The organism is Pseudomonas sp. K8 (genome assembly GCF_014889455.1).
Taxonomy (GTDB): domain Bacteria; phylum Pseudomonadota; class Gammaproteobacteria; order Pseudomonadales; family Pseudomonadaceae; genus Aquipseudomonas; species Aquipseudomonas veronii.
The window spans coordinates 1-57,671 of record NZ_VJWO01000025.1 but is presented as its reverse complement, the minus strand read 5'-3'; the positions used below and the strand labels follow the sequence as shown (position 1 = coordinate 57,671).

At 62.4% G+C, this 57,671-nt stretch carries 40 protein-coding genes and 1 pseudogene (1 of these 41 running past the window's edge); 31 read left to right on the top strand and 10 right to left on the bottom strand.

Annotation, left to right across the window (positions count from 1 at the left end; all coding sequences use genetic code 11):
- The 11 genes from treZ to INT12_RS17600 form a co-directional block, all read left to right on the top strand.
- On the top strand, positions 1 to 1,233 hold the 3' portion of the coding sequence (treZ, locus tag INT12_RS17650) for a malto-oligosyltrehalose trehalohydrolase (protein WP_026139954.1). Its footprint begins 513 nt before the window's first position; only the last 1,233 of its 1,746 coding nucleotides appear in the window; its start codon lies off the left edge, out of view; its stop codon occupies positions 1,231 to 1,233.
- Positions 1,230 to 3,314: a 4-alpha-glucanotransferase gene (gene malQ / locus INT12_RS17645; RefSeq protein ID WP_193058949.1), complete on the top strand. Its 2,085-nt coding sequence runs from the start codon at positions 1,230 to 1,232 to the stop codon at positions 3,312 to 3,314. The genes treZ and malQ overlap by 4 nt, the downstream gene beginning before the upstream one ends.
- Positions 3,311 to 6,079, top strand: coding sequence for a malto-oligosyltrehalose synthase (locus tag INT12_RS17640; protein ID WP_193040348.1), 2,769 nt, complete (start codon positions 3,311 to 3,313; stop codon positions 6,077 to 6,079). The genes malQ and INT12_RS17640 overlap by 4 nt, the downstream gene beginning before the upstream one ends.
- A 23-nt stretch (positions 6,080 to 6,102) precedes the next feature.
- Positions 6,103 to 6,372: a DUF2934 domain-containing protein gene (locus INT12_RS17635; RefSeq protein ID WP_017846396.1), complete on the top strand. Its 270-nt coding sequence runs from the start codon at positions 6,103 to 6,105 to the stop codon at positions 6,370 to 6,372.
- A 129-nt stretch (positions 6,373 to 6,501) separates the two neighbouring features.
- Complete coding sequence (gene glgX / locus INT12_RS17630) at positions 6,502 to 8,661, top strand: glycogen debranching protein GlgX (protein ID WP_193040349.1); 2,160 nt, start codon at positions 6,502 to 6,504, stop codon at positions 8,659 to 8,661.
- A gap of 1 nt (position 8,662) precedes the next feature.
- Positions 8,663 to 9,661, top strand: coding sequence for an acyl-CoA dehydrogenase (locus tag INT12_RS17625; protein WP_046486060.1), 999 nt, complete (start codon positions 8,663 to 8,665; stop codon positions 9,659 to 9,661).
- Complete coding sequence (locus INT12_RS17620; protein WP_017846399.1) at positions 9,658 to 10,416, top strand: PIG-L deacetylase family protein; 759 nt, start codon at positions 9,658 to 9,660, stop codon at positions 10,414 to 10,416. The genes INT12_RS17625 and INT12_RS17620 overlap by 4 nt, the downstream gene beginning before the upstream one ends.
- Complete coding sequence (locus INT12_RS17615; RefSeq protein WP_046383600.1) at positions 10,413 to 11,012, top strand: SAM-dependent methyltransferase; 600 nt, start codon at positions 10,413 to 10,415, stop codon at positions 11,010 to 11,012. Before INT12_RS17620 ends, INT12_RS17615 begins: the two co-directional genes overlap by 4 nt.
- Positions 11,013 to 11,215: 203 nt before the next feature.
- Positions 11,216 to 11,977, top strand: a complete 762-nt coding sequence (locus INT12_RS17610; RefSeq protein ID WP_017846401.1) for a PIG-L deacetylase family protein — start codon at positions 11,216 to 11,218, stop codon at positions 11,975 to 11,977.
- Between the two features lie 244 nt (positions 11,978 to 12,221).
- On the top strand, positions 12,222 to 14,780 hold the full coding sequence (locus INT12_RS17605; protein WP_193040350.1) for an autotransporter outer membrane beta-barrel domain-containing protein: 2,559 nt from the start codon (positions 12,222 to 12,224) through the stop codon (positions 14,778 to 14,780).
- A 241-nt stretch (positions 14,781 to 15,021) separates the two neighbouring features.
- Positions 15,022 to 17,178, top strand: a complete 2,157-nt coding sequence (locus INT12_RS17600) for a TonB-dependent siderophore receptor (protein WP_193040351.1) — start codon at positions 15,022 to 15,024, stop codon at positions 17,176 to 17,178.
- A 104-nt stretch (positions 17,179 to 17,282) separates the two neighbouring features.
- On the opposite strand, the gene INT12_RS17595 is transcribed toward INT12_RS17600, so the two are convergent.
- Positions 17,283 to 18,008, bottom strand: coding sequence for a hypothetical protein (locus INT12_RS17595; protein WP_193058948.1), 726 nt, complete (start codon positions 18,006 to 18,008; stop codon positions 17,283 to 17,285).
- Between the two features lie 129 nt (positions 18,009 to 18,137).
- Between INT12_RS17595 and INT12_RS17590 the strand changes: the two genes are divergently transcribed.
- The 4 genes from INT12_RS17590 to INT12_RS17575 all read left to right on the top strand — a co-directional run bounded on the left by INT12_RS17590 (position 18,138) and on the right by INT12_RS17575 (position 21,407).
- Positions 18,138 to 18,758, top strand: a complete 621-nt coding sequence (locus INT12_RS17590; protein ID WP_046486052.1) for a LysE family translocator — start codon at positions 18,138 to 18,140, stop codon at positions 18,756 to 18,758.
- Between the two features lie 225 nt (positions 18,759 to 18,983).
- The gene (locus INT12_RS17585; RefSeq protein ID WP_193041188.1) at positions 18,984 to 20,450 is read left to right on the top strand and encodes a DUF726 domain-containing protein; all 1,467 of its coding nucleotides are present in this window, start codon (positions 18,984 to 18,986) and stop codon (positions 20,448 to 20,450) included.
- Between the two features lie 364 nt (positions 20,451 to 20,814).
- The gene (locus INT12_RS17580; protein WP_046486048.1) at positions 20,815 to 21,027 is read left to right on the top strand and encodes a hypothetical protein; all 213 of its coding nucleotides are present in this window, start codon (positions 20,815 to 20,817) and stop codon (positions 21,025 to 21,027) included.
- Positions 21,024 to 21,407 (top strand): hypothetical protein, encoded by a 384-nt coding sequence (locus INT12_RS17575; protein ID WP_046486046.1) that lies wholly within the window; start codon positions 21,024 to 21,026, stop codon positions 21,405 to 21,407. The genes INT12_RS17580 and INT12_RS17575 overlap by 4 nt, the downstream gene beginning before the upstream one ends.
- Positions 21,408 to 21,631: 224 nt before the next feature.
- On the opposite strand, the gene INT12_RS17570 is transcribed toward INT12_RS17575, so the two are convergent.
- Positions 21,632 to 22,525, bottom strand: a complete 894-nt coding sequence (locus INT12_RS17570; RefSeq protein ID WP_017846409.1) for a LysR family transcriptional regulator — start codon at positions 22,523 to 22,525, stop codon at positions 21,632 to 21,634.
- Between the two features lie 94 nt (positions 22,526 to 22,619).
- Here INT12_RS17570 and INT12_RS17565 point away from each other — a divergent pair, with 94 nt between their 5' ends.
- The gene (locus INT12_RS17565) at positions 22,620 to 23,786 is read left to right on the top strand and encodes an MFS transporter (protein ID WP_193058947.1); all 1,167 of its coding nucleotides are present in this window, start codon (positions 22,620 to 22,622) and stop codon (positions 23,784 to 23,786) included.
- A 76-nt stretch (positions 23,787 to 23,862) separates the two neighbouring features.
- Here INT12_RS17565 and INT12_RS17560 read toward each other — a convergent pair whose 3' ends face one another.
- Positions 23,863 to 24,267, bottom strand: a complete 405-nt coding sequence (locus tag INT12_RS17560; RefSeq protein ID WP_193041016.1) for a RidA family protein — start codon at positions 24,265 to 24,267, stop codon at positions 23,863 to 23,865.
- Between the two features lie 144 nt (positions 24,268 to 24,411).
- Between INT12_RS17560 and INT12_RS17555 the strand changes: the two genes are divergently transcribed.
- From INT12_RS17555 to dapA, 3 genes are all read left to right on the top strand, one after another.
- The gene (locus tag INT12_RS17555) at positions 24,412 to 25,368 is read left to right on the top strand and encodes a LysR family transcriptional regulator (RefSeq protein ID WP_193041015.1); all 957 of its coding nucleotides are present in this window, start codon (positions 24,412 to 24,414) and stop codon (positions 25,366 to 25,368) included.
- A 38-nt stretch (positions 25,369 to 25,406) separates the two neighbouring features.
- Positions 25,407 to 25,889: a VOC family protein gene (locus INT12_RS17550; RefSeq protein WP_193041014.1), complete on the top strand. Its 483-nt coding sequence runs from the start codon at positions 25,407 to 25,409 to the stop codon at positions 25,887 to 25,889.
- Positions 25,890 to 26,252: 363 nt separating this feature from the next.
- Complete coding sequence (dapA, locus tag INT12_RS17545) at positions 26,253 to 27,104, top strand: 4-hydroxy-tetrahydrodipicolinate synthase (RefSeq protein ID WP_193041013.1); 852 nt, start codon at positions 26,253 to 26,255, stop codon at positions 27,102 to 27,104.
- Here the strand turns inward: dapA and INT12_RS17540 are convergent.
- The gene (locus INT12_RS17540) at positions 27,079 to 27,813 is read right to left on the bottom strand and encodes a GntR family transcriptional regulator (RefSeq protein ID WP_102617022.1); all 735 of its coding nucleotides are present in this window, start codon (positions 27,811 to 27,813) and stop codon (positions 27,079 to 27,081) included. The genes dapA and INT12_RS17540 overlap by 26 nt on opposite strands.
- 2 nt (positions 27,814 to 27,815) lie before the next feature.
- Positions 27,816 to 29,612, bottom strand: coding sequence for an allophanate hydrolase (gene atzF, locus INT12_RS17535; protein ID WP_193041012.1), 1,797 nt, complete (start codon positions 29,610 to 29,612; stop codon positions 27,816 to 27,818).
- A 256-nt stretch (positions 29,613 to 29,868) separates the two neighbouring features.
- On the opposite strand from atzF, the gene INT12_RS17530 reads away from it, so the two are divergent.
- Complete coding sequence (locus tag INT12_RS17530) at positions 29,869 to 31,245, top strand: pyridoxal-phosphate dependent enzyme (protein WP_193058946.1); 1,377 nt, start codon at positions 29,869 to 29,871, stop codon at positions 31,243 to 31,245.
- Positions 31,242 to 32,408, top strand: a complete 1,167-nt coding sequence (locus INT12_RS17525; RefSeq protein WP_193041141.1) for a cystathionine gamma-synthase — start codon at positions 31,242 to 31,244, stop codon at positions 32,406 to 32,408. The genes INT12_RS17530 and INT12_RS17525 overlap by 4 nt, the downstream gene beginning before the upstream one ends.
- Positions 32,409 to 32,625: 217 nt before the next feature.
- Here the strand turns inward: INT12_RS17525 and INT12_RS17520 are convergent, their stop codons facing one another.
- Positions 32,626 to 34,824, bottom strand: coding sequence for an OsmC domain/YcaO domain-containing protein (locus INT12_RS17520; RefSeq protein WP_193058945.1), 2,199 nt, complete (start codon positions 34,822 to 34,824; stop codon positions 32,626 to 32,628).
- A 213-nt stretch (positions 34,825 to 35,037) separates the two neighbouring features.
- Between INT12_RS17520 and INT12_RS32025 the strand changes: the two are divergent.
- Both INT12_RS32025 and INT12_RS17515 read left to right on the top strand, forming a co-directional pair.
- Positions 35,038 to 35,310 (top strand): annotated as a pseudogene (locus tag INT12_RS32025) (PAS domain-containing protein); the annotation flags it as partial.
- A gap of 252 nt (positions 35,311 to 35,562) precedes the next feature.
- A complete protein-coding gene (locus INT12_RS17515) occupies positions 35,563 to 36,603 on the top strand; it encodes a methyl-accepting chemotaxis protein (protein WP_411567472.1) in 1,041 nt (346 codons plus the stop codon).
- 74 nt (positions 36,604 to 36,677) lie between these two features.
- Here the strand turns inward: INT12_RS17515 and nirD are convergent, their stop codons facing one another.
- Both nirD and nirB read right to left on the bottom strand, forming a co-directional pair.
- On the bottom strand, positions 36,678 to 37,040 hold the full coding sequence (gene nirD / locus INT12_RS17510) for a nitrite reductase small subunit NirD (protein WP_017846422.1): 363 nt from the start codon (positions 37,038 to 37,040) through the stop codon (positions 36,678 to 36,680).
- A complete protein-coding gene (gene nirB, locus INT12_RS17505) occupies positions 37,040 to 39,601 on the bottom strand; it encodes a nitrite reductase large subunit NirB (protein WP_193040624.1) in 2,562 nt (853 codons plus the stop codon). Before nirB ends, nirD begins: the two co-directional genes overlap by 1 nt.
- Positions 39,602 to 40,118: 517 nt before the next feature.
- Here nirB and INT12_RS17500 point away from each other — a divergent pair.
- Positions 40,119 to 44,174: a bifunctional nitrate reductase/sulfite reductase flavoprotein subunit alpha gene (locus INT12_RS17500; RefSeq protein ID WP_193058944.1), complete on the top strand. Its 4,056-nt coding sequence runs from the start codon at positions 40,119 to 40,121 to the stop codon at positions 44,172 to 44,174.
- A 118-nt stretch (positions 44,175 to 44,292) separates the two neighbouring features.
- Here the strand turns inward: INT12_RS17500 and INT12_RS17495 are convergent, their stop codons facing one another.
- Positions 44,293 to 45,201 (bottom strand): LysR substrate-binding domain-containing protein, encoded by a 909-nt coding sequence (locus INT12_RS17495; RefSeq protein WP_193040626.1) that lies wholly within the window; start codon positions 45,199 to 45,201, stop codon positions 44,293 to 44,295.
- A gap of 91 nt (positions 45,202 to 45,292) precedes the next feature.
- On the opposite strand from INT12_RS17495, the gene INT12_RS17490 reads away from it, so the two are divergent.
- Both INT12_RS17490 and INT12_RS17485 read left to right on the top strand, forming a co-directional pair.
- Positions 45,293 to 46,297 carry a DMT family transporter gene (locus INT12_RS17490; protein WP_046491024.1) on the top strand — a complete coding sequence of 335 codons (1,005 nt, stop codon included), beginning with the start codon at positions 45,293 to 45,295 and terminating at the stop codon, positions 46,295 to 46,297.
- Between the two features lie 90 nt (positions 46,298 to 46,387).
- Positions 46,388 to 47,308 (top strand): bifunctional helix-turn-helix transcriptional regulator/GNAT family N-acetyltransferase, encoded by a 921-nt coding sequence (locus INT12_RS17485; RefSeq protein ID WP_079443987.1) that lies wholly within the window; start codon positions 46,388 to 46,390, stop codon positions 47,306 to 47,308.
- A gap of 33 nt (positions 47,309 to 47,341) precedes the next feature.
- Here INT12_RS17485 and INT12_RS17480 read toward each other — a convergent pair whose 3' ends face one another.
- Positions 47,342 to 48,745: an MFS transporter gene (locus INT12_RS17480; protein WP_193040627.1), complete on the bottom strand. Its 1,404-nt coding sequence runs from the start codon at positions 48,743 to 48,745 to the stop codon at positions 47,342 to 47,344.
- 352 nt (positions 48,746 to 49,097) lie between these two features.
- Between INT12_RS17480 and INT12_RS17475 the strand changes: the two genes are divergently transcribed.
- From INT12_RS17475 to INT12_RS17455, 5 genes are all read left to right on the top strand, one after another.
- Positions 49,098 to 51,806: a type VI secretion system Vgr family protein gene (locus INT12_RS17475; RefSeq protein ID WP_193040628.1), complete on the top strand. Its 2,709-nt coding sequence runs from the start codon at positions 49,098 to 49,100 to the stop codon at positions 51,804 to 51,806.
- A complete protein-coding gene (locus INT12_RS17470) occupies positions 51,803 to 53,704 on the top strand; it encodes a phospholipase D-like domain-containing protein (RefSeq protein ID WP_193058943.1) in 1,902 nt (633 codons plus the stop codon). Before INT12_RS17475 ends, INT12_RS17470 begins: the two co-directional genes overlap by 4 nt.
- Positions 53,704 to 54,987 (top strand): sel1 repeat family protein, encoded by a 1,284-nt coding sequence (locus tag INT12_RS17465; protein ID WP_046491012.1) that lies wholly within the window; start codon positions 53,704 to 53,706, stop codon positions 54,985 to 54,987. Before INT12_RS17470 ends, INT12_RS17465 begins: the two co-directional genes overlap by 1 nt.
- 99 nt (positions 54,988 to 55,086) lie before the next feature.
- Positions 55,087 to 56,181 (top strand): sel1 repeat family protein, encoded by a 1,095-nt coding sequence (locus tag INT12_RS17460; protein WP_046491010.1) that lies wholly within the window; start codon positions 55,087 to 55,089, stop codon positions 56,179 to 56,181.
- A gap of 109 nt (positions 56,182 to 56,290) precedes the next feature.
- On the top strand, positions 56,291 to 57,671 hold a 1,381-nt coding region (locus tag INT12_RS17455; RefSeq protein ID WP_146013157.1), incomplete at its 3' end, for a CHASE4 domain-containing protein.

Below are 57,671 nucleotides of genomic sequence, written 5' to 3'. Positions count from 1 at the left end.
GCCTACGGCAGCCCCGAACAGCTCAAGCATCTGATCGACAGCGCCCATGAACACGGGCTCGCGGTCTTGCTCGACGTGGTCTACAACCACTTCGGCCCCGATGGCAACTACCTGGGCCAGTACGCCAAAGACTTCTTCCAGCAAGATGTGCATACGCCATGGGGCGCCGGCATCGACTTCGCGCGGCGTGAAGTGCGGGACTTCTTTCTGGACAACGCCCTGATGTGGCTGCTCGACTACCGCTTCGACGGCCTGCGCCTGGACGCGGTACACGCCATCGACAACCCCGGTTTCCTGCGGGAACTGGCGCACCGGGTGCGCCAGCAGGTCGACATCGGTCGTCATGTTTGGCTGGTGCTGGAAAACGAACTGAACCAGGCCAGCCTGCTGAAACACGATTTCGATGCGCAATGGAACGACGACTTCCACAACGTATTGCATGTGCTGCTGACCGGCGAAACCGATGCCTACTACAGCGACTTTGCCCAAGCGCCTACCGCCAAACTCGCACGTTGCCTCAGCGACGGCTTTGTCTACCAGGGCCACACCACGCGCCACGGGCATGCACGCGGCGAACCCAGCAGCGGCTTGCCGCCCACCGCCTTCGTGGCGTTCTTGCAGAACCACGACCAGATCGGCAACCGCGCCCTCGGCGAACGCCTGCACCAACTGTGTTCGCCCCAGGCGCTGAAGGCGGCGACCACCTTGCTACTGATGTCGCCGATGATCCCGTTGCTATTCATGGGCGATGAAGTCAACGCCAGCGAGCCGTTTCTGTTTTTCACTGACCACCATGGCGAACTGGCTGAAGCGGTACGCGAAGGACGTCGCAATGAATTCGCCGATTTCGCCGCGTTCCACGACCCCGAGCGGCGCGAGCGGATTCCCGATCCCAACGCGCTGCCGACCTTCGAGCAATCGGCGCCGTCGTTCGCCGCCAACGAACACACCGAGTTCTATCGCCACCTGCTGCGCCTGCGCCACCAGCATATCGTGCCGCACCTGCCCGGCAGCGTGGCCCTCGGTGCGCAGGTGCTGGCAGACCGCGCTGTCAGTGCGCGTTGGCGCCTGGGCAACGGCAGCCTGTTACAGATCGACCTGAACCTGAGTGCCACGGCCCTGGATCACCCCGCTGCGCAGCATGTGCTGTTCCAAACGCCAGCGCATGACCACGCGCACCTGGCGCCCTTCAGCGCACGCGTTACCCTATCCCCTGTTGGAGAGCACCCTTGAGCGAAGCGAACCTGGAAATCCTCGCCGGCCGAGCGGGCCTGGCGGTCGATTGGATCGACGCAAACGGCCGCCCGCAACGTGTCAAACCGGACGCCCTGCGCGCCGTCCTCAAAGGCCTGGGCCACCCGGCCGACAGCGATGCCGAGATCGGCGCCAGCCTGCGAGACCTGGAGCAAGTGCAACAGGACAAACACCTGCCGCCCTTGCTCACCGTCGACAGTGGCGAAGGCCTGGACCTGGCGCGCTACTTCGCGCCCGACACCGTCTGCCGGGTCAGCCTCGAGGAGGGCGAAGTCCTCGAATTACGCCTCGACGGCAACGCAGTACTGCCCGGCGTGATCGCCCTCGGCTACCACCAAGTGCATATCGCCGACCAGGCCTTCACCCTGGCCGTGGCCCCTCGTCACTGCTACAGCGTCGCCGATGCCGTCGACAGTCAAACCCCACGTGCCTGGGGCCTGAGCGCCCAGTTGTACGCCCTGCGCCGCCTCGGCGACGGCGGGTTCGGCGACACCCTGGCGCTGGAACACCTGGCCCGCTCGGCCGCCGAACGCGGGGCCGACGCCCTGGCGATCAGCCCGATGCACGCGATGTTCAGCGCCGACCCCGAGCGCTACAGCCCGTACTCGCCGTCGAGCCGCCTGTTTCTCAATAGCCTGTACGCATCGCCCGGCTGCATCCTGGGTGAGCGCCAGGTGCGCAATGCCATCGAGGCCTGCGGTCTGGCCGACGAGCTGCACACCCTCGAACAACACACCCTGATCGACTGGCCCACCGCAGCCAAGGCCAAACACCGCCTGTTGCGTGCCCTGTACGACGACTTCCGCCACGGTCAACACCCGCAACACGCCGACTTCCTCAGTTTCCGCCAAGCGGGCGGTGAAGCCCTGGAGAACCACTGCCGTTTCGAAGCGGTCCAGGCCGCGCGCGCCGCCGCTGGCGAAGACCTCGACTGGCGCCATTGGCCAGAGCAATGGCGCAGCCCGCAAAGCCCGGCACTCCTGCGCTTCGCCGAGGAAAACCGCGAGGACATCGGCTTCTACGCCTTCGGCCAATGGCTGATCGCGCGCTGCCTGGAACGCGCCCAACAAGCCGCCCGAGGCAGTGGCATGAGTATCGGCCTGATCGCCGACCTGGCCGTCGGCGCCGACGGTGGCGGCAGCCAGGCCTGGAGCCGCCAGGACGAATTGCTCGCCGGCCTGACCGTCGGCGCGCCGCCGGACATTCTCAACCGCGCCGGCCAGGGCTGGGGCATCTCCGCCTTCGCCCCGGAAGGCCTCAAGCGCCATGGCTTCCGTGCGTTTATCGAGATGCTGCGGGCCAATTTCGCCCACGCCGGCGGCTTGCGTATCGACCATGTGATGGGCCTGCAACGCCTGTGGGTGATGCCCATGGATGCCTCGCCCCAGGACGGCGCCTACCTGTATTACCCGGTGGACGATCTGTTGCGTCTGCTGGCGCTGGAATCGCACCGCCACCAGGCCATCGTCCTCGGCGAAGACCTCGGCACCGTGCCCGACGGCCTGCGCGACAAACTCATCGGCCGCTCGATTCTGGGCATGCGCGTGCTGCTGTTCGAACAGGGTCATGATGGCCAATTCAAGCCGATCCTCGACTGGCCGGACAACGCCCTGGCCACCACCAGCACCCACGACCTGCCAACCCTCAATGGCTGGTGGCACAGCCGCGACATCGACTGGAACGTCCAGCTCGGCCTGATCGACGCGCCCACCACGGAGCAATGGCGCGAGCACCGCCTGCGCGAACGCCAGGCACTGCGCCAGGCCTTGAGCCAGGACCCGCAGAACTTCGTCGATGAAGTGCGCAATGAAACCGACCACATGATCGACGCCAGCGTGCGCTACCTCGGCCACACCCGCGCGCCGCTGGTGCTGCTGCCGCTGGAAGATGCCTTGGGCCTCGAAGAACAAGCCAACCTGCCCGGCACCGTCGACACCCACCCCAATTGGCGCCGCCGCCTGCCGGGTGAGGCGGCGAGCCTGCTCGACAACGCGGGGGCCGCGCGCCGCCTGGAACTGCTGGCGGTGGCGCGCAATCAAGCCCATGAGCGTGACCGATGAAGGCTCTGCCCCTGCGCGCTACCCAGCGCCTGCAGTTTCATAAAGGGTTCACCCTCGATGACGCGGTGGCTCTGGTGCCGTACTTTGCCCGGCTGGGCATCAGCCATCTGTATGCCTCACCGCTGCTCAGTGCCCGCGCAGGTTCCATGCATGGCTATGACGTGGTCGACCCCACCACCGTCAACCCGGAGCTGGGCGGCGAAGCGGCGTTGCGCCGCCTGGTGGCCGCCCTGCGCGAACACGACATGGGGCTGATCCTCGATATCGTGTCCAACCACATGGCCGTGGGCGGCGCCGATAACCCCTGGTGGCTGGACCTGCTGGAGTGGGGCCGGTTGAGTCCCTACTGCGAATTTTTCGACATTCAATGGCACTCGCCCGACCCGCTGCTCAAGGGCCAATTGCTCGTGCCGTTCCTCGGCTGCGACTACGGCGAAGCCCTGCAAGCCGGCACGTTGACCCTGCACTTCGACGCCGCGCATGGCAGTTTTTCCGTCGAGCACTACGAACACCGCTTCCCGATCTGCCCACAAGATTACGCGACGATTCTGGGCGCCGATGAACTGCTCAAGCCCCTCGCCGACCGCTTCAGCACCCTCGCCTACCAGAGCGATGCCTACGCCGAAGCGGCCTGGCTCAAACAAGCCCTGGCCGAACGCGCCACCGACAACGCCGTGCGGCAGGCCATCGAACAGCGGCTGGGCACCTTCGACGCACGTCAGCCAGAAGGTTTCCAGCGCCTGCACGGGCTGTTGGAGCAACAGGCCTATCGCCTGGCCAGTTGGCGCACCGCGGCGGACGATATCAACTGGCGGCGCTTCTTCGATGTCAACGATCTGGGCGGCCTGCGCGTAGAACGCAGTGCCGTGTTTGAAGCCACCCACGGCAAGATTTTCGAGTTGATCAGCCAGGGGCTGGTCGATGGCCTGCGCATCGACCATATCGACGGGCTGGCCGACCCACGCGGGTATTGCCGCAAGCTGCGGCGGCGGGTCGATACGCTGTCGCCCGAGCGTCACCTGCCGATTTTCGTCGAAAAAATCCTCGGCGAAGGCGAAACCCTGCGCGAGGACTGGCAGGTGGACGGCACCACCGGCTACGAATTCATGAACCAGCTGTCGCTGCTGCAACACCGCCCGCAAGGCTTCGCAACGCTGGCCGAGCTGTGGACCCGGCACAGCGAACGGCCGTCGGCCTTTATCGAAGAAGCCTGGCTGGCGCGCCGGCAGATCCTCAACGGTTCTCTTGCCGGCGACTTCGAAAGCGTGGCCCAGGCCCTGCTGCAAGTGGCCCGCGACGACGTGATGAGCCGCGACCTGACCCTCGGCGCGATCCGCCGCGCCCTGCAGGAACTGATCGTGCATTTCCCGGTGTACCGTACCTACATCAGCGCCTGTGGCCGCAGCGAACGCGACGACACGTTTTTCCTGCAAGCCCTGGCGGGCGCGCGCAGCACCTTGAGCGAAGGCGACTGGCCGGTGCTGGACAACCTGGAAAAATGGTTGGGCGGCCAACCGTGGCGCAATCGCCCGCTCGGCCGCGAGCGCAAGCTGCTCAAGCATGCCTGCGTGCGCTTCCAGCAATTGACCTCGCCGGCCGCCGCCAAAGCCGTGGAAGACACCGCGTTCTATCGCTCGGCGGTGTTGCTGTCGCGCAACGACGTGGGCTTCAGTACCGAACAGTTCAGCGCACCGCTGGCCGATTTTCACGCGGCCAATCAGCAGCGCTTGCAGGCGTTCCCCGACAACCTGCTGGCCACCGCCACCCACGACCACAAACGCGGTGAAGACAGCCGCGCCCGCCTCGCCGTGTTGAGTGAGTGCGCAGGGTGGTATGCCGAACAGGTGACGCATTGGCGCCGCCTCGCCGCGCCGTTGCGCAACGACGCCAGCAGCCCATCGGCAGGCGATGAGTTGATCCTCTATCAGGTACTGCTCGGCAGTTGGCCGCTGGACCTGCACCTGGACGACCGGCCGGCACTCGAGGCCTATCAACAACGCCTCTGGCAATGGCAACAAAAGGCCCTGCGCGAAGCCAAGTTGCAGAGCAGTTGGAGCGCGCCCAACGAGGCTTACGAACAGGGCGTGGAAACGTTTCTCACGCGCCTGCTGCTCAGCGACGCAGGCCGCGCACTGCGCACCGCCATCGGCGCCGCCGCCCAAGCGATTGCCCCCGCTGGCGCGCTCAATGGGCTGGCGCAATCCTTGCTTCGAGTCACAGTGCCGGGTGTGCCGGACCTGTACCAGGGCAATGAGTTCTGGGACTTCAGCCTGGTCGACCCGGACAACCGCCGCCCGGTGGATTTCAACGCACGGCAGCACGCGCTGGATACCCCACCGGACATCGGCAAGCTGTTGTTCAACTGGCGGGACGGGCGTATCAAACAAGCCTTGATCGCCCAGGTGCTGGCCTTGCGCAAGGCCCATCCTGAACTGTTCCATCGGGGCAGCTACACGCCCCTGGACGTGGTCGGTCGACACGCCGAGCACGTGGTCGCGTTCTGCCGCGAATACCACGGCAAACGCGCACTGGTGGTGGTGCCGCGCTGGCCCTATCGCCTGCTGGAAAACGGTGTGCATCCCCAGGTCAATGCGCGGGTTTGGGGCGATACCCGAGTGAAATTACCGTTCGCCGCGCCAACCGAAAACTGGAAGGGACTTTTTCATACACGCGCAGTCACACCAGACAAGGAGCTGTTGATCAGCACTGCGCTGGGGGATTTCCCGGTCAACGTCTTTATCGATCCTGATGATCAATCAAGCTGAAATTTTCTGCGAGGAACATTGTGATGAGTACTGAAGACAAACGTGTTCGCGAATTCGCGTATCAGATCTGGGAATCGGAGGGCAAGCCGCAAGGTCAGGATGCGCGCCATTGGGAAATGGCCCGCAAGTTGGCAGAAGCCGAAGCGCTGACGCCCAGCAAGCCCAAACCCGCCGCCAAACCGAAAACCGCGCCCAAGCCGGCAGCAAAAGCCAAGCCGCCGGCAGCGGCCGCAGGCAAACCGGCCACGCCGGCGGCTAAAAAGCCGGCGGCCACAAAAAAGCCCAAGCCGTAAGCCCTGTGCCGTCATGAACCTCCGGCCGGCAACCCCGGCCGGAGGTCAGCCACTTGCCCGATTATTAGCTGACCCCTCGTCAGCAGGGCTACGTTCGGCCCGAAAAAAGACCCATGCAGGAGCAACACAATGAGCAAAGCCGATAAAAAACAGGCCCCCCCGGCCCACGAACCATCGCGGATTCGCGAAGGTTTGCCCTTCCCCCTGGGGGCGACCTGGGACGGCCTGGGTGTCAACTTTGCCCTGTTCTCGGCCAACGCCACCAAAGTCGAGTTGTGCCTGTTCGACAACGCCGGCGTGGTCGAGCTGGAACGTATTGAACTTCCCGAATACACCGATGAAATCTTCCACGGCTACTTGCCCGACGCCCACCCCGGGCTGATTTACGGCTACCGTGTGTACGGCGCGTATGACCCGGCCAACGGCCACCGTTTCAACCACCACAAATTGCTGATCGACCCCTACGCCAAACAGCTGGTGGGTGAACTCAAATGGTCCGAGGCGCTGTTTGGCTACACCATCGGCCACCCCGACGACGACCTCAGTTTCGACAAACGCGACAGTGCGCCCTTCGTGCCCAAGTGCAAGGTCATCGACCCAGCGCACACCTGGGGCGACGACCAACCGGTGCGCGTGCCATGGGACCGAACGATCATTTATGAAACCCACCTGCGTGGCATCAGCATGCGTCACCCCTCGGTCGGCGAGGCCGTGCGCGGCACCTGCGCCGGGCTGATGGAAGACGATCTGCTCAAGCACATCCGCCAGTTGGGTATTTCTTCCGTGGAACTGTTGCCGGTACACGCCTTTGTCAACGACCAGCATTTGCTGGAAAAAGGCATGACCAACTACTGGGGCTACAACAGCATCGCCTTCTTCGCCCCGGACCCGCGCTACCTGGCCAGCGGCAAGATCGCCGAGTTCAAGGAGATGGTCGCGCACCTGCACGAAGCCAAGCTGGAAGTGATTCTCGACGTGGTCTACAACCACACCGCCGAAGGCAACGAGCGCGGCCCGACCCTGTCCATGCGCGGCATCGACAACGCTTCCTACTACCGCCTGATGCCGGACGACAAGCGCTTCTATATCAATGATTCCGGCACCGGCAACACCCTCGACCTGAGTCACCCGTGCGTGCTGCAGATGGTCACCGACTCCCTGCGTTACTGGGCCACCGAGATGCACGTCGACGGTTTCCGCTTCGACCTGGCGACCATCCTCGGCCGTTATCGTGACGGGTTCGACGAGCGCCACAGTTTCCTCGTCGCCTGCCGTCAAGACCCGGTGCTGCGCCAGTTGAAACTCATCGCCGAACCCTGGGACTGTGGCCCCGGCGGCTATCAGGTGGGCAACTTCCCGCCGGGCTGGGTGGAATGGAACGACCGCTTCCGCGACACCGTGCGCGCCTTCTGGAAAGGCGATGACGGCCAGCTGGCGGACTTCGCCGGGCGCATGACCGCATCCGGCGAGATGTTCAACCACCGTGGCCGCCGGCCTTACAGCTCGGTGAACTTCATCACCGCCCACGACGGTTTCACCCTGCATGACCTGGTGTCGTACAACGACAAGCACAACGAAGCCAACGACGAAAACAATCAGGACGGCAGCAACAACAACCTGTCCTGGAACCATGGCGTCGAAGGCCCCACCGACGACCCGGAAATCAACGCCCTGCGCCTGCGCCAGATGCGCAACTTCTTCGCCACCCTGCTGCTCGCCCAAGGCACGCCGATGCTGGTGGCCGGGGATGAGTTCGCGCGCACCCAGCACGGCAACAACAACGCCTACTGCCAGGACAGCGAGATCGGCTGGGTCAACTGGGAGCTGGACGATGACGGCAAGGCGCTGCTCAAGTTCGTCAAGCGCGTGATCAAACTGCGCATGACGTACCCGATCCTGCGCCGTGGCCGCTTCCTGGTGGGCGACTACAACGAAGACATCGGCGTGAAGGACGTCACCTGGCTCGCGCCGGATGGCAACGAGATGAGCACCGAACAGTGGGAAGACAGTCACGGCCGTTGCCTGGGCATGCTGATGGATGGCCGCGCCCAGGAGACCGGGATTCGCCGTCCGGGTGGCGATGCCACGTTGTTGCTGGTGGTCAACGCCCATCACGACTTGGTCAATTTCCGCCTGCCCCCCGTGCCGGAAGGCCAGTTCTGGACCTGCATGCTCGACACCCATGACACGACGATACGCGGGCAGGAACGCTTTGATTTCCACCATGAGTACGCGGTCACCGGGCGCTCGCTGCTGCTGTTTGAACTGCAGCACGACGAAGAGGTGTGACATGGGCCTGCATGGATTCCTTCAAGGCTACCAAGGCTATGCGGACACGCAGGCCCTGGGCGCGGCCTTGAAGGCGCTGCAGGCCGAGGGGCTGGACCGCCTGCCGCTCCCCGGCAGCGGCCAGACCCTCGAACGGTTCAGCCGCTTGGCCCAGGTCGCCGGACACGACCTGCGCTTGTGCAAGTTGTTCGAAGGTCACACCGATGCCTTGGCGATCATTGCCGAGCTGCGCAGCCCCTTGCCGCCGGAGGGCAGCCTCTGGGGCATGTGGGCGGCAGAACCGCCGACGGCCAGGGTGCGGGCGCGGCGCAACGGCCATCGTCTGGTGCTGCAGGGGCGTAAAGCCTGGTGTTCGGGGGCGGCGGTGGTCAGCCATGGGTTGTTGACCGCCTGGGACGAGGAGGATCGCCAGCAATTGGTCGCAGTGGAGATGGGCCAGCCCGGCATCTGCGTGACCGATGAGGGGTGGCAGGCGGTAGGCATGGCGGCCACCGGCAGTGTCGACGTCCTGTTCGAGGCGGCCAGCGGGATTGCCATCGGCAGGCCCGGCGACTACCTCGCCCGCCCCGGCTTCTGGCAAGGCGCCGTCGGTATCGCAGCGTGCTGGTATGGCGCGGCGCAACGCCTGGCTGAAGTGCTGCGCGAGCAGTGCAACAGGCGTGCGGAACCGCATGCCCTGGCCCACCTCGGCGCGGTCGACAGCGCCTTGAACAGTGCCGCCTGCGTGTTGCGCGCCAGTGCGCGGCAGATCGACCGCGCCCCGCTGGCCGATGCCAGGCAACTGGCCCAACAGGTACGCGCGTCTCTCGAAGACACGGTTGAACAGGTCATGCGCCACGTCGGTCGCGCCGCCGGTGCGGGGCCTTTTTGCAAAGATCCGCACTTTGCCCAACTGATGGCGGACCTGCCGGTGTATGTACGTCAAAGCCATGCCGAGCGTGACCTGGCCGCCCTCGGTGAACAGGTTGCCGCCGAGCCACCTGGGAGGTGGCAGTTATGAAAGCCAATCCGATCGTGGGCCAGGGCACGTCGCTGCATCAGTGGCAGACCTCGTCCCACATGGCCGAACTGGCGCCGATCAGCGTCGAACAGTTGGTGCCCGAAGGGCATCGCGCAGTGATCATCGCACCGCACCCGGACGATGAAGTGCTGGGCTGCGGCGGCCTGTTGCAAGGCTTGGCCGCACTGGGTCGGGCGATCCAGTTGATCTCTGTCACCGATGGCAGCGCCAGTCACCCCGGTTCGCGGCGCTGGTCGGTGGAGCGCCTCAGCGTGGTGCGCCCGCAGGAGTCGGCCCAGGCCTTGCACCGCCTCGGCTTGCCGCTGCACCGGTTGAAGTGGCTGCGCGCCGGGTTTACCGACAGCCAGGTCGCCGCCCGCGAAGCGCAGTTGGCCGCGTTTATTGAGCGCCACCTCAAACCCAGGGACGTGGTGTTCACCACCTGGCGCGAAGACGGCCACTGCGACCATGAAGCCGTCGGCCGCGCCAGCGCCAGTGCCGCACTGGCGGTCGGCGCGACCCTGTACGAGTTGCCCGTGTGGACCTGGCACTGGGCAACCCCGGAAGACAGCCAGGTACCGTGGCATCGCGCGCGCAAACTCCCGCTGAGTTGCCAAGTCGTCGCGCGCAAGCGCCATGCCATCCACGCGTTCGCCAGCCAATTGGAGGGCGATCCGCAGATCGGCTTGCCGCCGGTGCTGGCACCGTATGTCGTCGAGCGTTTGCTGCAGCCTTTTGAAGTGGTGTTTGTATGAGCGTGGCGACACCGTATTTTGATCGGCTGTTCGCCGACAACGATGACCCCTGGGCCTTCCGTCAACGCTGGTACGAGCGGCGCAAGCGCGCGCTGACCTTGGCGCTGTTGACCCGCCCGCGTTACGCCGCGATTTTTGAGCCCGGCTGCGCCAATGGTGAACTGAGCGTCGAACTGGCGCCGCGTTGTGACCGCCTGGTGTGCTGCGATACCGCGGCCGCGGCAGTGGCCCTGGCCAAGACACGTCTGATGGGATTTCCCCATGCCCAGGTGCAGCAGAGTCGCCTGCCCGCACAGTGGCCTGACGGCCGCTTCGACCTGATCGTCCTGAGCGAGCTGTGTTACTACCTCGACGCCGATGACCTCACCCGCCTGATCGACTGCGCCCTCGCCGCGCTGAGCGACGACGGTCAACTGCTGGCCTGTCACTGGCGCGCGCCGATCGACGGCTGCCCGCAAACCGCCGCCCAAGTGCATGCGCTGCTCGAGCAACGGCTGGCCATGCCGTGTGTTGCGCGGCACCACGACAGTGACTTCCTGCTCGACCTCTGGAGCCGCGACGGTACGTCGGTCGCCACCCATGAGGGCCTGCGTTGAGCGGCCTGAGACGGGGCCGTTAAAAAAAATCGAAGTTACAAGATGTGAAAGCAGCGAATCCTTGTCTATGCTGAGGACGCCTTGCCGGCAATCCAGGATTGAAATGCCGAGCAATCGCTGCAGCGGAGCCTGCGGCGACTAAAAAGAGCGTCGTCCCGTCCACGGGCTACGACCCAGCATCAATTGACAAGGACGTGCCCGCCATGAAACCCGCCTCCCTCAGCGAAAGCCGCCGCGGCCCAGCGCAGATCTGGAACAGTGCCCCGCAGTTGGCGCAAATCCCCGCCATTCACCCTCACTCGCTGGTGCCTGCGGGTGCGCGGGTGGTCATCATCGCGCCCCACCCCGGCGATGAAGTGTTGGCCTGTGGCGGTTTGCTGCAACGGCTGAGCACCCTCGAACACCCGATGCTATTGATTTCCATCACCGACGGCAGCGCCAGCCACCCCGGCTCGAATGTCTGGCCGGCGAGGCGCTTGAGCGTGGTGCGGCCCCAGGAAAGCGTCGAAGCGCTGCGCCGGCTGGGCATGCCGCTGCACAGCCTGAAGTGGATTCGCGGCGGCTTTCGCGATGACGCGCTGGCCGCCAGCGAACACCCCATGAGCCAACTCATCGCCCGATATCTACAGCCCGGCGATGTGGTCTTCAGCACCTGGCGCAACGACGGCAACGCCGACCACGACGCCGTCGGCCGTGCCAGCGCCAAGGCATGCAGCCTGGTCGGGGCACGTCTGTATGAGCTGCCGATCTGGGCCTGGCATTGGACGGCGCGCGAAGGTTCGATGATCCCCTGGCAGCGTGCGCGCAAGGTGCGCCTCGACACCTGGAGCGTGGCGCGCAAGCTGCATGCGGCCCATGCCTATGCCAGTCAACTGGCCGGAGACCCGGAGATCGGGCTCGCGCCGATGCTCGCCCAGGTGTTGCTGGAGCGGATGCGCGAGCCCTATGAGATCGTGTTCGTCTAGAAGCCCACTCGTCTATACCTGTTATTTCTGACAGTGGCGGCCCGTTTGATGTGCGACTAAGGTGCAAAAAACCTGCACTGCTTAAGGCGCAGTCGAGAAAGCCATGCCAACCCTTTGCATTGGCCGATGTTTTCAGAATCGGGTAACCGGTACTCCCTGATCCGTATCGTTCGTTGTTGCCATGGTCCGAACGCACCTGCTTGTCCAGGTGCCGGGAGATGTTCCCTTCGAACGAGGACGGGTCATGCGCGCACCAACACCTTCTTTGTGGTACCTGGGCATCAGCTCAATCATCGCCGTGACGGCGTGGCCGCTCCCCTCTTATGGCGCATGCACGATCAACAACAGCGCCGGCGACGACATCTCCACCTGCGACAGTGCCTCGGCACCGGGGTTTACCGACACCGGTGGCAACAACGCCCTGAATATCAGTGGCAGCGGCGCCATCAACGGCAATGTCACCTTTGGTGCGGGTAACGACCTGGTGGACGTGAACGGGCCGACGGCGGCGCTCAACGGTGCGCTGAACCAAGGCGACGGCGCGAATATTTTCCGCCTCAACCTGGGCACCGTCACTGGCTCGGTCGCCCAAGGCGCAGGCGCGGATGTGGTGCAGATCACCGGCGGGCAAGCGGGTGCAATAAGCCAAGGCGGCGGCATCGACAGCTTTGCCATGAGCGGCGGCACCATCGCTTCCCTGGCCCAGGGCGATGGCCTGGACACCTTCAACATGAGCGGCGGGGTCATCACCGGGGCGTTTGAAGATGGCGACCAAGCCACGATGAGAAGCGGCACCATTGGCCGGGTCGATATGAAGCTCGATAACAACGTGTTCGACATGCAAGGCGGCACCATCCTGGGCAATCTGGTCACCGGGTTCGGCAATGACCATATTCTCGTCTCGGGCACCAGTTACATCGGCGGCAACATCAGCACCAGCGGCGGCGATGACTTGATTGAAGTCAGCGGCGGCACGGTCAACGGGCAAATCCTCGCCAGTTTCGGCAAGGACCAGTTGATCTGGCGCGATGGCGGCAAGGTCAACGGCTTGATCGTCATGGGCGCCGACGACGACACCGCGCTGCTGAAAAACCTCAACGAAACGTCGCTGTCCTCCAACCCCTTGGTGGATGGTGGCCTGGGTAACGACACGCTCACATTCGACAATACGCAGACCGACGTCCCCGCACGCTATACCGGCTGGGAACAGGTGCTGCTGGATAACGGCTCGGACCTCAAGCTGGGCGGTGCCTTCGTGCTGGGCGACAGCGCAACCGGCAGCGGCATCATGAGCCTCGACGGCTCGAGCAAATTGACTGTCACCAACGGTTCGATCGACCCCTTTACCGCCGGCCAATCCGTCACCTTGAACAACGGCGGCCTGATCGACATGACCATCGGCAGTACCAGCGCCACCGACACGCTGACAGTGAACGGGAACTACAACGGCAACGCTGGCCGACTCGCCCTGCAAAGCGTCTTGGGCAGCGACGGCTCACCCAGCGATTTGCTGGTGATCGGCACGGGCCAGATCAGCGGCACCACCGCTATCAGCGTGACCAATCTCGCCGGGCCGGGGGCCGAAACCGTGCAGGACGGCATCCAGGTGGTCCGCGCAATCAACGGCGCCAGCGGCGTCGGCACCCAGTTCACCCTGGCAAACCGGGTTTCCGCAGGCGCCTTCGACTACTACCTGTTCAAAGGGGGCGACAACGCGGGCACGGGCGAAAACTACTACCTGCGCTCTTCAGTGCCGGTGGCGCCGCTGCCGGGCCCGGTGACGCCGCTCCCCGAACCGGTGGTGGGCACCCCTGAACTGCCGACCAATCCGGGCCTCACGCCGATCCCGATCTATCGCCCGGAAGTACCGATCTACGCGGTGTTGTTTCCTGCCGCGCAACAAATCGTACAGGCCATGCTGGGCACCTATCACGAACGCATGGGCGATCAGCGCCAACAACAGCAGACCGGTGCGTTTCCTGCCGGTTGGGGGCGTGTGTATGGCAACAGCAGCCGCCAGAGCTTTGCCGGCACGGTGAGCCCGACGCTGGACAGTTCGATGTCCGCCTTCCAGATCGGTACCGACGTGTACGCGAGCGCTACCGCCAACGGCGCGGTGCAGCGAGTCGGCTTCTTCGTCGGCCACAGTCGCTTGAAAGGTGACGTGAAAGGCTTCAACGGCGGCTGGCAAGACAAGGCCGCTGGCAACACCACCTTGCGCGGTGACAGCCTGGGCGTTTACTGGACACTGATCGGCGCCAACCAGGCCTACCTCGATCTGGTGCTGATGGGCACCCGTTTCGATGGCAATAACGAATCGGACCGTGGGGTGAAGATGAAAACCCGCGGGCATAACGTCGCCGCATCCGTCGAGGTCGGCAGGCCGTTCCAGATGACCGCCGATTGGGTGGTTGAACCGCAGGCTCAATTGATCCTGAGCCGAACCAAACTGGACAGTCAGAACGATGGCATCTCCGACGTGGCCTACAACGCCGACACCAACGTCACCACGCGCCTGGGCATACGCCTGCGCGGCGACTATCAGGTTCGTGGCCTGCCGTTGCAGCCCTACGCGCGGGCCAATATCTGGCACACCGCCGCCGGGCAGAACACGGTCACCTTTAACCGTGTGACAGACATCGACACCGAACAGAAATCCACCACCCTGGGCCTGAGTCTGGGCGCCACGCTGGAGGTGGCCAAGGGCGTCAGCCTGTACAGCGAAGTCGGCTATAACCGCAACCTGGACAGCCAGATGCTCAACGGCCGACAAGGCACCGTGGGCCTGCGAATGGAATTCTGACAGCGACTTTTTTCGCGGTGCCGTCGATTTGAGCGCCAGCCCATTGGCGCCCGCGAGCCCACGCAGCGGCGGATGATTTCGCGCTGGGAAGGTGATCTGTCCCCCCGACAGATGTGAAAAAGTTGTTAAGCAATTCTCCCCCAAGTCTTTTTTGCGCGGATCCAATCTGCCACACTTACGCGAATAATTATCAATACGTTTATTATTCGCCATGGATGGCGCTCGGGGGAGGCTCAGATTCATGTCCGTTCAACAACCTGTCGGTACGCGTTTTTCACCCAGCCTATTGGCATTGGCCATTTGCCTCAGCGGCACCCAGACAACGCTGGCGGCCGATACCGAAAAGGCAGCGGCACCGCTTGAACTGGGCGCCACCGAGATCAGCGGCCAGGCACTCGGCGAGACCACCGAAGGCACCCAGTCCTACACCACCGGTGCTATGGCCACAGCCACCAAATTGCCGCTGACCATGCGCGAGACCCCGCAGGCCGTGACCGTGATCACCCGCCAGCGCATGGACGACCAGGCCATGACCAGCGTCAACGATGTGGTCAAGAACACCCCCGGCCTGTTCCTCAGCCAGTCCAGCGGCCCCGGCCGGCAGACCTACAGCTCGCGCGGCTTCGACATCGACAACATGATGTTCGATGGTCTACCCAGCGCCTACTCGGGCTACACCAACAGCATGCAGCCCAACCTGGCGATGTTCGACCGGGTCGAAGTGATCCGCGGCGCGACCGGCCTGGTCACCGGCGCCGGCAACCCTTCGGCGGCGATCAACTTCGTGCGCAAGCGCCCCACCGCTACGCCGCAGGTGTCGATCACCGGCGCGGCCGGCAGTTGGGATGACTATCGCATGGAGCTCGATGCTTCCAGCGCCTTGAACGACAGCGGCACCCTGCGCGGCCGCGTCGTCGGCTCGTACCGCGACGCCAACAGCTTCCGCGACAACGAAACCAGCGACCACGGCCTGTTCTACGCGATCAGCGAAGCCGACCTCAGCGAAGACACCACTGCCACCCTCGGTTTCTCCCGGCAGGAAGACCAGACCAACTTCTTCTGGGGCGGCCTGCCCATCGGCACCGACGGCCATCACCTGAACCTGCCCCGCTCCACCAACCCCGGCAGCGACTGGGAAAACAAGGAGCTGACGATCAACACCGTATTCGGCGACGTCCAGCACCGCTTCGACAATGGCTGGAAACTCAACGTCGCCGGCTCCGCGTCGCAGCTGGACGGCGTGTTCACCGGCAGTTACCAATCGCGCTACCAGACCGAGCTGGCGCGCACCGCCTACCAGTCGCATCAGGACGACAAACAGTACGCCTTCGACACCTTCGCCAGCGGCCCGGTCGACGCCTTCGGCCGCACCCACGAAGTGGTGGTCGGCACCAGCAAACGCATCTACGACGCCACCTCCAAGGAATACAGCCCTTACGACACCAATTACCCGCTCAACGGCGCCAAACCCGACTTCCAGCGCAACGGCAAAACCCACACCCTCACCACCCAGGACGGCGTCTACCTGACCACGCGCCTCAACCTGGCCGACCCGCTCAAGGTGATCCTCGGCGCACGCTTGGACTGGTACGACTATGACGATCGCCAAAGCCAGGACGGCGACTACAAAGTCACCCGCAACCTGACGCGCTACGCCGGGGTGATCTACGACCTCGACGAGCACCACTCGGTCTACGCCAGCTACACCGACATCTTCAACCCGCAAAGCAGCAAGGACCTCTCGGGCAAGGTGCTGGAACCGATCGTGGGCGAAAACTACGAAGTCGGCATCAAGGGCGAATATTTCAACGGTGCGCTCAACGCCAGCCTGGCGGTGTTCCAGATCGACCAGAAAAACCGCGCCACCACCGCCGCCACCCAGGCCGGTTGCCCGGTGCTCACCTGTTACGCAGCCGCCGGCCTGGTGCGCAGCCAGGGCATCGACCTGGAACTGCAAGGCGCCCTCACCGAAAACTGGCAAGTCGGCGGCGGCTTCACCTACACCCGCGCGCATTTCATCAAGGACAGCGACCCGGCCAATGACAACCAGCGCTTCAGCTCCGATACACCGGAGCGCCTGTTCAAACTCACCACGTCCTACCGCTTCCAGGGCCCGCTGGAAAAACTGCGCATCGGTGGCAACGTCTACTGGCAGAGCCGCATGTACAACGACATCGCCCTCACCAACGGCAGCTATCGCCTGGAGCAAGGCAGCTACGCGGTGGCGGACGTGATGGCCGGTTACCAAGTGAACCAGCACCTGGACCTGCAAGTGAACGCCAACAACATCTTCGACCGCACCTACTACTCGGCGATCGGCAACAGCACGATCTGGGGCTCCAACGACACCTACGGCAACCCGCGCAGCTTTGGGGTGACGGCGAAGTACAGTTTCTGACGCTGATGAGGCCGCTCGGGTAGCCGTTCTCGATCTTCAGGCAGGCGCAAAAGACGCACGAACGCGGGTTTCATCCGTGCGTTGAGAGTGGCGCGCAAGCCCCATCAGTAGAGCGATGCAAGCCCCTGCGCGCCGCGACGCTCAAACATCGCTGTTTCCGTCTCGCGCGTGGCCAGTTCGCCTTTGTACTCCAACTGGCTGAAAAAAAAGCCGTCGGCATACTCCTGAGGAGGCACCGAGCCTGGTTTGTTGAACAATGGCACCAGGTCAATCGTGGCGGCGAAGTTCTCCTTGGTCAGGCTGTAGCGGCCCAGGTAGTTCCCGGACCACGGCGAATCAGCATCGACCATATCGATAGATGCATCGCGGAACGTAATGGCGGCGGCTTTCAGATCCTTGGATTGATTAAGCAGCAGGGTCAGCCGCTGAGTCTGCGAACTGCTGAGCTGACCGGCTTCATTGAGCACCTTCAACGCGCCATCGGCCTCCACCGTAAAGCCGTATTTCGTGCCGGCCAAATCCGGATAAGTCGCCGCGAGCGTTGACTGGAATGTCTTGAACGTGACGTTCAGCACGCTTTGCGCGCCTTTGGCGATCTCGATGATCCGAGGAAGCGCCCGTGATGCGGAGCGGCCGACCCACGTATCGATAGCCTCCAGCGACTGCATTGGTTCAGCGTCTGCGCTGGGATGGTAGACAGCCGCCGGGCCGGCGCTGGCCACGGCGTCCTTCGCGAGGTCCGTCAGAGGCTTGGCCACGAGTATCTGGTCGGCAGGCGTAAGGTGGGTATTGGCGGGCGGGATATAGGTAGAACTGAGGGTAAGTACCATTTCATCGGTCCATGATTGAGTGGTTCACAGCGGTTATCGACGTCAAGGGGGCAAACTTTAGGACATGGATTGTCTTCCCCCCTCAAGCCCCTTTATCCTCGACCCTCCCCGCCAGAACCCGGAACCGCCATGGACCTCACCACCCTTGCCCTCTTCCTACCTGCCTGCTTCGCCCTGAACATGGCACCCGGTCCCAACAACCTGCTGTCCGTCAGCAACGCCACGCGCTACGGCTACCGCACCGCCTGCCTCGCCGGCATCGGCCGCCTGCTCGCCTTCGCCGGGATGATCGCCCTCGCCTCCGCCGGGTTGGCGGTGGTGCTGCAAACGTCGGAGTTGTTGTTCTACGCGATCAAGATCGTCGGTGCGGCGTATCTGTTCTATCTGGCGTTGCAACTGTGGCGGGCCGATCCGCAGGCGCAGGACGAATCGATTACGGCCAAGGTAGGAATATGGGAGTTGGCGCGTCAGGAGTTTCTGGTAGCGGCGGGCAACCCGAAAGCCATCCTGATCTTCACCGCCTTCCTCCCACAGTTCGTGGTGCCCGGCCAGCCCATCACCCCACAGTTCGCCCTGCTCGGCGCACTGTTCCTGGTGCTGGAATGGATCGCCATCAGCCTCTACGCCTATATGGGCCTGCACATGCGCCGCTGGTTCGCCGAGCCACGGGGCAAGCGGTTGTTCAATCGCTGCTGCGCGGGGTTGTTGTCTGCGGCGGCGACGGTGTTGCTGATGGCGCGGCGGGCTTGAATGGCGTTCTCAAGGCGGCGGGATACGCGCGGTGATGCCTATCGGCCTCATGGGTTGCTCTTCAAACACCAACACCGCGTTTTCGGGACGAATAAGCAGCAAGCCACGTTCAGGCCCTACTGAGTCGAGGTCCAGCCCCGCGCCTTTGTGCCTAAACATCCGTTTACAACAGCAATAGCCAAATGCCACCATTCGCTCATCTACGATTTGCTACAAGGACGTCGCGTGAGCCACAACTTCAAGTTCTTGACCCTGCCCCACCGCTCCGGCGAGGTCGCCAACATCTTTATCCACGGCTACTCAGCCGGCCACGATATAGAAGACCGGTGCGCGCTGAGCAAATGTATCCCGTCATCCCTCCACGAGTGCATCAACATCTTTGCGTTCTGGCCTTCCGGTCATTGGAGCCAGTTCGATAAGTTATCCAGCAGTAGCGTGGCGGCAATGGCTCGGTTAAACATCTTCGCGGGTACCGCGGCAGCAGTGGCCGATCGCGCCGTCCACTTCAACACCAGCCGCAAGCGCGCCACCGCCATGGGCAAGACACTGCTCTCGCAACTTGAGAGCTACCTGCTCAAACATCACCCCTACGTGTCGAGGGTCAATCTGGTCGGGCACTCGCTCGGCGGGCGGGTCGTCGTGAGTGCGCTACTCGATCTGCTCGACAGGCCAACTGATCACGATCTTGAAATTGGCGATGTGTTGTTGATGGCGGCGGCTGCCGAATTGTCGGGAGACGAGGCTCGAGCCATCCGCAAGCGCACAAACTGCAGGCTGTACAATGCTTACTCAAAAGATGACGACGTTCTGCGATTGAATATGGGCGAAAGCAGCGCGGGTCGCCAGCCAATCGGTAACTGCAAAAACGTTCGGATGGAGTCCTTCGGTCATACAGACTATTGGCCGCGTCTGGAGCAAGTACTCAGGGCATCAGGCTTCCATGGCTACAAAAGTGGCCTGCCGGCGTTGAATCAGCCCCAACTGATCATCAAGAATCCCGATCCGGTCGTGACCGACCATTTCATTTATGACCTGCTCGAACTGACCAGCGATCGAATCCGCAATCAAGTCGCCAAGCACCTGCGTAGCAGCAGTTGGACGACCCTTGAGACCGACCATTCACTGTATCTGCTGACCAAGGAATTCCAACTACTGGGCGGCCACTGCTTGGCCAACCTGGCGCGTAGACGCGGTCTCAAGTATCTACAGATCCTGCTCATGCTGACAGAACACTACGACTTGGTAGACGAGTTGCACGATTGTGCTCGGGTGATTGAGATGGAGGGGTTGCTCATCAGCAAATGCTTCCACTCTTCTTTCGGTGAGGGTCATGTACTCGCGTCAAAACAGGACATTGTCCAGCATTTGGAGGTCATGTCCGAGAAAGCTTACTTTGAGCAGGTCGATGCGTTGGCGGCAAGCCTGACCGTTACGTCTTACTTCTCGACCCCTAGCGCACCTGCCCCTGTGTATCGCAAGGCGCACTCAACGCTGACCAGTAAGAACAAGGAGTTAACGCTGGCATCTGCAACGCGACTGCCCTCCCTCACTCATCTGGTTTCGACCGAGCGCATCAAGGCGGCGGTTACGAACCTGAAAAGTGCAGTCAAGCCCGGCTACTCGGCCTTGATTCCCGCGGTTGCGATTCTCTTCTATGCGCGCTTGAAGCTGAATAACGAAGGGCTGCTCTAACCCTAGCGTGCTCAATGGCTGTGCCTCGCCCTCGACACCTCAAACTGTTATTTGAGTACCGCGAAGTGCAGATCATTAATCATTGAGAGGATTGGGAATGACTGGCAGGGATGCCTTAAAACTAAAGAATGATGGGCGACAGCCGACAACCTGAGCGTGCGAAGGGGGATTTTAGAAGCCCAACCAAGTATCAGACAAGCAAAGTACGCAGGATCGCGATGGGATTTCAAACTGGAAGATCAGAAACTCACGCGACAAACATGGATGCTCAATCGACGATTTCCGGATCATTCCGGGGTACGGCCTTTAGTGCAGACCCGACAAACATATTCTAAAAACCAACACAACCCACATAAGGCCGCACATGATTATTGTCGTAATAGCCGGAATTATTTTAGCCGTCGTTATGTTCAAGCTATTGCTTCCACTTTTAGGGGAAATGGTAGGCGTGATAATCGGCGGGCTGCTGCTACTTGGCGCAATCGCTTTGTGCGTAGCTTTTCCACCGATCATTATTCTTTTTTTGATCATCGGGTTCATTATTGCCGGCAATAAAAAAACGAAGGACAAGCAATGAGCGTAACGACAGAGAAAGAACTAGCCGACGCGGTAAACCGCAATGAAGACACCATCGTGATTGAAGGCGATCTTGCAAAAAAAACCATTCGGATAAAGGCTACCGGCACGGTTGCATGGGCTGTAGCCATTGGTTCTATATGCATAGTCTTTTATGGCGTCATAGCCACCGTCGGTACGGGTGGTGTTGCCACACCGGTTGCTGGCTTCGCAGCGGTTGCCGGGTCAGGCGGAGCCCTCAGCGTTCTAGGGGCTGCAGCAACTTCGGCGGCTATTTCCATGGCCGTTTCGGTGAGAAGCCTTAGCGTGTTAAAAAAGTTAAGAGGCAACTATAAGATAGTGAGTGAGTCGGACAACAAAGTCACGCTTAAGCGCAGCTAAAACAGTGCTTCGCGGTTGGCCCCGGCATTTCACCCAGAACGACCACTTCCGAGCCAATAAGTTTATTGCTCGGCGGTCGAATACAATTCATGTTCGGTACTTCGCCAGCTGCTGCGCAGCATTCTCTTAGCACTCGAATGAGTTTTGATTCGAGTGTTGGTCACTATTTGCTTAATGCAAACAGCATCGCGCGAGTATCCGCAAGGATCAGCTAACGCCAGCACCTACATCCGATGCTGTTCCAGCAGGAAGTCCACGAACAACCGCACCCGCGCCGGCATTGCCGAGCCACCCACGAACACCGCATGAATCGGTTCCTCGTCGCCGGGGTTCCAGGCTTCCAGCAGCGGTATCAGATCGCCACGCTGCAGGTCCTCGCTCACGCTGAATTCGCCGATACGCGCAATGCCGGCACCTACTCGCGCGAGTTGGGCCAGCGCTTCGCCACTGCTGCATTCGATGTTGCCGCTGACCTTCAGGGAAAACGCTTTTCCGTCGCGGATGAATGGCCAGTTGGGTTCGGCACGTCGGAAGTTGAAGCGTAGGCAGTTGTGCCGCAGTAGATCCTCCGGTTCCAGGGGGATGCCGTGGCGCTGCAGATACGCGGGCGATGCCACCACTACCTGGCCGGTGGCGCCGATCCTGCGCGCGGTCAGCGGGCTGTCGGGCAGATAACCAAAGCGTACCGCCACGTCGGCCTGGCCGCCGAGAATGTCGACCACTTCGTCGCCGAGGGTGAGGTCGACGACGATGTTCGGGTAGCGTGCGCTGAATGCCGCCACCAAGGGCACGATGGCCAGCCGCCCATGACCAAGCGCGGCGCTGACGCGCAATCGCCCCCTTGGGACGCCCTGGTCGGCGATGGCTTCTTCGACCTCGGCCATGTCGGCCAGGATGCGCCGGGCGCCGCGCAGGAACGCCTCGCCCTCGGCGGTGAAGGTGAGCGATCGGGTGGTGCGCAACAGCAGCCGAGTGCCAAGACGCTGTTCAGTACGGGCGATAATCCGACTGACCGCCGAGGGTGTCAGCCCCAATGTCCGCGCGGCGGCCGACAGGCTGCCTTCCTGCGCCACGCTGACGAACACGCCCATTTCACCCGATCTGCCGTTGAAGTCCATTTGTGCCCCTTACGCAAAGGTGATTGCCAAAAATGCTATCTACCGCCTGAAAAGGCTGAATCGTAGCATTGGCGGCATAGATAAGGAGCCTTCCATGCGTATCAATCCACCACTTGTCGCACTCGCCATGGGTGCCTTTGGCATCGGCGTTACCGAGTTCGCCCCCATGGGCATGTTGCCGGGCATCGCGGCGGATCTCGGTGTTTCCATTCCCGCCGCAGGTCTGTTGGTCAGCGCTTACGCCCTGGGCGTACTGCTCGGCGCGCCGCTGATGACCCTGACCACCGGCAGGATTCCACGGCGCTATCTGCTGATCGGACTCATGGCGATTTTCACACTGGGAAATCTGCTGTCAGCCCTGGCGACCGATTACTACAGCCTCATGGTCGCCAGGGTGGTGACCTCACTGAACCACGGCGCGTTCTTTGGCGTCGGCGCCATCGTCGCCGCCAGCGTGGTTGCCCCGCAGAAACGTGCCGGAGCGGTTGCGGCCATGTTCATGGGCCTGACCCTGGCGACCATCGGCGGTGTGCCGCTGGCCGCCTGGTTCGGCGAACTGTTCGGCTGGCGCAGCGCATTCTGGGGGATTACCGGCCTCGGTGTGGTGGCCATGGCAGCGTTATGGTTCGCCCTGCCCAACCTGCCGGCGCCGCAAAGCGGCGGCGTACTGGCCGAAATTCGGGTATTGGGCCGTGGCCCGGTGCTGGGGGCACTGGCCCTCACTGTCGTCGGCTCGGGGGCAATGTTTACCGTCTTCACCTACATCGCGCCGATTCTCAGCAGCGAGACCCACGCGTCCACCGCCTACATCACCGCCATGCTGGTGCTGTTCGGTGTGGGGTTGACGCTGGGCAACATGTGGGGCGGCAAGGCCGCCGACCGCTCGATAGATCGCACCCTGATCGTTTCGCTGAGCGTGCTCATTCTCGTCTTGCTCGCGTTCACCGTACTGATGCGTTGGCCGCTGCCGGCCGCCGTTGCCATCCTGATATGGGGTATCGCCAGCTTCGCCCTGGTGCCGCCGCTGCAGATGCGCGTCATGGAAGCGGCCAAGGACGCGCCCAATCTGGCCTCGGCGGTGAACATCGGTGCCTTCAACTTAGGCAACGCGATTGGTGCGGCGCTGGGCGGAGCGGTGATCAATGCCGGGCTGGGTTATCCGGCGATTTCCCTGGCCGGAGCAGCAATGGCGGGGCTGGGGCTGCTGATGGTGTTGGCTTTAGCCTGGCGTTCCAGAACGCTTGCAACTGCGGTGGTGTGACGTGCGCGCTGTCACAGCCCAACGGTTCAGGATGAACCGCTTTCGGTACCGCGCCCTTGCGTAATCACTGGCCAGATCATCCCCCGGTGCCTTCCGGCAGCTTGGCAATCACCTTGATCTCGAACTGGTAACCATACAGCCATGTGACACCCACGCCGGTCAGCGTCGGGTGTGGCGCCCGGCCCCAGAACTCCGGCACAACCTTCCAGATCGTCTCGAACGTCGACTCGGGATCGACGATGAAGACGGTGACGTCAATCACATCGTCGAAGGTGCAACCAGCAGCGACCAGGATTGCATTCAGGTTGGTGAACGCGCGTCGGACCTGGGCCTCCAGATCGGGTTCGGGCGAGCCGTCTTCGTCGCTGCCGACTTGCCCCGACACAAATAAAAAACCATTGGACTTGATCGCCGGCGAATAGCGATTGCGCTCGTAAAGCGCTTGGCGTCCAGGTGGAAAAACAACATCACGCTGCGTCATAGGTGCCTCCATCAATGGGTCAAAGCCGACCCGGAACTAACGATGCAGAGACTGTATGGACTTGTACCTGGGCGATAAACACGCAACCCTAGCTAGCACTGTTTGTAAAATCCAAACAATCCAATCGAGAGCGGGGGGTTAGCAATGGACCGTTTTGATGCGATGCAGGCGTTTGCTCGCGTGGTGGAAGCTGGCAGCTTCACCAAAGCGGCCGAAACACTGCACATGAGCAAGACCACCGTGACACAACTGGTACAGCAGTTGGAGGCACGGTTGCGGGTTAAATTGCTTAACCGCACCACGCGCAAAGTCAACGTCACGGCCGACGGTGCAGTCTATTACGAGCGAGTGTTACGACTGCTGGCCGACATGGACGACGCCGAGACCAGCCTGTCCGGCGCCTCGACACTGCCCAGGGGGCGATTGCGAGTGGATGTGCCAAGCCCGCTGGCCAGCATGATTCTAGTCCCCGCATTGCCCGAGTTTTACCTGCGCTACCCGGACATCCAGATCGACATGGGCGTCAGCGACCGGATCGTGGATATGATCGGTGAGAACATCGATTGCGTGGTGCGCGGCGGCGAGATAAAGGATCAGTCGCTGATGGCCCGGAAGGTTGGCGACCTCCAGCTTGGCGTTTTCGCCGCACCGAGCTACCTGGCCCGCGTCGGTATCCCCGCACATCCGCGGGAGCTGGAAGATTCGCAACACCGCATCGTCGGCTTCTTGTGGGCGCGCACCGGTAAAGCCCTGCCCTACTCCATGCGCAACCACGCTGAGAGCCTACAGGTCAAAGGTCGCTATGCGCTGGCAGTCGACGATGGCAACGCCTACCTCGCGGCCGGCCTGGCCGGGCTGGGTGTGCTTTGGCTGCCCAAGTACATGTCCACGACCTACGAAGCACGCGGCGAATTGGTGCCCCTGTTCAAGGACTGGCGTCTCGATCCGATGCCGATCTACGTGGCATTTCCGCCGAACCGGCATATCAGCATCAAGGTGCGCGTGTTCATCGATTGGGTCGCGCAGCTGATGGCGCAGCATGCGCCTGTCAGCGAGGCCGCGGTACTCGGTTCGCAACACCGCATCCGCCCTTCACCCTGATCTAAACTCCACACACCCATTCACCGTGGAGACCGAACATGAACAACAAAAACACCCTGTGCCTCTGGTACAACGGCACCGCCCTGGACGCTGCGACGTTTTATGCCAAGACCTTCCCGGACAGTGCGGTGAAGGCGTTACACCGCGCGCCGGGGGATTATCCAGCAGGTAAACAGGGCGACATTCTGACCGTCGAGTTCACCGTGCTGGGCATCCCGTGTCTCGGCCTGAATGGCGGTCCGACATTCCCGCACACCGAGGCGTTTTCCTTTCAGGTGGCTACCGATGACCAGGCCGAGACTGATCGGCTGTGGAACGCCATCATCGACAACGGTGGCCAGGCCAGTGCCTGCGGTTGGTGCAAGGACAAGTGGGGCCTGTCGTGGCAAATCACGCCGCGTGTGTTGTCGGCCGCCGTGACCCATGCCGACCCGGCGACGGCCAAGCGAGCCTTCGAGGCGATGATGACCATGACCAAGATCGACATTGCCGCGATTGAGGCCGCAGTGGCTAATCCCTGACCGACAACGATCGTTTCACCGCCCAGGCACCGTTCAAGTGCCTGGGCCGTGCAACCTGCCGGTGTCTACGCAGGGCTTGACACATTTACTCACACACCCTGAAGATGGAGCCCTCATTCAGGGTGTGTCAGCTCATGCTTGCAACGTCTTTCGTTAACCTTTCCGTCATTGGCTTGATCGCCAAGGCGCAAGGTTGCGTTGCGCGCGCCCTCAAATCGAAGAAACAGTCGCTCATGTGACCGGGGCGCGCTGTCCCGTCAGATGAGCTGACAGGACATTGAGCGCGACGGACACGCTGCCCTTGCACAATTCCTTCTGCCCTTCTGACGGTGACTTAATCGGTCAATCATCAGGAGAGAGTGCATGTCAGCGTTTCAAGGTATCTGGGTTCCCGTGGTCACGCCGTTTCATGACGGCGCCATCGACTTTATCGGCCTGCGCCGGCTGGTCGAGCATCTGCTGGAAAAGCACGTGGCCGGGATCATGGTCTGCACCACCACGGGCGAAGCCGCGGCGTTGAGCCGCCAGGAACAACTGGCGGTGCTGGATGCGGTGTTGCAATGGGTGCCGGCGCACCGCGTGGTGATGGGCCTGGCGGGATATAACCAGATTGAGCTGTTGCAGTTCCAGGGCGAAATCCTCAAACGCCCGGTGGCCGGGCTGTTGGTGCCGGCGCCCAGCTATATCCGTCCGTCCCAGAGCGGCCTTGAAGCGTTCTTCCGCACGGTGGCCGACGCCTCCAGTGTGCCGATCATTCTCTATGACATTCCCTATCGCACCGGCGCGACCTTCGAACAGGTCACGCTGCTGAACATCGTCGGCCATCCGCGCATCGTCGCGGTCAAGGACTGTGGCGGTAACCTGGGCAATACCCTGGCGCTGCTGGCCAGTGGGGCGGTGGATGTGCTGTGTGGCGAGGACATCCAGATCTTTAACGCGTTGTGCCTTGGCGCCAGTGGGGCGATCGCAGCGTCGGCACATGTACACACCGAGCGGTTCGTGGCGCTGTGGCAGCAGGTGCGGGATAACCAGTTGAGCGAGGCGCGGCAGACGTTTTTCCAGTTGCTGCCGTTGATCGATACGTTGTTTATGGAGCCCAACCCGGCACCGGTCAAGGCGGCGCTGGCCTTGCAGGGGCTGATCGGCAGTGAATTGCGCGCACCGATGCAGCGGGCCGGCGATGCCACCGTCAGCCGTCTGCAAGCGTTGCTGTGAAGCCGGTTGATTGAGTGTCCCGCGCCACCTGCAACCGGTGCAGCGTGATGTTGCGCACCTGCTGCTTGCTCAGTTCGATATGCCGCTTGAGCAGCTGCTGCGCCTCTTCACCGCGCCGTTGCAGGATAGCGTCGAGTATCTGCGCGTGTTCTTCGTAGGTCGCCGCGATCCGCGAAGCCTGGGTAAAGTCGAGCCGGCGGATGATGCGAATTTTTTCCGTAATGGCGTAGTGCATGCGCGCCATTTCGCGGTTGCCGGTGGCCTCCACCAGGGCGCAGTGAAAGCGCTCGTCCAGCGCGGACACCACCTGGGTGTCCTGCTGGCGTTCGCCCTCCTCCACCTGCCAGATCGCCTGTAACCCTTGCAACAGCGCAGGGCGCGGTTCATCCATCAGGCATAAACGGTTGACCGCCGCCAGTTCCAGAATGATCCGCAGGTCATACAGCTCTTCGAAGTAGGTGAAGTCGAACGGTTTCACCTGCCAGCCACTGCGGAAGTACACCTCCAGGTAACCTTCCTTCTCCAGACGATAGAGCGCCTGACGCACCGGGGTGCGGCTGACGTTCATGCGCTCGGCCACTTCGCCTTCGCTGAAGCGGTCGCCCGGCAGCAGGCGAAAGTCGAAGATATCCGCCTTGAGCTGCGCGTAGATGCGTTCGGCCAGGCTGTCGGGGCGCGCCTTGGGATTTTTCAGGGTTGAGCCCGGCATGCTTAGCCCCGGCTCGCGATAAAGGCGCGCCAGCCGCCGAATTCGGTGATGTCGAGCGCATCGGCCAGGGCCCAGGGTTCGCAGATAAAGCCTTTGACGCTGCGCCCGTCGGTCAGGCTCAGGTTGCCGATGCCCAACGGTGCGGGGACTTCGGCGACGAACTCGCCAAAGCGGGCGATGGGCATGTCCCACAGCTCGACGATGATCGAGCGGCCACTGTCCGCCCTGGCCAGCCCCGGCTTGGGCGGTACCGTGCCCGGTAGCGCGTAGAGTCGATAGCTGTCGGCGGTCAGCGTTTGCTCCACCAGCACCGCATTGCGCGTGGTCAGTTGGAAATTCAGCGGCATGCCGCTCAGGTGCGCGCCGACCACCGCCAGGCGCACGCTGCCGGGCGCTGGGGTTGGTGCGGCCGGTGCGGGCAACTCGCGCGCGGTGGCGCCCAGCGGCAGGCCGAGGCCGGCTTGCCAGCGCTTGCCCAAATGGGCCAGGGCCGTGTCATGCCAGGCCGGCGCCAACAAGGTGATGCCGCTGGGCAAGCCATCTGCGCGCAAGCCGGCGGGCAGCGCCAGCGCGCACAGGTCCGCCAGGTTGGTGAAGTTGGTGTAATAGCCGAATTGCGAGTTGTAGCGCACCGGCTCCAGCGCCATCTCGGCCTGGGTGCGAATCGTCGGCGAGGTCGGCACCAGCAATGCGTCGAAGCCTGCCAGCGTGTCGTTGATGCGCCGGCTCAGGTCGGCGCGCAGGTATTCGGCTTTGTAGGCGTCGCAGGCGCTGTACTCAAGCCCGTTTTCGACGATGCCGCGCACCACCGGGTTGATCGCGTCCGGCTGCTGTTCAAGCATGCTGTGCAGGGCGACCGTGCGCTCGGCGACCCATGGGCCGAAATACAACTGGTCCGCCAGCGCCTTGAACGGGCTGAAATCCACCGGGGTGATCTGCGCACCCAACGCCTTGAAGCGCTCGACGGCCTGCTCGAATACGGCCTGGTTCTGGGTATCGCCGAAGAACTCCAGGGTCGCCGGAATAGCGAGTTTGATCGCACGCCCCACCGCCACCGGCGCGGTATGGGGGTTGGCGCGGGAATAGGCGTCGCTCGCGTCGTAGCCTTCGGCCACTTGCGCCACGGATTCTGCGTCTTCCACGGTCAGGGCAAACACCGAGATGCAATCCACCGTGCGGCACGCAGGCACCAGGCCGGTATTGGACAGGCGACCTTTGCTGGGTTTTAACCCGACGATATTGTTGAACCCCGCCGGCACCCGACCGGAGCCGGCGGTGTCGGTACCCAGGGAGAACGCAACCAAACCCCGGGCGACCACCGAGGCGGAACCGGAGCTGGAACCGCCGCTGACATACGCCGGATTGAAGCTGTTGGCCACCGCGCCATACGGCGAGCGTATGCCCACCAGGCCGGTGGCGAACTGATCGAGGTTGGTCTTGCCCATCAGGATCGCACCGGCCGCACGCAGCTTGGCGACGACGCTCGCATCCGACGCCGGGGCGTAGGCAAATTCCGGACACGCCGCCGTGGTCTCCCAACCGGCCGCGTCGATGTTGTCCTTGATCGCAAACGGCACGCCATACAACGGCAACTGGGTCATATCGCCACCGACCGCCGCCAGCCGCTCGCTCAATTGCGCCAACTGCGCCGTCAGTTGTTCAGGCCGCGCGCGGGCGATCCAGGCGTTGTCGGCGGCGGCGTGTTGCGCGGCCAGGGTCAGCACGATGTCCGGGGTGATCGTCCCGTTGCGATAGGCCTCACGCCATTCGCCGAGGGTCCAGCCGATAACGCTGTGCATAAGGGCCTCCATCTTGTATCCAAGTTTGGATTTGTTTCTAGCAAACCCCGGGCCAGCTGCGCACACCCAACGATTGCGCGGGTTCGCGCCCAGGCGGCGCGGCAAGACTGCCCACCGATGGCGCACCGAGCCTTCGCTCATGCGCCAAAAAAAGACAGCCGGCCGACCGCGAAGTTGCGACCCGTGCAATAGCGGCCTATGTTCCAAGCCACGCTTTGCCGTTTGCTGTCCCCCCACCCTACACCCAGGTGACGACATGCCCACGCTTGCCCGCCCCGCCGTGCTTGAACTGATCGGCAACACTCCGCTGGTGCGGATCAGCCGCTTCGACACCGGCCCCTGCACGCTGTTTCTCAAACTCGAATCGCAAAACCCCGGCGGCTCGATCAAGGATCGCATCGGCCTGGCGATGATCGACGCCGCCGAGCGCGACGGCCGCCTGCGCGTCGGCGGTACGATTGTCGAAGCCACCGCCGGCAACACCGGGCTGGGCCTGGCGCTGGTGGGCCGGGCGAAAGGCTACCGGGTGGTGCTGGTGGTGCCCGACAAAATGTCCACCGAAAAGGTGCTGCACCTCAAGGCCATGGGCGCCGAAGTGCATATCACCCGCTCCGATGTCGGCAAAGGCCACCCCGAGTACTATCAGGACGTGGCTGCGCGCCTGGCCACGGACATCCCGGGCTCGTTCTTCGCCGACCAGTTCAATAACCCGGCCAACCCGCTCGCCCACGAAACCAGCACCGCGCCGGAGCTCTGGGCACAGACCGAGCATGACCTCGACGCGATTGTGGTCGGCGTCGGTTCGGCCGGCACGCTCACCGGGCTGACGCGCTTCTTCAAGCAGGTGCAGCCGGCGCTGGAGATGGTGCTGGCCGACCCCGTCGGTTCGGTGATGGCCGAATACAGCCGCAGCGGCACCCTGGTCACCCCGGGTTCCTGGGCGGTGGAAGGCATCGGCGAAGACTTCGTCCCCTCGATTGCCGACCTGTCCAGCGTGCGCCACGCCTATTCCATCAGCGATGAAGAGAGCTTCGACCACGCCCGCCAGTTGCTCAAGGCCGAAGGCATTCTCGGCGGCTCGTCCACCGGCACCCTGCTCGCCGCAGCCTTGCGCTATTGCCGCGCACAGACCGCGCCCAAGCGCGTGGTCAGCTTCGTCTGCGACACCGGCACGCGTTACCTGTCGAAGGTCTACAACGACCAATGGATGAGCGACGCGGGCTTGCTGCACTACAAGCACTACGGCGACCTGCGCGACCTGATCGCCCGGCGCTTCGAAGACGGCCGCGTGATCAGCGTCAGCCCCGACGACACCCTGCTCACCGCCTTCCAGCGCATGCGCCTGGCCGATGTCTCGCAATTGCCGGTGCTGGTGAACGGCCAGGCACTGGTGGGTGTGATCGACGAATCCGACATCCTGCTGGGCCTGCACCACGACGCCGCGGACTTTTCCATGATCGTCGCCAGCGCCATGACCGAAACCGTACACACGCTCGACCCCAGCGCCAGCCTCGCCGAGTTGCAGGCGGAGCTGGATCGCGGCCTGGTCGCCATCATCGCAGACGCGTCGGGCTTCCATGGCCTGATCACCCGTGTCGACCTGCTCAATCACCTGCGGAGATCCCTTGCATGAGTCAGCCCGATAAAAGCGCGTTTGCCACCCGTGTGATCCACGCCGGGCAATCGCCCGACCCGACCACCGGCGCGCTGATGCCGCCGATCTACGCCAATTCCACCTACCGGCAAGACAGCCCCGGCGTACACAAGGGCTTCGACTATGGCCGCTCCCACAACCCCACGCGGTTCGCCCTGGAGCGCTGCGTGGCCGACCTGGAAGGCGGCCGCCAGGCGTTTGCCTTTGCCTCGGGGCTGGCGGCGATTTCCACCGTGCTGGAGTTGCTGGATGCCGGCAGCCATGTCGTCTCCGGCAACGACCTGTATGGCGGCACCTTCCGCCTGTTCGACAAGGTGCGCCAACGCAGCGCCGGGCACCGTTTCAGTTTTGTCGACTTGAGCGATGTGCAGGCGTTTGAAGCCGCGTTGCAGGACGACACGCGCATGGTCTGGGTCGAGACGCCCAGCAACCCGCTGCTGAGCCTGACCGACCTCAGCGCCATCGCGCGCATCTGCCGCGCCCGCGGCATCCTCTGCGTGGCCGACAACACCTTCGCCAGCCCGTGGATCCAGCGCCCGCTGGAGCTGGGTTGCGACATCGTGGTGCATTCCACCACCAAATACCTCAATGGCCACTCCGACGTGATCGGCGGCATCGCAATTGTCGGCGACAACCCCGAACTGGCCGAGCGCCTGGGCTTCCTGCAGAACTCGGTCGGCGCCATCGCCGGGCCGTTCGACGCCTTCCTGACCCTGCGCGGCGTGAAAACCCTGGCCCTGCGCATGGAGCGCCATTGCAGCAATGCACTGGACCTGGCGAGCTGGCTCGAACACCAACCGCAGGTGACGCGGGTTCACTACCCGGGCCTGGTCTCGCACCCCCAGCACGCCCTGGCACGTCGGCAGATGCGCGGGTTTGGCGGGATGATTTCGGTGGTATTGAACAGCGACCTGGCCGGCGCCAGGCGTTTCCTGGAACACGTCAAACTCTTCGCCCTGGCCGAAAGCCTCGGCGGCGTGGAAAGCCTGATCGAACACCCGGCGATCATGACCCATGCCAGCATCCCGGCAGCGACGCGGGCGCAATTGGGGATTGGCGATGGGTTGGTGCGGTTGTCGGTGGGGATCGAGGACGTGGAGGACTTGCGCGCGGACCTCGCGCAAGCCTTGGCACATATCTAATGTGGGAGGGGGCTTGCCCCCGATAGCGGTGGGCCAGTCTCCTGATTCAGTGACTGACAGATTGCTATCGGGGGCAAGCCCCCTCCCACAATGGATGCTGCGTCAGGCTGACGTGATGTTGGCCCGCGTGCCGTGCAGTTTTTGCAGACGCCTCGTAGTCTGCCAGTTCCATCTTAATGTGGGAGGGGGCTTGCCCCCTCCCACAATGGATGCTGCGTCAGGCTGACGTGATGTTGGCCCGCGCGCTATGCAGTTTTTTATAGCTCTCGATCAAGCGCAGATGCCGGTCCAGCCCTTCCAGCTTCATGCTGGTCGGCGCCAACCCATAAAAGCGCACGCTGCCGTTGACCGAGCCGATCACCGCATCCATCCGCTCGTTACCGAACATCCGCCGGAAGTTGGCCTCGTAGTCCGCCAATTCCAGGTCTTCATCCAGTTCCATCTCCAGCACCGCGTTCACCGCCTGGTAGAACAGGCCGCGCTCGACGGTGTTGTCGTTGTACTGCAGGAACATTTCCACCGCTTCCTTCGCTTCCTCGTACTGTTGCAGGGCGAGGTAGATCAGTAGCTTCAATTCGAGGATGGTCAGTTGGCCCCAGGCGGTGTTGTCGTCGAACTCGATACCGATCAAGGTGGTGATATCGGTGTAGTCGTCCAGTTCGCTTTCCACCAGGCGTTCGGCCAGGGCCTTGAGTTGCGCGTCGTCCAGGCGATGCAGGTTGAGGATGTCGGCACGGAAAAACAGCGCTTTGTTGGTGTTGTCCCAGATCAGGTCGTCCACCGGATAGATTTCCGAGTAGTCCGGCACCAGGATGCGGCAGGCGGTGGCACCGAGGTGCTCATACACCGCCATGTAGGATTCCTTGCCCATGTTCTCGAGAATGCCGAACAGCGTCGCGGCTTCTTCGGCGTTGGAGTTTTCGCCCTGGCCGGAGAAGTCCCACTCGACGAATTCGTAATCCGAGCGGGCACTGAAGAAGCGCCACGAGACCACGCCGCTGGAGTCGATGAAGTGCTCGACGAAGTTGTTCGGCTCGGTCACTGCGTGACCTTCGAACGTCGGCTGCGGCAGATCGTTCAGGCCTTCGAAACTGCGGCCTTGGAGCAATTCAGTCAGGCTGCGTTCCAGCGCCACTTCCAGGCTCGGGTGCGCGCCGAACGAGGCAAACACACCACCGGTACGCGGGTTCATCAAGGTCACGCACATCACCGGGAACTCGCCGCCCAGCGAGGCATCCTTGACCAGCACCGGGAAGCCCTGGGCTTCCAGCCCCTGGATCCCGGCCAGAATACTCGGGTACTTGGCCAGCACGTCAGCCGGCACATCCGGCAGGGCGAATTCACCTTCGATGATTTCACGCTTGACCGCCCGCTCGAAGATCTCCGACAGGCACTGCACCTGGGCTTCGGCCAGGGTGTTGCCGGCGCTCATGCCATTGCTCAGGTACAGGTTTTCGATCAGGTTGGACGGGAAATACACCACCTCGCCGTCCGACTGGCGCACAAACGGCAGTGCCACAATCCCGCGGTCTTCATTGCCCGAGTTGGTGTCGAACAGGTGCGAGCCACGCAACTCGCCGTCGCGGTTGTAGATATTCAGGCAGTAGGCGTCGAGGATTTCCGCTGGCAGTTCATCCTTGCGCCCAGGCTGGAACCAGCGCTCGTCCGGGTAATGCACGAACGGCGCGTTGGCCAGTTCTTCGCCCCAGAACTGATCGTTATAGAAGAAGTTACAGTTGAGGCGCTCGATGAACTCGCCCAACGCCGAGGCCAACGCGCTTTCCTTGGTCGCGCCCTTGCCGTTGGTGAAGCACATCGGCGAATGGGCATCGCGGATATGCAGCGACCACACGTTCGGCACGATATTGCGCCACGAGGCGATCTCGATCTTCATGCCCAGGCCGGCCAGGATGCCCGACATGTTGGCGATGGTCTGCTCCAGCGGCAGGTCCTTGCCCACGATGTAGGTGCCCGCCTCGGAAGTGGAATTGGGCATCAACAGGGCCTGGGCGTCGGCGTCGAGGTTTTCCACCTCTTCGATCACGAATTCAGGGCCGGCCTGTACCACTTTCTTCACCGTGCAACGGTCAATAGAGCGCAAGATGCCTTGGCGATCCTTGTCGGAGATATCTGCCGGCAACTCCACCTGGATCTTGAAAATCTGGTTGTAGCGGTTTTCCGGGTCGACAATGTTGTTCTGCGACAACCGGATATTGTCCGTGGGGATATTGCGTGTCTCGCAGTACAACTTCACGAAGTACGCCGCACACAATGCCGACGAAGCCAGGAAGTAATCGAATGGCCCCGGCGCCGACCCGTCGCCTTTATAGCGAATCGGTTGATCGGCGATCACCGTGAAGTCATCGAACTTGGCTTCAAGTCGAAGGTTGTCGAGAAAGTTAACCTTAATTTCCATACGGGATTACCAAAATAGCGAACTTCAAATTGGCCGCCATTATCCGGTATTTGCGTTTGAAGTCTTGTGCTTTCGCGTTTCGGCCGCCGACTGACAGGACTGAATACCTGATTTAGACCGGTGAAATGTTGCTGTTTGAGATTGTCAGACAATCGGTCTTCAACTTATCTGAATGCTTGCCGATGTCCTACAGGCAATTCTGGGAGTAGTCGAATGCGCAATAACCAACCCGTGACACAGCGCGAGATTTCCCTCGCGCCTTCGCAGAAGCTCATCTCCGCAACTGATGTTAACGGGATGATCACTTACTGCAACGATGCTTTTGTCGATATCAGTGGTTTTGAACGCGCCGACTTGATCGGCGCCCCGCAGAATATCGTGCGCCATCCCGACGTCCCCTCAGCCGTTTTTTCCCATATGTGGTGCGCGCTCAAGCAAGGCCTGCCGTGGATGGGTATCGTCAAGAATCGCTCGAAAAACGGCGACCATTATTGGGTCAATGCTTACGTTACACCGATCTTCGAAGGCAGCCGCGTGGTGGGCTTCGAGTCGGTACGGGTCAAGCCGAGCGCCGATGAAATCCGACGTGCCCAGGCGCTTTACCGGCGTTTGAGCCAGAACAAATCGGCGGTTTCGCGCCGGGACAGTTGGCTGTCGACGTTATTCGACAGCGTGCCCTACGTCGCCACCGGGCTTGCCGGCGCCGTGGGCGGGCTGTTCCTCAGTGCGCCGCTGGCCATGGCCGTGGCGGTAGCCGTTGCGGTGCCCGTGAGCATGATCGGCGCGCAGGTGCGTCGGCGTGCAACGTTACGCTTGCTTTCGGGCATCGAACCGTCGACCTCGGATGCGCTGATTGCGCAGATGTACAGCGATGAACGCGGCCCCCAGGGCCGCCTGGAAACCGCGTTCCTCAGCCAGAACGCTCGGCTGAAAACCTGCCTCACCCGCCTGCAGGACAGTGCCGAGCAGCTCAACGCGCTGGCCGGGCAATCCAACCGACTGGCCACGGCCAGTTCGACCGGCCTTGACCGTCAACGCGTCGAAACCGAGCAGGTCTCGGCCGCCGTCAACCAGATGGCCGCAACCACCCAGGAAGTCGCCAGCCACGTGCAGCGCACCGCGGATGCCACCCAGCAAGCCAACGTGCTGACCGGGCGTGGCCGCGAGGTGGCCCGCGATACCCGCGAAGCCATCGAGCGCCTCTCCGCCGTGGTCGGCGAAACCGGTGTCACCGTGGCGCAGTTGGCCCGCGACAGCGACGAAATCGGCACTGTCGTCGACGTGATCAAAGGCATCGCCGACCAGACCAACCTGCTGGCCCTCAACGCCGCGATCGAGGCGGCGCGTGCCGGGGATATGGGCCGCGGCTTTGCCGTAGTCGCCGACGAAGTCCGCCAATTGGCGCAACGCACGTCGCACTCCACCACCCAGATCCATGACTTGATCACCAAGCTCCAGGCATCGTCCAGCAACGCTGTACAAAGCATGGAACACGGCCAGCGCCAGGCGCAGGAAGGCGTGGCCCGGGTACTTGAGGCCGACCAGGCGCTGGTCGGCATCAGCGAAGCGGTGTCCCACATCACCGAGATGACCACCCAGATCGCCGCCGCCACCGAAGAACAAAGCGCGGTGGCCGAAGAGATCAGTCGCAACATCACCACCATCGCCGAACTGGCCGACCAGACGTCGGTCCAGGCCCATCAATCCGCGGACCTGAGCAAGGAACTGACCCACACCGCGTCCACCCAATACGCACTGGTTGAACGCTTCAACCGCTGACGGCGGATATGCACGCGCCCATTCTCCACATGCCGCAGGCAGCTGGAGGATGGGCGCCTTCGGCCGACCTCGCCTCAACTCACCCCCAACTCCACCACCCCCGCATTCAACCGCACCGGCCATACCCGCAAGCGCTGCTGCGGTGCCTCCAGGCATTGGCCGTCCGCCAGACGGTAATGCTGTTTGTAGATCGGCGCAGCCACCACCAGATCGCCCTTGATACTGCCGACCAGCCCGCGGCCGATCACGTTCGCGCCGGATTCAGGGTCATGGTTGTCGATGGCGTAGAGGGTCTGGTCCGGCGCGTCCGGCAGGTAGAACAGCGCGACTTGTGCGCCGTCGTACCACACCACCACGCCGGAATTGTTCACCAGGTCGCTTTCGCTGCACACGCTTTTCCAGGTGGCAAGGTTACGCAAAGTGTTGGACTGGCTCATCAGGCAAGCTCCTCGATGACGGGAATCAGGTTGAGTTCGGCGGCCATGATCGGCCGGCGCTGGCCGCGTTCGTGGACAAAATGGATGTCCGGATCCGGGCGTTTGTCGTTGACGAAGGTGCGGAAGCGTTTGAGTTTTTCCGGGTCTTTGAGGGCGTTGGCCCATTCGCATTCGTACCGGTCGACCACCAGTTGCATTTGCGCTTCGAGTTCGGCGCCCAGGCCCAGGCTGTCGTCGAGGATCACGTCCTTGAGGAAATCCAGGCCGCCTTCCAGGCTTTCACGCCACACCGAGGTGCGTTGCAATTTGTCGGCCGTGCGGATGTAGAACATCAGGAAGCGGTCGATGTAGCGGATCAGCGTGGCGTCATCCAGGTCGGTCGCGAACAGCTCGGCGTGGCGTGGGCGCATGCCGCCGTTACCGGCGATGTAGAGGTTCCAGCCCTTCTCGGTGGCGATCACACCGACGTCTTTGCTTTGCGCTTCGGCGCATTCGCGGGTGCAGCCGGACACCGCGAACTTGAGCTTGTGCGGCGAACGCAGGCCCTTGTAGCGGTCCTCGATCAGCAGCGCCATTTTCACGCTGTCCTGCACGCCGTAGCGGCACCAGGTGCTGCCGACGCATGACTTCACCGTGCGCGTGGATTTGCCGTAGGCGTGCCCGGTTTCAAACCCGGCGTCGATCAGCTCGGCCCAGATGTCCGGCAGCTCATGCAGTTGCGCGCCAAACAGGTCGATACGCTGGCCGCCGGTGATCTTGGTGTAGAGCTGGTATTTCTGCGCGACCACACCGATGGCGATGAGTTTTTCTGCGGTGATTTCGCCGCCCGGAATACGCGGCACCACCGAATAGGTGCCGTTCTTCTGCATATTGGCCATGAACGTGTCGTTGGTGTCCTGCAACGGCACCAGCGAGGCGTCCATGATCGGTTGGTTCCAGCACGACGCCAGGATCGAGCCCACCGCCGGTTTGCATACATCGCAACCGGTGCGGCCACGGCCGTGCTTGGCCAGCAACTCTTCGAAGGTGATCACCCCTTCCACGCGTACCAGGGCATACAACTCCTGGCGGGTGTAGGCGAAGTGTTCGCACAGGCTCTTGTCGACGCTGACGCCACGGGCGACCAGTTCATGCTCGAACACCTGCTTGAGCAAACCGGCGCAGCCGCCGCAACCGGTGCAGGCCTTGGTCTGCGCCTTGAGCAGGCCGAGGTCGGCGCAACCGCTGTCGATGGCCGCGCAAATCGAACCTTTGGTGACGTTATGGCAGGAGCAGACGGTGGCCGACTCCGGCAACGCGCCAGGGCCGAGGCTCGGTGCGCCGGCGGACGACGGCAAGATCAGGCCGGCCGGTTCGGACGGCAACGCAATGCCGTTCTGCATGTACTGCAGCAAGGTGTCGTAGTAGCTGTTGTCGCCGACCAGCACCGCGCCGATCACCTGCTTGCCGCTGGCGTCCACCACCAGGCGCCGGTAGCTGGCGCTGGCCTCGTCGATGAACTGGTAGCTGCGCGCACCGGGGGTGTGTGCATGGGCGTCGCCGATGGAACCCACGTCCACCCCCAGCAGTTTGAGTTTGGTCGACATGTCCGCGCCGACAAAGGGCTCGGCGGTCTGCCCGCACAACAGGGCGGCCACCCCTCGGGCCATCTGGTAACCCGGCGCGACCAGGCCGAACAGGCTGCCGTTCCACGACGCACACTCGCCGATCGCGTAGATGTCCGGGTCGCTGCTCAGGCATTCATCGTTGATCACCACCCCGCCGCGCGGGCCGATCTCCAGGCCGGCCTGGCGGGCCAGTGCGTCCTGGGCGCGGATGCCGGCGGAGAACACGATCAGGTCGGTTTCCAGAAATTCGTCATTGGCAAAGTTCATGCGATAGCGGTACTGCTCGCCTGCGCTGATCGATTGAGTGGCGCGGGACAAATGCACGCCCACGCCCAGGCGCTCGATCTGCGCCTTGAGCGCCAGCCCGCCGAAGTCATCCAGTTGCACCGGCATCAAGCGCGGCGCGAACTCCACCACATGGGCTTCAAGGCCCAGGCTTTTCAGGGCGTTGGCGGCTTCCAGGCCGAGCAGGCCACCGCCGACCACCACGCCACGCCGCGCATTCGCGGCGGCGCCACGAATGGCATCGAGATCTTCAAGGGTACGGTAGACCAGCCGCGAATCGCCTTGCGCGCCGTCGATCGGCGGCACAAACGGGTAAGAGCCGGTTGCCAGGACCAATTTGTCATACGCCACGCTGCCTGTGGCGGTGATCACCTCACGGCGGGCGCGGTCGACTTCCAGTACCGGCGCCCCCAGGTGCAGGGTCACGCCCGGCGTCTGGTACAGCGAAGCGTGCGACAACGCCAGCGACTCGGCATCACGGCCAGTGAAGTATTCGGACAAATGCACGCGGTCATAGGCACGCATCGGCTCTTCGCTGAACACATGCAGGCGATAGTGCTCCAGGGCGCCGCGCTCGATCAGTTGCGCCACACAATGATGGCCGACCATGCCATTGCCGACGACGATCAGGGTTTTCAGCTGTTTCAGACTGGCGAGAGTGGAATTCATATCAAGCACCCGACAAAGCTCATCACGGTTTAAAAAGCAAAAAAAAACGCCTGAAACCTTGCGGTTCCAGGCGCCTTTGCCTGTTCTGATGCGGGGTCGACCCGGACGTCTTCGCCGGTTCTACCGCTGGTGCCCATGACCTGTATGGCCTGTCGATCGTCGTTGACCGAGGTGGGTTGGACAGAGTGCTTGCAGGCTCTGTGCCAACCAGCCGCCATGCCCGTCGCAAAGGCTGCAAACGGTGCTCAACCCTGCCAGACACCGCTGGTTGTGCCTCCAACTGGTGCGCTCCGGCGTCATAAAAGTGCATTTCTGCGCGTGACGGGCCCGCGCTGGGGGCAACCAGGCCCGTCACAGCGGCGTGTGAAAAACCTGGCGCGTGACTTGCTAGGAATACGCATACCAAGCAGTCAACGCAGACTGCCACTCACGACAAAGGCGCCGTGTAATCCCCGTTTCCAACGGAGGGTTGCAGGGCGTTTTTTTATGGGCGGCAGAAATGATCCGAGGGTTACCGATGGCAAACCAAAGTGTACGCAGCGTGTGTCCTTATTGTGGCGTGGGCTGCGGCATCGTCATGCAGGTCGAGCACAACCGCGTGGTCAAGGTGATCGGCGACAAGGCCCACCCCACCAACGCCGGCCGGCTCTGCACCAAAGGCACCACCTGCGGGCAAGCCATCGCCGAGTCCGGCCGCATGGAAAACGCCTACCTGCGCCAGGCGCGGGAGCATGACCCGGTGCGGATCGGCATGGACAAGGCCATCAGCGAGACCGCCGGCCGCTTGCGCGCCATCCTCGACCGCGATGGCCCGGACGCCCTGGCGTTCTATGTGTCCGGGCAGATGTCGCTGGAAGCCCAGTACCTGATCAACAAATTGGCCAAGGGCTTTGTGCGGACCGCGCATATCGAATCCAACTCACGCCTGTGCATGGCCAGCGCCGGCAGCGGCTACAAACTCTCCCTCGGTGCCGACGGGCCGCCCGGCTCGTATGAAGACTTCGACCGCGCCGACCTGTTCTTCGTGATCGGCGCCAACATGGCCGACTGTCACCCGATCCTGTTCCTGCGCATGATGGACCGGGTCAAGGCCGGCGCCAGACTGATCGTGGTCGACCCGCGGCGCAGCGCCACGGCCGACAAGGCCAACCTGTTCCTGCCGATCAAGCCGGGCACCGACCTGGCGCTGCTCAACGGTTTGCTGCACCTGCTGGTGAAAAACGGGCACACCGACCCGGACTTTATCGCCGCGTTCACCGAAGGCTGGGAGGCCATGCCCGGCTTTCTGGAAGACTACCCGCCGCAGCGGGTCGCCGAACTGACCGGCCTGGCCGAAGCCGACATCCGCCAAGCCGCCGACTGGATCGGCCAGGCCGCCGAGTGGATGAGCTGCTGGACCATGGGCCTCAACCAAAGCACCCACGGCACCTGGAACACCAACGCGCTGTGCAACCTGCACCTGGCCACCGGCGCGATCTGCCGCCCCGGCAGCGGGCCGTTCTCCCTGACCGGGCAACCCAACGCCATGGGCGGTCGTGAAATGGGCTACATGGGCCCCGGCCTGCCTGGGCAGCGCTCGGTGCTGGTCGACGCCGACCGCGCATTTATCGAAGCACTGTGGGATCTGCCCGCCGACAGCCTGCCGCGCCAGGCCGGCAGTGGCACCGTGGGCATGTTCGAACAAATGGCGGCCGGGCAGATCAAAGCCTGCTGGATCATCTGCACCAATCCGGTGGCCAGCGCGCCCAATCGCCAGACCGTGATCGAAGCGCTGCAAAGCGCCGAACTGGTGATCACCCAGGATGCGTTCCTCGATACCGAGACCAATCGCTACGCCGACATCCTCTTGCCCGGCGCGCTGTGGGCCGAAGCCGAAGGGGTGATGATCAACTCCGAGCGCAACCTGACCCTGATGCAAAAAGCCGTGGAGCCACCCGGCGAGTCGCTGGCCGACTGGCAGATCATCGCCAGGGTCGCGTGCGAAATGGGCTTCGCCGACGCCTTCACGTATGCGTCCGCCGCCGAGGTGTTCGACGAGATCAAGCGCGCCTGGAACCCCGCCACCGGCTACGACATTCGCGGCGCCAGCCATGCGCGCCTGCGCGAACGACCGCTGCAATGGCCGTGCGCGTCGATTGAGGCCGCAGAGCGCAACCCGATCCGCTACCTGAATAACGGCATCAACCAGCCCCTCAAGACCGACGCCGACGGCCACCAGCCGACGATCGTTTTCGCCACCGAACACGGCAAAGCCCGGTTTTTCCCGCGCCCGCACCTGTCCCCGGCGGAAATGCCCGATGAAGCGTTCCCGTTCGTGCTCAACACCGGCCGCCTGCAACACCAGTGGCACACCCTGACCAAGACCGGCAAGGTCGCCACGCTGAACAAACTCAACCCCGGCCCTTTCGTGGAAATCCACCCCGACGACGCCGCCAGCCTGGGCATCAAGCACAAAGACCCGGTCGAGGTGCGCTCACGACGCGGCCGCGCCGTGCTGCCCGCGGTGATCAGCGACCGTGTGCGGGCGGGCAACTGTTTTGCGCCGTTTCACTGGAACGATGTGTTCGGCGACAACCTGGCGATCAACGCCGTGACCCATGACGCGGTCGACCCGATTTCGCTGCAGCCCGAGTTCAAGTTCTGTGCGGTCGCCCTGCAACGGGTCGAGCTGATCGAGCACCAGTTCCTCGATGTATCGGCACCGGCCGCCCACCCCGTTTCCCCCTTAACAGAGGAACTCGCCATGTCGCGCCTCGACGCCTTCGCCGACCTGGTCGGCATCCGCAACCTGCCGTCGCCGTCATTGAGCGACAATGAGCGCACCTACCTCGCCGGTTTTCTCAGTGGCCTGCAATCCAGTGCTGCGCGCCAGGCCAGCGGTGTTCCGACGCTGCCGGCGAATGCGCCCGTGGCCAGGGACGCGCGGCTGTGGCTGGACGGCCTGTTGGGCGGTTTGTTCAGCCGCACCGAGGCCAGCGCCGTGGCACCGGCGCCCGCTGCCGACACCCCGGCCGTCACCTTGCTGTGGGCCTCGCAAACCGGTAACGCCGAAGCCTTGGCCGAGCGCTTTGCCCAACGCCTGCGCGCCGGCGGCATCGCGGTGGAACTGAGCGCAATGGCGGACTTCCCCGCGAGCAAACTGGCGCACACGCAGAACCTCGCGCTGATCAGCAGTACCTTCGGCGACGGCGACCCGCCGGACAACGGCGAAGGTTTCTGGCACAGCCTGACCCTGGCCGAAACCCGCCTGGAGTCGCTGCGCTTCGCGGTACTGGCGTTGGGCGATCCCAACTACGACCAGTTCTGCCAGCACGGCAAACAACTCGACCGGCGCCTGCTCGAATTGGGCGCCACGCGCCTGCTAGAGCGCGTCGACTGCGATACCGAATTCGAAGAGCGCGCCGATGCCTGGTTCACACAGTTCCTACACACCCTCAACCCGGCAACGCCCGTCGCGCTCGCCACGCCGAGCGGCAAACCCAAGCCTCATGCGTCACGGTTGCTGCTCAACCTGCACCTGAACCAGCAAAGCCCGCACAAGGAAACCCGCCAGTTCTCCCTGGACCTGGCGGACTCCGCGCTGACCTACGAAGCCGGCGACGCCCTGGGAGTGATGCCACGCAACTGCCCGGAACTGGTCAGCGAGCTGCTCGAGCTGACGCGCCTGGGTTCCAGTACCTGCGTAAACATCGACAGACTCGGCGACGTGCCGCTGCACCAGGCCCTGACCGAGCACTTTGAAATTGCCCGGCCCAACAGCGAGACCCTGGCCTTCATTGCCGCACGCAGCGCCAAGCCAGGCCTGAAACACCTGCTCGAACCTGAGCGCAAAGCCGAACTGCAAGACTGGCTGTGGGGCCGGCAACTGGCGGACGTGCTGCACGAATACCCCATCGACTGCTCGGCGGACGAACTGCTCGGCACGCTCAAGCGCCTGCAACCGCGCTTGTATTCGATCGCGTCCAGCGCCAAGGCGTACCCGCGTGAAGTCCACCTCACCGTGGCGGCTGTGCGCTACGGCAAGCGCAAGGGGGTGTCGTCCACCTTCCTCGCCGACCGTGCCGGCAACGGCGAAGTGCCGGTGTTCGTGCAGCCCTCCAAGCACTTCCGGCTTCCCGCCGACGGCGATGTGCCGATCATCATGATCGGTCCCGGCACCGGTGTGGCGCCCTTCCGCGCGTTTTTGCAGGAACGTCGGGCCCTGGGGCATCAGGGCCGCAACTGGCTGTTTTTCGGTGAGCAACATGCGGCGAGCGATTTTTACTACCAGGATGAACTGCAGGGCATGCAGCGCGACGGTTTGCTCAGCCACCTGAGCCTGGCGTTTTCCCGCGACCAGGCGCAGAAGATCTACGTGCAGGATCGCATCCGCGAACACGGCGCCGAGCTGTGGCGCTGGCTGCAGGAAGGTGCGCAGTTGTATATCTGTGGGGATGCCAGCCACATGGCCAAGGATGTCGACCAGGCCCTGCGCCAGGTTGCCCATCGCCACGGCGGGCTGGGCGTCGAGAGCGCCGTCGATTACTGGCGGCGGATGAGTGAGCAGAAGCGTTACTTGCGCGATGTCTACTGAGCCGTGACAGAACGGTCACGCCGCGTCAGTGTCGGCGTGACCGATGACCTCAGCGCTGAAATCCCGCGTGTAGAACGCCAATATTGCCACCTGGGTGGCGGGAGCGGCTTCGCTCCAGTCAGCCCTCATCCTGCAGTTGCGCCTCAAGCCAGGCCAACAGCGCCGTCACCTCGGGGCGGCTCTCGCCTCCCTGCTGCCGGTACACCGAGAGCGCCTGCGGTAAATGCACGCTCTCGACACACGGCCTTACCAGCACCCCGCTTTCAATCAGCCGGCTCGCGGTGCGCCGCCAGCCCATGGCGATCCCATGCCCTTCGACAGCGGCCTGGAGCATCAGCGGGTAGCTGTCGAACGTGGCGCTGCGCGCGTCGCTGGCCAGCGTCTGACCGAACACCTGCAACCAGCTGTCCCACTCCATCAAATGGGGCGGCTCGGAGCTGTGGTGCAAAAACGTACAGGGCTGCAGCTCGCTGAGGTGCAGCGGTTGCTCCGCACTCAGGTAGGCCGGGCTGCATACCGGGAACACCTCATCGGAGGCAGTGAACATCAGCGGATGCGAACCGCTGGCGCGCCGCGTGCTTTGCAGGGCCACGTCGAAGTGATCGTTGTATTCGGTGAGTGGCCGGGTGGACGTCACCACTTGGATTTCGATGGCCGGGTATTGCTGGTGGAAGCTCGACAGCCGCGGCATCAGCCAATAAAACGCTTCGCACAACTGACAGAGCAGGACCACACGGTTGCGCCGGGGCGACGCGCGCAGCGTGGCGGCGCCCTCGCTGATGCGGTGCAGTGCCTGGCTGACCACCCGCGCCAGTTCATGCCCCTCTTGCGTGAGAAACACCGCGCGATTGCGCCGACAGAACAGCTTCACCCCCAGGTTGCCCTCAAGCCCGCGAATCTGCCGACTGACGGCGGCTTGGGTGATGTGCAGTTCATCGGCGGCCTTGGAGAAACTCTCCAGACGCGCCGCCGCCTCGAAGGGCAGCAAGCTGGCGAGCGGCGGTAAGGTCTTGCCGAGTGTATTCATAATCTGAAGTTATGCATCCAGGACCGAGAACTCGTTTGTAGCACAGCCCCACGGTTATGCACCATGACCCACCACCTCATGGAAAACCCTGATGACTTCCAGTCACACCTCACTGTTCGCCGGTGTCGTCCTGGCGCTCATTGCGACCCTCGGCTGGGCGCTGAACTTCATTGCGCCCTATGTCACCGGCGACTACAGCCTTTACGACCTGATGGCCGTGCGGTTTTTGATCGTCGGTGGGCTGGGTGTCGTCGGGGTACTGCTGTGCCGCGGCCAACTGCGGCGGCTCCGGCCAGGCCAGCTCTGGCTCGCCGCAGCGCTGGGCGCATTGGGTTGCCTCGGTTACGGCCTGTGCATTGCCGCTGGCGTGATGTTTGGCGGCCCGGTGCTGACGCCCGCGTTTGTCGGCATGGTGCCGGTGTTGCTCGCATTGATCGGCAACACCCGGCACAAGACCGTTCAGTGGCGGCGCCTGGTGTTGCCCTTGGCGTGCCTCACGCTGGGCCTCGTGCTGTCGAATATCGGCAGCCTCCATCAGCCCTCAGTGGGCAACCGCTCGTGGTTGGCAGGCGTGTTGTTCTCACTGAGCGCGGTCGCCTTATGGTTAGGGTTCAGCGTGATCAACCAAAAACAGCTGGCAAACCTTCCAGCGCAAGTCACCGGCCTCTGGACCGCGCTGATGCTGGTCGGTGCCGGTGGCACGACCCTATGCCTGTTACCGGTCATGTATACCCTTGGCCTGCTCGAACTGCCGAGCCTGGGATTCGGCTTTGCCCATGCCGGGCCGCTGTATGCCTGGAGCCTGACCATCGCGGTGATGTCCACCGTGGTCGGCGCCTGGGCCTGGAATGCCGCGACCCGACGCCTACCCATGGTGCTCAGCGGCCAATTGATTGCGCTTGAATCACTGTTCGCCACCCTGTTGGGCCTGGGGTTTCACGGGCGCTGGCCGTCGCTGATGGAAACCGCCGGCCTCGCTGCGGTGCTGAGCGGTGTGGTCATGGCCATTCGTATCATCCTGACGGAAGGTGCATCGACGACCCGCACGCGGGGCATCTGGTGCAGAAAGACGCGCAAGCCATCGTTGCCGCGCTGATGACGGTGTTGCTCGACGGGATTAAGCCCATTGACATGATTGCCTAAGGCAACAATATAATTGCCCAAGGCAACCATCAGAGCGCACATCATGTCCACTCCCCTGCTTGTGCAGCGCGCCGGTATCGTGCGCGGCTTCAACCGTTTCTATACGCACCAGATCGGCGTGCTGCAGGAACACCTGCTGCAAAGCGACTTCTCCCTCACCGAAATCCGGGTGATGTACGAACTGTCCTCGCGTGGCGACCTGACCAGCGCCGACTTGTGTCAGATGCTCAGTCTCGACGCGGGTTATTTGAGCCGGTTGATCAGCGGGCTAGAGAAGAAGGGCTTGATCCAGAAAGTCCGTTCGATCACCGATGCGCGCGCGGTGCAACTGCACCTCAGCGACCTCGGCCGGTCAGTCCTGGCTCCGCTGGAAGAGAAAACCCAGCAAGAAGTCATGGCCTTATTGAGTGCCTTGCCCGAGCCGCAACAACAGCAATTGACCGCAGCCATGCAGCGCATTCAGACGTTGCTGCAAGGCAGCGCGCCGAGCTACGTATTGCGTGACCCACAACCCGGCGATATGGGCCTGGTGGTGCAGCAGCAATCGGCACTGTATGCGCGAGAATACCAATGGAATTGGGAGTTCGAAGCGTTGGTGGCGGAGATTGTCGCCAAGTACCTGCGCGAGTTCGACCCGACCCGTGAGCGCTGCTGGATCGCGGAGAAAGACGGCGCGGTGGTGGGCTCAGTGTTCGTCGTGCGCCATGACGACAGCACCGCTAAGTTGCGCATGCTCTACGTCGACGCGAGTGCGCGGGGCCTGGGCATCGGCCAGCGCCTGGTGGACGAATGCCTGCGCTTTGCCCGACATGCCGGGTACACGCGCATGATGCTGTGGACCATGAGCGCCCTCACCGACGCACGCAGGCTCTACCAGAAAGCCGGTTTTGAGCTGGTTGAAGAAGAGCCCACCCTCAGTTTCGGCAAGCCATTGGTCAGCCAGACCTGGGCGCGTGCGTTGTGATGCGGGGCTGGCACGACTCAAGCCCCGCCCGGTTTACAGGTCGGTGATTTCCTTGTGGCGCGGCACGAGCGTCTTCATCACGCTCCAGGCCACCAGGTACGCCAGCGCACAGATCGCGAACATGATCATGTAGCCGGTGTGGATATCGCCGATGGACTTGTAATAATCGAACACCCAGCCGCCGACCTTGGTCATCACCACCCCGCCCAGGCCACCGGCCATGCCGCCGATACCGACCACCGAGGCCACGGTTTTCTGCGGGAACATGTCGGACACGGTGGTGAAGATATTGCACGACCACGCCTGGTGCGCCGACGCTCCCACGCCGATCAGCAACACCGGCACCCAGAAGCTGATGTAGCCCAACGGTTGCGCCAGCAGCACCACCAGCGGGAACAGCGCGATGACCAACATGGCTTTCATGCGGCCGTCGTAGGGCGCATCACCACGGGCCATGAAGTAGCTGGGGAACCAGCCGCCGCCGATGCTGCCGACCATGGTCATGCTGTACAGCACCGCCAGCGGCATGACGATATCGGCGCCTTTCATGCCGTACTGCGCCGACAGGTAAGTCGGCAGCCAGAACAGGAAAAACCACCACACGCCGTCAGTCATGAACTTGCCGAAGGCAAAGGCCCAGGTCTGGCGATAGGTCAGCAGTTTGAACCATGAGACTTTTTGCGACGCCGCGCCTGCAGCCTGCGCGGTGAACGGCTGGACCGTCTGATCGCTGCGGATGTAGGCCAGTTCCTCGGCCGACAGGCGTTTTTGCTGATCGGGCTTTTCATACAGCGCGGCCCACACCGCGACCCAGATGAAGCCGAGCATGCCGATGATCATGAACGCCGCTTCCCAGCCCCACACCCCGGCGATCAGCGGCACACAGATCGGCGCCAGGATCGCGCCGACGTTGGCGCCCGAATTGAAAATGCCGGTGGCCAGCGAGCGTTCTTTCTTGGGGAAATACTCGGCGGTGGCCTTGATCGCAATCGGGAAGTTGCCCGCCTCGCCGATCGCCAGTACCGCACGGGACAGCATAAAGCCCGCGATCGACACCGGAATCACCGCCAGGCCAATCGCGCCGCTCACGGCCGCGATCCCCTCACCCATCGGCACCGCGAACGCATGCATGATGGCGCCGGTGGACCAGATGCCGATTGCCACGACATAGGCCGCCTTGGTGCCGATCTTGTCGACAAACCGCCCGGCGAACAGCATGGAAATCGCATAGACAAACTGGAACACCGCCGCAATGTTCGCGTAATCGGTGTTGCTCCAGCCAAATTGCGTGGACAAATGTGGCGCCAACAGGCTGAGCACCTGGCGGTCGAGGTAGTTGACGGTGGTGGCGAAGAACAGCATCGCGCAGATGGTCCAGCGATAGTTGCCTACCGCTTGGCCCACGCGATGGGCGTTGATGGGCTCATTCAAGTTCATGGCATCACTTTTTATTTTTGTTAGATAAGACATATGTAACGTCATATGTCGTCGTACAACTGCGACTTTTATAGCGGGCGCCCTCTGCGCTGTCAATCTGAAAGATTACCGTTTATCTGGGGGTTATGCGGATACAGCGCTGGCCATGAAAACCCTAGTTGTAGGATGACATGCCAAATCGCCAAGTTCGGCGCCTCACCGGGGACATCGTCGAGCACGCCACATTCCCTATGTGAGAGGGGGCGCAAAAACACGTTCAGGAAGTGGCTGTCTCGTAAAGGCGAATCTTCCGACATTAATCACCGAGACCAAATCTTTACTCTTCGGGCTTTCGCGCCTAGGAGTAAAAGGAATGGCTTCCAGCGTATTACCGAGCGTTTTCTTCGACCATCGTCGGCACACGCTCACTGTTTGCGATGTTGACGAGTCGCTCGACGTCCTGGCCTTCGAGGGCACAGAAGGCCTGAGCCAACCATTCAACTATGCTGTGGAATTCACCAGCACCGATGGCGACATTGCCGCTGAAAAGGTGCTCGGCCAAAACGCCTGCTTCAGTCTGTACGGGGCGCCGCAGCCTCCGCCCTTTCGCGGCCTGAGCGTGCCCTCGAGCGAACCGCTGCGTGTCTTGCACGGTGTGGTCACCGGCTTCAAACGCCTGTCCGGCTCCGTTGATGAAGCCCGCTACGAAATCACTCTGCAACCGCGCCTGGCCCTGCTTGGGCGTGGCCGCCAGTTCCGCATTTATCAACACCAATCTGTCCCGCAGATCGTCGAAAGCATCCTGCGCAGCCGCCACGACTTTGAAGGCCAGGACTTCCTCTTCAAGCTGGTGCGCGAATACCCCAGGCGCGAGCAGGTCATGCAATATGGCGAAAGCGACCTGGCCTTTATCTCGCGCTTGTTGGCCGATGTGGGCATCTGGTATCGCTTCACCCACGATGAGCGGTTGAACATCGACGTGGTGGAATTTCACGACGACCAGCGTCATTACACGTTCGATGTCGAGCTGGCCTACCGTCCGCAATCCGGGCTCAGCAGCGGCGGAAAAGACAGCACGTGGGGCCTGCAATCGAGCCACCACGTGGTGGAAAAACGCGTCAACATCCGCACCTACCATCACCGCGTGGCCAACGCTCACCTGAATGGCGAGATCGACCAAACGCGTGGCGCCAGCGGTACCTACGGCGAGGCTTATCACTACGCCGAAGCGTACACGGGGATAGGCGACCGATACGCCCATGACGAAGACCTGCAAAGCGAAAGTGGCTACTTCTATGCTCGCCTGCGTCACGAGCGTTACCTCAACGGCCAGACCCGACTCAGCGGCGTCAGCAGTAGCGCCGCCCTGACGCCCGGCCAGGTCCTGAACATCTCCGGCGGCGCGCCGCAGGCCTTTGCTCCCGGCGCGGTGATCACGCAACTGACCACCCACGCCGCCCGTGATCGCAGTTTTGAAATCAACTTTGAAGCCATTCCCTACTCGGAAACCGTGTGCTTTCGCCCAGCACTGCCGCCAAAACCTCGGATCGCCGGCACCGTCCCGGCCCGCGTCACCAGCCCGCAGGAGCACGACCCCTACGGCCACATCGACATCGAAGGCCGCTACAAGGTCAATTTCCTGTTCGACCGCGACACCTGGAAACCCGGCGAAGAAAGCCTCTGGCTGCGCCTGGCCAGGCCCTACGCCGGCGACACCCACGGCTTGCACCTGCCGCTGATCCCCGGCACCGAGGTGGCGATCGCCTTTGAACAAGGCGACCCCGACCGGCCCTACATCGCCCATGCACTGCACGACAGCCAGCATCCTGACCATGTGACCTTGCGCAACTACAAACGCAACGTCTTGCGCACCCCCGCCAATAACAAATTGCGCATGGACGACACGCGGGGGCAAGAACACGTGAAGCTCAGTACTGAGCACAGTGGTAAGAGCCAGCTCAACCTGGGGCATTTGGTTGATGCCAAGCGCCAACCGCGAGGCCAGGGCGCGGAGTTGCGGACTGATGGGCATGCCGCCATTCGTGCCGGCAGTGGGATCTTGATCAGTGCCGACACACAACCCAAGGCTCAGGGACACATGCTGGAAATGAGCGCCGCGCTGGGTCGGTTGCAACAGGCGAGTGACCAGTTGGAAGGATTATCGACCGATGCCCAGGCCGCCAACGCAGATCCAGCGGATGTGCAAGCGCAACTGAAATTGATGCGAGACCAGCTCGATCAACTCAAGGCCTCGGTCGTATTGCTCAGCGCCCCCCAAGGCGTTGCCGTCACCAGCGGCCAGCACCTGCAATTGGCCGCTCAGGACAACCTGATGATCAACGCCGGAGCCGAGGCGGATATCAGTGTGGTCAAACGACTGTTTATAGGCGTGGGCCAAGGATTGAGCCTGTTTGTACGCGAGTTGGGCATCAAATTGATCGCCAACCAGGGGCCGGTGAGTGTCCAGGCACAGAACGACACACTGGAACTGATGGCCCGGCATGGTCTGGAGATCACCAGCTCCGAAGATGAAATCCGCATCGTTGCGAAAAAGAAAATCACCCTGAATGCCGGCGGCAGCTACATCACCCTCGATGCGAGCAGCATCGAGTCAGGGACCCTGGGCGACTACCTGATCAAATCGGCGTACTTCGAAGCCCTCGGTCCAGCCAGCCAGAAAGCCGCAGGTCCGGAGTACCCACAAAGCCTGTTCAAACAAGCACTGCGGTTCAACGTGCCGCAAACCCCCAATGCCCCTGATCAAGGCTGGGCAGGCATGCCCTACACGCTCTACGCCGATGGTGCAGTGCTCAATCACGGCGTATTGGACAAGTCCGGGCAAGTGTCGATCGACCACGCGGTCGTGACGCAGCAGTACCGAATGGTGTTGGCCAACGGGGTGAGCTACCAGATCCCGGTGCCTACTGACTATCGCAATGCCGAACAAGCACACCTGGCCAATGGCGGCATGCACAACCACCTCTCGCGAGCCGACACCGAGGTGAGCCAACCCACATCGCACACGGATCACCGTGCCCTGTATGCCGCCGTGATCAATGACCAGGAAGGGAAAACTTCATGACTGAACCCGATATCGTCGCCCCCGTCGCCCTGCAACACACACAGCAGGTGACCTGCTCCGCGCCCTGGTACGTGCCGAACACCGAGTACCCTCCTGCGAAAGCCACCTATAAGCCGCTGATCAACGGTGAAGAAGCCTTCGAGGCCGTGCATCTGGCTATCGCCCAAGCCACTAAAACCATCGACATCATCTGCTGGGGGTTTCAACCGTCGATGTACTTTATCCGCGATGGCAGTGCCCCAAGCATTGGCGAACTGCTGATGACCAAAGCCGGGAAAGGGATCGAGGTTCGGGTGCTCGGTTGGGAGATGCCGTTCAATGCTGCGGGCGCAGGGGGCGAGGCCAACCTTCCCGGTAAAGGACCGCTTCGTATCAAGGATCGGGCGATGCAGAGCTCCACCGCTGACCAATATACCGAAGATCGGAAATGGTTTTCCCGATGTGCATTCGCCGATCACTTAGCGCCCGCGATCCGAGTGGCTCGTAATGTGCCGGTGTTTGTCGGCCGCGGTTTCAGCATGTATGAACGGGCTGAAATTGCCTATCAGGCCAAATACAAAAGCCTCGACCCACAGCTCAGCCTCAGCACGTTGGGCGTGCTGGCCAGCACTGCGACCCACCATCAGAAGACCGTCCTGATCGACTATGAACAGACAGACCGCGCCGTTGGTTTTGTCATGGGCCACAACATGCTTGACGAGTACTGGGACACCGACAAGCACTCAGCACTGAACCGCACCGAGGGCAGCAAGCCTGCACCCAATCGCGGGCCGCGTGGCAACACACCACGCCAGGATATTTCCAGCCAGATCAGCGGGCCGATTCTGGAGCACCTGCACCATAACTTCGCCACCGCCTGGCGCAAGGAAACCGGCGAAGACCTGCTCGCATCGCGCAAAGCGATGGCGGTGGCCCCCCAACTGCAATGCGCCCCCGGCGTCACCCGCCAGCTGGCCCAAATCGTGCGTACCCAGGCACAAGACGGCAAGCGCGATATCGAAAAGATCTACCTGAAGGCGGTCAACAACGCGACCCAATTCATCTACATCGAGAACCAGTACTTTCGCTGGCCGCCATTGGCCGAGGCCATCAAAGCGGCGGCCGAAGTCCAAACCGGCGCTGGGCGTGATCCGGGCCTGCATGGAAATTTACACCTGTTTGTAATCACCAATGCCAGCCCAGACGGCGTGGGGCCGGGGAGCTTGAACACCCAGCGCATGCTCGAAAGCCTCGGACGCGGCGATACCATTCCTGAAATCACCAAGTTGCAGCGCATTGAACAGGCCAAAGCCCAAGCCAACGCGCAGACGCCGACCTTGGCTGAACTGCTTGAGCGACAAGCCTTGCTCACGTTGACCAGCCTGACCGACGCACTGGGGGGTGGCGAGATAAGCGATAAGGCCCGTGAAGCCCAGCGGGACGCCGCCAGAAACAATGCGTCTCGACAGACAGCTCTCAAAGCCCAGATCGCGGCGATTGAGCAAAGCACGCTTGAACCAGAGTCGCGCCCAGGCCTGAAAATCCACGTGTGCTCACTGGTCGCGCCTGATTCGCCGGCGGGGCAGCAGTGGATGCCGGTGTACATCCATTCCAAGCTGATGATCGTCAATGACGTGTTCACCACCCACGGCTCGGCGAATATCAACACGCGCAGCATGCAGGTGGATAGCGAGCTGAACATTGCGCATGAGTGGATGAGTGTGACGCGGGCGTTGCGGCGGCGGTTGTGGGATCTGCATACGGATGGGAGGGGGGCGCAGGATGATGTCGCGAAAGCATTCGATGCTTGGCAGGAGATCATCGATAAGAACAAGGATCGTCAATCCAAAAATTTGGCACCCATCACTCCGCTCGTCGAGTTTTATTACGGCGAAAAGTCCCTGACGGACCTCGACTAATGCACCGGGCCTTGTTGTTGACAAGCCTGCTGCTGGCCGCCTGCGATAACGGCAGCGTCCCTCCTCACTCATCCAAGGACACTTCTGTGAACCCGCTGACCGAGATCAAAAACAAGCTGGAGTTTACCTGCGTACATGAACAGATCCCTGCGCCGTCCGTCGAAACCGATGAGCTGTTCCAGTACGCTCGTTGGCTACAGAAAAACAACCTGCTGAAGCAGGACAAGACGGCCGATATTGAGATCGAGCGACTGTATCGCATCGCCACTGAGAATGGTCATCACAAAGCCAACATCAACCTGCAAAACGGCGCCATACGCGGCCACTTCGTGCTCAGTGGCGCCGAACACCTGCGCCTGAGCCAGCAACTGATCGACGCGAAGGTGGCGACGGGGTACTACTTTATCGGCCTCTTTCTGAAAAACGGCTCGGCTGGGCTGAAGCAGGATACGGCCATGTCATTGCGTTACTTTCGTAAGGCCGCCGATCAGGGCAGCGCGCAAGCCCAGTACGAAGTGGGGGACATACTGGCGCCAATCAACATTGCTCCGAACATCGCCCGGCAGATGCGCCGATGCTCGGCCGAACAGGGCCATGGTAAGGCCGCCAGGGCGCTAGGAGTTGACCTGTCGACAGATGGACACTATCAGGAGGCCCTTGAGGCATTTCAACTTGGGTTAATTGCAGGTGACAGCACCTCCGCGTCCTTTCTGAGTAAAGGCTTTCTCGGCCCCAAGTCGGATGATCGTTTGTACTACCTCGGCCAGCAGGAGGACCTTGAGCGCGCCGAACGCTATGAAAAAATCTGGCGAATTCTCGCAAACTACTCCTATGCTGCCCCCAAAGTCCCCGAAATCAACGACATCCTCCCCTTACCTCCCGCCAAACTCCCCACCTGGGACGGCAAACTGCAATGGCTAGAAGCACGCCTGGCTAATGTCCTGCCAGAAAAGCCCAGCGAAGCACTGATCCAGCAGTTGGCCAAAGCCAAACTCCTTGAACCTGCAACCGGCAGACCCACGCCCGACTCCCCCGCGTTCATCAAGGCCAGCTACCCCGAACCGACCTGTTCCAGCGGCCAGGCCTGCCCCCAGACTGGCTATTGGCGGGCATTCAGCCTGAGTCGCGATGTTTACGCGCGGTTCAACGATGGCGTGATCCGCCGTTTCGAGAAGAACGAGATCATGCCCACCCTGCAGGTTGAGAGTCACAAGCCACGGCTTTTGCTGCCCGACATCATCACAGTCAATGAGGAAAGCATCGAATGGCGGCTGTTGGGGTGAGGCATCTTTCGCGTCGGCGACAAGACAACCGGCGGCGGTACGGCTCTATCGGTCGCGTCGACATTATTAGTGTGGAAAGATCGTGAAGGACCTTGACTGATGTGCAGACTCCTATTGCTGACAAGCCTGCTGCTGGCTGCCTGCGATAACGGCAGCGCCCCTACTCACCCAACTCAGGACCCTGCCGTGAACCCACTGACCGAGATTAAAGCCAAGCTGGCCTTTACCTGTGTACACGAGCAAATTCCTTCGCCGTCCGCCGAGGCCGATGAGCTGTTCCAATACGCTCGCTGGCTCCAGAAAAACAACCTGCTCAAGCAGGATAAGGCGGTCGATCTGGAGATCGAACGGCTGTACCGTATTGCGTCCGAGAATGGCCATTACAAAGCCAACATCAACCTGCAAAACGGCACCATGCGCGGCCACTTCACGCTCAGTGGCGCCGAACACCTGCGCCTGAGTCAGCAATTGATCGACGTGAACGTGGCAACGGGATATTACTTTATCGGCGTTTTCCTGAAGAACGGTTCTGCCGGACTGAAGCAGGATACGGCTATGTCATTGCGCTATTTTCGCAAGGCGGCCGATCAGGGCAGTGCCCAAGCTCAGTACGCTGTAGGGGATATACTGGCGCCGATTGACATCGCGCCTGATGTTGCCCGGCAGATGCGCCGCTGTGCGGCTGAACAGGGTAATGGCGATGCAGCTATTGCTTTGGGTGTCGATCTTAAAAACGAGAGTCGGTACCAGGAAGCGCTTGAGGTCTTCCAGATGGGCGTTGTAGCTGGTCACGAGAGCGCTGCTGGTAGGTTGGAAGAAGCCTTTCGCGGTCATCCTCCCTCCGATAGGTTGTACTACCTCGGTCAACAGGAAGACCTCGAACGCGCTAAACGCTATGAAAAAATCTGGAGCCTGCTAGCGGACTACTCCTACGCCAACCCCAAAGTCCCCGAAATCAACGACATCCTCCCCTTACCTCCCGCCAAACTCCCCGCCTGGGACGGCAAACTGCAATGGCTGGAAGCACGCCTGGCCAACGTCCCGCCAGAAAAGCCCAGCGAAGCACTGATCCAGCAATTGGCCAAAGCCAAACTTCTTGAACCGACAACCGGCAGACCCACGCCCGCCTCTCCCGCGGCTGTTGGGATGAGGTTCCATGCCTCGAATCAACTAAGAGCACCCGCCCACACTTGAGCCGGGTACCGGGAGAATGGGCGCGCCGCGCCTCAAACGCTCATTTTCTGCGTAAGGCTGCCGATAGCCTGTCATCACCCTGACAAGCGGCGACGCCCTGCGGGAATCAATGCCAAATACCTTCGCCCCGATCATTCGTAACCTTTCCCAACGCACCAGCCTGTCGATGGCGCGCACGTCGTTGTTCCAGTGCGTGGCGCTGCTCGCCTGTGTGTTTGCGGCGGCCAGCTATTCGCTGGTGTACCTCGCCCAGGAACTGAACCGATTCGAAGACAGCGAAAGCGCCTTCTACACGCGCAAGGCGGTGCAGTCCCTGGAAAAATCCCAGCGCCTGACCGTCAAGGATTACGCGTTCTGGGGCGATGCCTACAAACACCTGCACGTTTCCGTGGACACGGATTGGGCCTATACCCGCGAAAACGTCGGGCCCACGCTGTTTCATGATTTCGGTTTCCAAGGCGTGTTTGTCGTCGACGACCTGGATCGCACGGTATACGCGTTGGTCGAGGGCAAGCTGCAACCGATTGAGCTGACCGAATGGCTCGACCAGCCCGTCGCGGCGCTACTCGAACAAGCGCGCGCAGGCGCCGCGACGGACACACCGGTCACGACGTTCATTAACGTGCGCGGCAACCCCACGCTGGTGGCGGCAGCGGCAATAACGCCCGGCACTGACCCCAGCGTGATCGCCGATGACCGGAAAGCCTCGGTATTGCTTTTCATCAACATCCTAGACAGCGCCAAGCTGACCGAAATCGGCAACGATTTTGGCGTCGATCACCTGCACATCGCCACACCCGATGAAATCGGCGAGACCTTGCTGTTTGCCCTCGGTGAGAACGGTGCCGCCGGCAGCCTGCACTGGCACCCCGAGCGGCCCGGTATGCGTTTGGTGGCTGTCGGTTTGCCGCTGCTGGGCCTGGCGGCGTTGCTGGTGTGCCTGATGACCTGGCTGATTGTGCGCCGCACCACGGCGGACGCCCAGGCCCTCGACAACAGCCACACCTCGCTGCAAGACAGTCAAAACGCGCTGGCCACCAGCGAAGCACGCTTTCGCGATGTGGTGGAAGCCAGTTCGGACTGGGTCTGGGAAATCGACGGCGAGTGGCGTTTCACCTACCTGTCGGAGCGCTTCGAAAGCGTCACCGGCCTGGACCGCCAGGCCTGGATCGGCGCCACGCTGTACGACCTGTTGGACACCGATGCCGGCGCCCTTTCTCAGTGGCTGACCACGCCCGGGCGGCTCGCGGATATCAGCCTGCAGTGTCGCTACGTCGACGCCCGGGGACGGGAGCGCACCACCCGGCTGTCGGCGCGCGAGATGCCCTGCGGTGGGTTTCGCGGCACGGCCACCGACGTCACCGAAGAAGTCGAGGCGCGTCGCCGCATCGAGTTCCTGTCCCAGCACGACGCCCTCACCGGGCTGCCCAATCGCACGCGCCTGCAAGCGTTTCTGGACGGTAAACTCAAAGCCTTGCCCACCCTCACCC

What these genes read in the sequence shown, in the direction of transcription:
- INT12_RS17640 (WP_193040348.1), top strand. Translation starts at nt 3,311, where the DNA reads ATGAAGGCTCTGCCCCTGCGCGCTACCCAGCGCCTGCAGTTTCATAAA.
- INT12_RS17635 (WP_017846396.1), top strand. Translation starts at nt 6,103, where the DNA reads ATGAGTACTGAAGACAAACGTGTTCGCGAATTCGCGTATCAGATCTGG.
- glgX (WP_193040349.1), top strand. Translation starts at nt 6,502, where the DNA reads ATGAGCAAAGCCGATAAAAAACAGGCCCCCCCGGCCCACGAACCATCG.
- INT12_RS17625 (WP_046486060.1), top strand. Translation starts at nt 8,663, where the DNA reads ATGGGCCTGCATGGATTCCTTCAAGGCTACCAAGGCTATGCGGACACG.
- INT12_RS17620 (WP_017846399.1), top strand. Translation starts at nt 9,658, where the DNA reads ATGAAAGCCAATCCGATCGTGGGCCAGGGCACGTCGCTGCATCAGTGG.
- INT12_RS17615 (WP_046383600.1), top strand. Translation starts at nt 10,413, where the DNA reads ATGAGCGTGGCGACACCGTATTTTGATCGGCTGTTCGCCGACAACGAT.
- INT12_RS17610 (WP_017846401.1), top strand. Translation starts at nt 11,216, where the DNA reads ATGAAACCCGCCTCCCTCAGCGAAAGCCGCCGCGGCCCAGCGCAGATC.
- INT12_RS17605 (WP_193040350.1), top strand. Translation starts at nt 12,222, where the DNA reads ATGCGCGCACCAACACCTTCTTTGTGGTACCTGGGCATCAGCTCAATC.
- INT12_RS17600 (WP_193040351.1), top strand. Translation starts at nt 15,022, where the DNA reads ATGTCCGTTCAACAACCTGTCGGTACGCGTTTTTCACCCAGCCTATTG.
- INT12_RS17595 (WP_193058948.1), bottom strand. Translation starts at nt 18,008, where the DNA reads ATGGTACTTACCCTCAGTTCTACCTATATCCCGCCCGCCAATACCCAC.
- INT12_RS17590 (WP_046486052.1), top strand. Translation starts at nt 18,138, where the DNA reads ATGGACCTCACCACCCTTGCCCTCTTCCTACCTGCCTGCTTCGCCCTG.
- INT12_RS17580 (WP_046486048.1), top strand. Translation starts at nt 20,815, where the DNA reads ATGATTATTGTCGTAATAGCCGGAATTATTTTAGCCGTCGTTATGTTC.
- INT12_RS17575 (WP_046486046.1), top strand. Translation starts at nt 21,024, where the DNA reads ATGAGCGTAACGACAGAGAAAGAACTAGCCGACGCGGTAAACCGCAAT.
- INT12_RS17570 (WP_017846409.1), bottom strand. Translation starts at nt 22,525, where the DNA reads ATGGACTTCAACGGCAGATCGGGTGAAATGGGCGTGTTCGTCAGCGTG.
- INT12_RS17565 (WP_193058947.1), top strand. Translation starts at nt 22,620, where the DNA reads ATGCGTATCAATCCACCACTTGTCGCACTCGCCATGGGTGCCTTTGGC.
- INT12_RS17560 (WP_193041016.1), bottom strand. Translation starts at nt 24,267, where the DNA reads ATGACGCAGCGTGATGTTGTTTTTCCACCTGGACGCCAAGCGCTTTAC.
- INT12_RS17555 (WP_193041015.1), top strand. Translation starts at nt 24,412, where the DNA reads ATGGACCGTTTTGATGCGATGCAGGCGTTTGCTCGCGTGGTGGAAGCT.
- INT12_RS17550 (WP_193041014.1), top strand. Translation starts at nt 25,407, where the DNA reads ATGAACAACAAAAACACCCTGTGCCTCTGGTACAACGGCACCGCCCTG.
- dapA (WP_193041013.1), top strand. Translation starts at nt 26,253, where the DNA reads ATGTCAGCGTTTCAAGGTATCTGGGTTCCCGTGGTCACGCCGTTTCAT.
- INT12_RS17540 (WP_102617022.1), bottom strand. Translation starts at nt 27,813, where the DNA reads ATGCCGGGCTCAACCCTGAAAAATCCCAAGGCGCGCCCCGACAGCCTG.
- atzF (WP_193041012.1), bottom strand. Translation starts at nt 29,612, where the DNA reads ATGCACAGCGTTATCGGCTGGACCCTCGGCGAATGGCGTGAGGCCTAT.
- INT12_RS17530 (WP_193058946.1), top strand. Translation starts at nt 29,869, where the DNA reads ATGCCCACGCTTGCCCGCCCCGCCGTGCTTGAACTGATCGGCAACACT.
- INT12_RS17525 (WP_193041141.1), top strand. Translation starts at nt 31,242, where the DNA reads ATGAGTCAGCCCGATAAAAGCGCGTTTGCCACCCGTGTGATCCACGCC.
- INT12_RS17520 (WP_193058945.1), bottom strand. Translation starts at nt 34,824, where the DNA reads ATGGAAATTAAGGTTAACTTTCTCGACAACCTTCGACTTGAAGCCAAG.
- INT12_RS17515 (WP_411567472.1), top strand. Translation starts at nt 35,563, where the DNA reads ATGGCCGTGGCGGTAGCCGTTGCGGTGCCCGTGAGCATGATCGGCGCG.
- nirD (WP_017846422.1), bottom strand. Translation starts at nt 37,040, where the DNA reads ATGAGCCAGTCCAACACTTTGCGTAACCTTGCCACCTGGAAAAGCGTG.
- nirB (WP_193040624.1), bottom strand. Translation starts at nt 39,601, where the DNA reads ATGAATTCCACTCTCGCCAGTCTGAAACAGCTGAAAACCCTGATCGTC.
- INT12_RS17500 (WP_193058944.1), top strand. Translation starts at nt 40,119, where the DNA reads ATGGCAAACCAAAGTGTACGCAGCGTGTGTCCTTATTGTGGCGTGGGC.
- INT12_RS17495 (WP_193040626.1), bottom strand. Translation starts at nt 45,201, where the DNA reads ATGAATACACTCGGCAAGACCTTACCGCCGCTCGCCAGCTTGCTGCCC.
- INT12_RS17490 (WP_046491024.1), top strand. Translation starts at nt 45,293, where the DNA reads ATGACTTCCAGTCACACCTCACTGTTCGCCGGTGTCGTCCTGGCGCTC.
- INT12_RS17485 (WP_079443987.1), top strand. Translation starts at nt 46,388, where the DNA reads ATGTCCACTCCCCTGCTTGTGCAGCGCGCCGGTATCGTGCGCGGCTTC.
- INT12_RS17480 (WP_193040627.1), bottom strand. Translation starts at nt 48,745, where the DNA reads ATGAACTTGAATGAGCCCATCAACGCCCATCGCGTGGGCCAAGCGGTA.
- INT12_RS17475 (WP_193040628.1), top strand. Translation starts at nt 49,098, where the DNA reads ATGGCTTCCAGCGTATTACCGAGCGTTTTCTTCGACCATCGTCGGCAC.
- INT12_RS17470 (WP_193058943.1), top strand. Translation starts at nt 51,803, where the DNA reads ATGACTGAACCCGATATCGTCGCCCCCGTCGCCCTGCAACACACACAG.
- INT12_RS17465 (WP_046491012.1), top strand. Translation starts at nt 53,704, where the DNA reads ATGCACCGGGCCTTGTTGTTGACAAGCCTGCTGCTGGCCGCCTGCGAT.
- INT12_RS17460 (WP_046491010.1), top strand. Translation starts at nt 55,087, where the DNA reads ATGTGCAGACTCCTATTGCTGACAAGCCTGCTGCTGGCTGCCTGCGAT.